Source organism: Butyrivibrio sp. (assembly GCF_017635265.1).
GTDB lineage: Bacteria > Bacillota > Clostridia > Lachnospirales > Lachnospiraceae > Butyrivibrio.
The window spans coordinates 57,672-115,342 of record NZ_JAGBLU010000030.1; the positions used below are offsets into that span (position 1 = coordinate 57,672).

Consider the following 57,671-nt stretch of genomic DNA (forward strand, 5'->3'; position numbering starts at 1 on the left):
GTGCTGCATTTACTCTGATAAAGTTTATATCGAAATTACCATTTGGTCCAAAAACACTCTCGACCTCATCTCCCTCATTCTTACGAAGAAGACCATGATCTACAAATACACATGTGAGCTGTTTACCAATTGCTCTTGCAAGGAGCGCTGCCAGAACTGAAGAATCAACACCACCGGAAAGTGCCAGCAGTACTTTGCCATCGCCAACCTTATCACGGATTTCGCTGATGGTATTCTCAACAAAAGAATCCATTCTCCATGTTCCTGCTGTCTTACAGATATTTCTAACAAAATTGTGAAGTATCTCTTTACCCTTTACTGTATGAAGTACCTCGGGATGGAACTGAATCGCATAGAGTTTTTTCTCCTCGCATGCCGCTGCCGCAACAGGGCAATCGGATGTATGAGCAATTATTTCAAATCCGGGAGCGACCTTGCTGATATAGTCAAAATGGCTCATCCAAACTATTGTCTTCTCTTCTATGTCAGCAAAAAGAGAATTCTTAGCACCATCAATAAATGTTTCAGTCTTTCCATATTCACGAACAGGAGCCTTCTCAACCTTTCCGCCGAGAACATGCATCATAAGCTGCGCCCCGTAGCAAAGGCCCAAGACAGGAATTCCGAGTTCAAAAAGTTCTTTGGTATAAGTAGGTGCGCCTTCTTCATAACAGGAATTAGGGCCACCTGTTAAAATAATTCCCTTAGGGTTCATCGCCTTAATCTGTTCAATCGGTGTACGATATGAATAAATTTCACAATAAACATTACATTCTCTGACTCTTCTGGCAACAAGCTGATTGTATTGCCCACCAAAGTCAATTACTATTACCTTTTCTTCTGTAGCCATGTTTCCTCCATAAACAGAGTTAATAGTTGCGATATCAATACATCATCAGTAATCCACTACTGATACTGTCTATCCTCATATCATACGTCAGTTACTGATGCCATATAACCTTTAATCAGATATATCTTCTAACAGAAATTATTGATCTATATGTTGCACTGGTAATTTTTATTCCGGTTTTTTGGGTACTGGCGTGAACTATTTGTCCCCCACCAATATATATACCAACATGTCCACCATAGTATAACACATCACCCGGCTGAGCATTTTCATATGAAACCTCTGTTCCATATGAACCTTGTGCCCATGATGTTCTTGGAACCGATATTCCAAATGCCTGATAAACAGCCATTACAAACCCGGAACAGTCTGCTCCGTCAGTAAGGCTTGTTCCACCTGCTACATAGGGATTACCCACAAACTGGCATGCAAACTTTGCAATATTGGAGCCGGTTGCACTTCCTGCTGAAGCGTAACTTTTGGTAGAACCAGATGAATTATCTGAGTCATCATCATCATCGTCATCTGAATCTGATGATGTTGTATCTGTATACGTTGTTCCTGACGAAGTTGTCCCGGTACCGGTCGAATATCCGGAATCTTCATCATCTTCATTTTCAGCATTGGCAGCTTCTTCTGCGGCTCTTCTTGCTTCCTCTTCTGCCTTTAATGCTTCTTCTTTTGCTTTCTTGGTTTCCTGAACCTGTTTTTCTTTGGCTTCTATCTGTTTCTGAAGCGACGCTATACTTGACTGCTGACTCTTAACCTGCGCTGTATATACTGCAGCTTCCTGTTTAACCTTGGCAAGTTTAACTTCATAATCAGCATAAGTCGCCTTGTACTCAGCCAGAACTTCCTCCATGTACGCTTCTTCTTCTTCAAGCTCATACTTGGAAGTTTCAAGCTCCGCCTTTTCCTCCTCCAGCTGCTTGCCATAAGCTTCAGCTTTTTCTTTGGCTGAAACATACTCCGCAAGTTTTATTCTGTCATATTCATAAAGCTGTTCAACATATTGGGCCTTATTAAGCGCATCAGCATAGCTTGTTGCAGTTAAAAGAATCTGCACATACGACAGGTTTCCCTTTTCGTACATAAACTTAACTCGCTGAACCATCGCTTCATACAAGGTCTCTTCCTGCTTTTTGGCCTCATCATACTCTTGCTGGGTTATCTCGATCTGCTCTTGCGTCCTGTCAATGTCTTCCTTGATGAGCTCTATATCTGTCATGAGACCAACAATAACTGCATTGGTCTCATCAATGGCCTCTTTTGTTTCCCCTTTGGCTTCTGAGATACTGCCTATCTGACTGTTGGCATTGTTTAACTTGTTCTGACTGTCTTTTTGTTGTGACTGGAGTGATTTCTGCTGGGACTCCAGTGCTTTCTGTTCTTGTTCAAGCTTATTCTGTTTTTGCTGTAAATCAGTACTGGTGGTAGCCCATACAGGGTCTGCCACCAGTAAACTCATAACAAGAGACATAGCTATTACTACAAAAAAACTACTTTTTTTCATACCTATCCCCCTTGCTCCTAATTAAGATTTTACTTCAATATCATTATACAACAATATTGACTTATATATGTGTCCAACTCTCAAATGATCATCAGAGTTCACAGTTACCAACTGTTCTTGGGAATGACTCAACGTCACGAATGTTACCCATTCCTGTAAGATACATTACGCAACGCTCAAATCCAAGACCAAATCCTGCGTGACGAACACTACCGTACTTACGAAGATCAAGATAGAACTGATACTCGTCCTTCTTCATTCCAAGTTCATCCATACGGCTCTCAAGAAGCTGAAGATCATCCTCTCTCTGGCTTCCTCCAATGATCTCTCCGATTCCTGGAACAAGACAGTCAGCTGCTGCTACAGTCTTTCCATCTGGATTAAGTTTCATATAGAATGCCTTGATTTCCTTTGGATAATCAGTTACAAATACAGGCTTTTTGAAGATCTCTTCTGTAAGATATCTCTCATGCTCAGTCTGAAGGTCACATCCCCATGAAACCTTGTAATCAAACTTATCATTGTGCTTTTCCAAAAGCTCAATAGCTTCTGTATATGTAATACGGCCAAACTCGTTGTTTACTACGTTGTTAAGTCTATCGATAAGTCCCTTATCAATGAACTCGTTAAAGAATGCCATCTCTTCAGGGCAGTGCTCAAGAACATAGCTGATAACATACTTAAGCATTGCTTCTGCTGTATCACAGTCATCCTTAAGATCTGCAAAACACATCTCAGGCTCGATCATCCAGAACTCTGCGGCATGTCTTGTTGTGTTAGAATTCTCTGCACGGAATGTAGGTCCAAATGTGTAAACATTCTTAAATGCAAATGCATATGTCTCAACGTTAAGCTGTCCACTAACTGTAAGATTTACAGGCTTTCCGAAGAAGTCTTTTGAGTAATCAACTGCTCCATCTTCAGTCTTTGGAACGTTGTTTAGATCCATTGTTGTAACCTGGAACATTTCCCCTGCACCTTCACAGTCACTTCCTGTGATAAGTGGAGTGTGAACATATACGAAGTTTCTCTCCTGAAAGAAAGAGTGAATTGCATATGCGGCAACTGAACGAACTCTGAATACAGCTTCAAATGTGTTTGTTCTTGCTCTCAAATGAGGAATTGTTCTGAGGTACTCAAGAGTATGTCTCTTTGGCTGAAGAGGATAATCCGGAGTTGAAGGTCCCTCTATTTCAACTGAGTCTGCCTGCATCTCGAATGGCTGTTTTGCATTAGGAGTTGCAACAATACTACCAGTTACTATAACTGCTGCGCCTACATTGAGCTTGCTGATGTCTGCAAAGTTTGCAAGTCCGTCAGTATAAACAACCTGTAAAGGCTTGAAATATGTACCATCATTAAGCATGATGAAGCCGATAGTCTTTGAATCACGAATATTTCTGATCCATCCACCTACAGTAACTTTCTGTCCTGAATACTTTTCCTGCTGTTCAAACAGCGCTCTGATATCAACTAATTCCATGGCGTCCTCCAATCTATGAAAAAGGTAAATTATTCTCCTGCTGGCTCAACGACATTAGCATTTTCTACAAGGAAATCTAATACCTTCTCTGCCATCAAACCTTCTCTGTAAACTTCAGGGTCAATTGTTGCTTTGAAGTCTTCATATGAGCTGTAAGCTGTTGTTGATGCTGTATCGTAAGCATTCTTAAGATATGCATCTATATCATCATCTGTAACTTCAATTCCTTCAGCCTTTGCAACTGCTGCAAACATAACGAACTGCTGTGTAGAATTTGTTACCATTTCTTTTAAATAGTCATCTCCTGAAAGAGCTGAGCCTTCATTCTGGATCATCATATTGACTATATCACTTGATGTAAGCTGCTTTCCAACGTACATAGAATACATGCTTGCATAGTACTCAAGCTGTTCGTTCTGCTGCTTAAGATATCTGTTGTAGAGCTTCTCAGGAACTTCCTTAAACTCGCAATTTGACATAACTGCTGTAAGAACTTCGTTATCTACATTGTTATTGTAAGTATCCTTAGCGTCCTGTTCAAGTCCGCTTCTGATGTACTCTCTTAAATCTGCAAGATTTGTAACTGCTCTGTCTTCGTAGCCTTCACCGATGTTGCTGAAGTTAGCACCAAGACCTGCTGCCCACTCATCTGTCATCTCATCTGACTTTACAGAGATGCTGTTGATTGTAACTGTAAAAATAACATCCTTGCCGGCAAGATCTGTAGCACCGTAATCCTCTGGGAAAGTAAGGTTAAGATCTACCGTATCACCAATATTTGCTCCAACAAGTCCGCTCTCAAAACCATCAATATATGAATTGGATCCGATAACGAGATCTGCTCCCTGAGCTGTACCGCCATCAAAAGCTTCACCGCTGTCAGCATATTTACCTACATAATCGATATTTACTGTATCTCCATCCTGAACTGCTCTGTCTGTAACCTCAGTCATAGGCGGGTTGCTTGAAAAGATGCTGCTGAGCTGGCTCTCTACATCTTCATCTGTAACATTTGGTGCTGCAACTTCTACTGTAACACCCTTGTACTCGCCAAGAGTAACAAACTCTTCAGGGTTGATCTCGGCAAGTGTCATTGTCTCAAGGTTTTCAAGATTCTCTAAAGCTGAAATTGTAGGTGTTGTCTCTGCTGAGCTATCTGAAGCAGCACCTGCAGCCTCATCTGAACTAACAGAGCTGGTCTCTGATGCTGCATTTGTAGCTGTTTCTGTATTATTTTTTCCGGTGCAGGCTGTAAGTGATGCAACGACTAAAACTCCAGTCATTAATAACGCGATTTTGTTTCTCATTTCTAATTCTCCTCCAGTGAAATCGGTATAATTCCACCTTTCATAACATTTGTAAAAACAATATTTTTTATACTACCACACCTTACAAACAGATTAAAGTATTTTATTTGCTTATCTTCCTAAATAATGCTAAAATACAACTTGCTATATTTATATTTATTTTGGAGGATTATATTTTGAGTACAGGGGCTATTGTTGCTATTGTTATTTCAGTAATTCTGATTGCTGCCATCGTTGCACTTATCATTATCGGTAAGAAAGCTCAAAAGAAGCAGGCCGAACAACAGGTTCAGCTTGACGCTATGAAGCAGACAATCACTATGCTTATAATTGATAAAAAAAGAATGAAACTTAACGAATCAGGTCTTCCTCAGTCAGTTATCGAGCAGACACCTAAACTTCTTAGAAGATCCAAACTTCCAATCCTCAAGGTAAGAGTGGGAAACAGAGTTATGAGTCTTATCTGCGATGAAAAGATTTATGATCAGGTTCCTGTAAAAAAGGAAGTAAAAGCTTCCGTAAGTGGCATTTATGTTACAGAAGTTAAGGGACTTCACGGAAAAGTTCAGGCACCGGAAAAGAAGAAAAGCTTCTTCAAGAACCTTGTTGCCAAGGCGCAGGAAAAAGCCGGAGCAAAAATGGTTAAATAATTGCAAAAATAAAATGCTGGGACAGTTAAACTGTCTCAGCATTTTTTATTTCAATAATTATCATCGAATCTGACAAAACTTCTCCGCCCATCTCAAGTTCATACTCTGCCATGAGCTTCATTTCCTCTTCATGTCTGATATTTATAAAGTCAAAACTGGTAGTTACAACTTTCATCTGCATTGTGCCATATGGCGTCTCATATGCTGTGTCGTACTCAAGCTCTTTTCCAAAGGCAAGTCTGGAACTCATATCCCCTCCACGGGTAATTTCCATGCTGTTGCCATCAGATGCAATGCAGACTTTATTGTGAATACAAAGCTCTCCGCTTCCTGTATCCTGTTTTTCATCATATTCTATAACTTTACTGCCATCATCAAGAGTTTCATACATTCCTGAAGACGTTGTAACTATTTTTTCTGTGGGCTCACCCGGTCTTGAATGAATGCCGGTTACATTAACATCTACGTTTTTTCTCATATTCACCTCGCTTATTCCTCTGGTGTGAGCGGTCCGGATAAAAAGAGTTCCGGCGCAAGTCCGCTTTTCTCCACAGCATCTCTTGCTTTTTCTGCCTTTGACCTGTCATCAAAGATAGCAAAAACAGTAGGACCACTTCCTGTCATAAACGCTTTTATAGCACCATTTTCTTCAAGGATATTTTCAATTTTTCCGATTTCTTCATATCTTGATGCTGTTACCGGTTCAAGCACATTTCCAATAAGGCTACACATCTCATGAATATTGCCATTCTCAATTGCACTCTTAATACCGTCAATGTCCGGATGGCTTTCAATTTCTTTACTGTCAAGTTCTTTATATACCCAGCCTGTAGATACATCTATCGCCGGTTTTGCTATTACGATATCGCAATGAGGAAGATCTCTTACCTCAGTAAGTACCTCGCCAATTCCTTCAGCCAGCATGGTTCCTCCCATTATGCAATATGGAATGTCCGCACCAAGACTAACTGCCAGGTCACATAATTCTTTTTTACTAAGTCCCAGGTTCCATAGCCGGTTTAGTGCTATATAAGCTGCCGCTCCGTCTGTGCTTCCCCCCGCCATACCTGCGGCAACCGGAATTCTTTTTACCAGATTAATATTGGCACCTTTTTTTACATTAAATTTATCCTGAAGCTGCCTCGCAACTTTACAGATAAGGTTACTGTCATCAGTAGGTATCTTGGGCGATGACGCTGTTAAAACTATTTCTCCGGTCTCATTATCTTCAAAATCCAATGTATCGTATAAATCCACATTTTGCATTATCATCCGAACAATGTGGTAACCATCGGCTCTTTTGCCTGTTACATCCAGTCCAAGGTTGATTTTTGCGTATGCTTTGCGAGTTATTTTCATGTAAATCCGCTCCAAATCTATCTTTTCTACAATCTTCTCAAACATTTACCACAAACTCAAGAAAAAAAATTAAAAAAAAGACTAAAGTTTTTAAAAATAATGCCGATATGAGGAGTAGGTAAACTATAGTTTCGTTTTAGCGCGGTTTTTTTAGGGGCCTACGCGGAAAAGGAGTTCTATATGGGCGTAAACGGAGTTACCGAGGTTACTAACAACATCGCAACCACCTATGCTTCTACAGTCAATCCTTCATCTGTTGAAGAGAAGAAAAAAGACAATGAAGTAAAGGTGAAAGCTGAAGCCGCTGCCGTATACGAGAAGTCCGGTGAAGGAAGTGAACAGACTTCCAAAACAACTTCAAAAGATACGGACAGAACCCAGATCATTAGACAGATGCAGGCTGATGTAGAAGTCCGCAAACAACAGCTTTTGGACATTGTCCGGAAGATGATGGGCAAGCAGGCAAAAGCCTACGGCATAGCTAATTCTGACAATGATGAGGATTCTATGTGGAAATTCCTTGCAAAAGGAGATTTCACAGTTGATGCAGCGACAAAGGCGCAGGCACAGGCAGATGTCGCAGAGGATGGATATTGGGGTGTAAACAAGACCTCCGAAAGAATCCTTGATTTTGCCAAGACTCTGGCTGGAGACGACCCTGATAAACTCGAAAAGATGAGAGAAGCTTTCGAGAAGGGGTATGCACAGGCTGAAAATACCTGGGGCGGAGAGCTTCCGGAAATATCAAAACAGACCTATGCTGCTGTCATGAAAGGGTTCGACGAACTCACCGGTAAAACAGACAGTGAGTAAGGACTAAAAGTTGCTAGTAATCGAAAAGGAAGAGCTAAACCGGCTCTTCCTTTTCTTTTTATTCAACAATCCCTCGTATACTGTTAATATCATCAACGTGGCAGTCTCTCATGTACTTTTCTATTCCATCCACTGTTTTTTCAGTAAGATATGGATCGTGGAAATTCATAGCTCCTACTGCAACAGCTGTTGCACCTGCCATTATAAATTCTATGGCATCTTCAGCATTTGCTATTCCGCCCATTCCTATAATCGGAATGTTAACAGCCCTTGATGCCTCATAAACCATTCTTACAGCCACAGGCTTAATTGCCGGGCCGGACAAGCCTCCGGTCTTGTTTGCAAGAGCAAATTTTCTCTTATAAATATCAATCTTCATTCCGGTGATTGTATTTATAAGGGATATGGCATCCGCACCTGCCGCTTCTGCTGCCTTTGCCATTTCAGCAATGCTCGTTACATTAGGACTGAGCTTCATGATTATAGGCTTTTTTGAAACCTTTTTTATCCTGCTTGTTATATCAAAAAGCGCATCCTTGTTCTGTCCGAAAGCTATTGCTCCTTCCTTGACATTGGGACATGATACATTGATTTCAAGCATATCAACTCTGGCTTCATCTGAAAGCTTTTCCACAACTTCAAGGTAATCCTCTACAGTTTTTCCACAAACATTGACTATTACCTTTGTATCATAGCTCTTGAGAAACTCCAAATCTCTTTTCACAAATACATCTATTCCCGGGTTCTGAAGACCTATAGCATTGAGCATTCCGCCGTACACTTCTGCAACTCTCGGCGTGGGGTTCCCCTCCCATGGCACATTGGCAACACCTTTTGTAACTACTGCACCTAGCTTATTCAGATCAACAAAATCGGCATACTCCATTCCAGAACCAAAGGTTCCCGAAGCTGTCATTACCGGATTTTTAAATTCAACTCCTGCTATCTTAACTTTCGTATTCATATAATCTATTCTCTCGCAATCCTTAAATAATCTGCAATTTACATATCAAGATCATCGGCATCAAACACAGGGCCATCTGTACAGATTCTGGCATTTTTTACATGTGAATGATTATCTGTCTCTTTTGTCTTACAAATACATCCAAGACACGCTCCTACTCCGCAGGCCATTTTCTCCTCCAGGGAAAGATATGCCTTAATTCCATTTTCCTTCGCATATGCCTTAATTCCCTTAAGCATCGGCATCGGTCCACAGGCAAATATGACATCGCAGTCAATTTTGTTTTCTTTGATGGCATCTATAACATTTCCTTTTGTTCCAACGCTTCCATCATCAGATGCAATATACAGATCAACATATTTTTTGAAATCATCGGAAAGAAAGACTTCAGAATTTCTGTATCCCATAACAGCCTTTACGTCTGCTGCACCGTTAAGTTTCTTTGCTGTTTCCAATAAAGGCGGAACTCCAATTCCACCACCCATCAGAATAACTCTTTTCCCTGCTGCCTTATCAAGTGGAAAGCCATTCCCCAGAGGTCCGAGAATCATCATATAATCTCCCGGCTGATACAATGAAAACTCAGCAGTTCCTGTTCCAACGACTCTGTAAACCAGCCTGATTGCAGTCCTATCCTCGTTCACCTCACAGACACTTATAGGCCTTGGTAAAAGAGCTGCCTTATTGACTGTGTAGACTCCAACAAACTGGCCCGGATGTGTGTTTTCGGCAATTTCTGTTTCAAGCCACAGATCATAAATACCCTCTGCCAGCAGTTTCTGACTTATTACCTTTGCTTCTTTTTTAATCTTCTTTGTCATGATTTATATATAACCTTTCCTTTGCAAATGGTATATAAAACTTTTCCCGGAAGTCTTTCACCTAAAAACGGTGTATTGGAAGACTTGGACTGGCTTTGAACAAAATTCCACTCTTCAGCCGGGTTAAATATGACCAGGTCGGCAAAACCGCCTTCTTTTATCTTGCCGGCATCAAGTCCATATATTTCGGCAGGATTGACAGTCATAGCCTTTAACAGATCCATAAGGCTGACATATCCCTTATTTACAAGCTCTCTTATTCCAAGAGCAAGTGATGTTTCAAGACCTGTTATGCCACTTGGCGCACTTTTTAAATCTTTTGCCTTTTCCTGTCTGGCATGCGGTGCATGATCTGTTGCAATCATTTCAATCGTGCCATCCTTTATTCCCTCTATTATTGCCAGCCTGTCACTTTCAAGTCTAAGCGGAGGATTCATTTTAGCAAGTGATCCATATTTTAAAAGAGCATTCTCTGTAAGTGTAAAATGATGAGGTGTTGCCTCAGCATGCACTTTGACTCCTTCTTTTTGGGCATTTCTTATAAGCTCAACTGATTCGGCTGCACTGATATGCTGCACAGTGATGCTTGCTCCGGTTCTTCTTGCTATTTCAATATCTCTTTGCACCATTGAGATTTCAGCTTCTCTCGGCGAGCCGACAAGCCCTAATTTCTGAGCAACTTCGCCTGCATTGACACCGTTATCGGTAATAAATGAAGGATTCTCCTCATGAAGGCTTATAACTTTTCCTAATCTGGCAGCCTCATTGCAAGCCTTCTCCATAAGACCTTCATCAACAATCGGTTTACCGTCATCCGTGAAAAGAACTGCTCCTGCTCTCACAAGTGCATCCGTATCAACAAGCTCTTTTCCTGCCATCTGCTTTGTCACATTGCCACAGACATAAATATTAAGCCCTGTCCGAGAGCCTCTGTCCAACACATCTTTTATAGTGTCTGTGTTGTCCATATGCGGCTCTGTGTTGCCCATCATTACAACGCTTGTAAATCCACCTCTTGCAGCAGTCTTTGCACCGGTTTCGATGTCTTCCTTATAGGTAAATCCGGGATCTCTGAAATGAACATGCCCATCAACAAGTCCCGGAGCCACGATACATCCCGCAGCATCTATTGTAATAAGCGCATCGCCTTCTTCATTCCCGGCTCCATTTTCAGATTCCATTCCGCCTTCCGACATAAGCATACTTTCGGTTGCCATATCATCAAGGCTTCCGCACATGCCTATTCTAGCTATTTTTTCTCCGTCTACCAGCACGTCCACAAGCCCGCACAGTCCCGTCGCCGGGTCCATCAATTGTCCATTTTTGATCAGTAACATTTGCATCCCCTTGAAATATTAATTTATCTCTATGGTATATAATGCAATAATACTCCTGTGATTTTCAAGTTAAAAATACTCTTTCTATTTTTTACAAGCCATGAGAAAATAGATGAAGAATTTTATCAATAAGTATAGAAAGGCAAAACAATAATGATTCGTTTAGTTCTCGCAGTTTTATTTGTAGCGATATTTTTAATAGTCAGTCTCCCTATTCAGGGCATTCTCTGGATTGTCGGAAAGTTTAATCCTATGGCCAAAAAGACACTGTCACTTGCCATCGTAAGTTGGGCATTTAACGTAGTCATATTTATTTCAGGAGTTAAAAGAACTGTTATAGGTGAGGAAAATGTCCCCAAAGACAAAGCCGTTCTCTATGTCGGTAATCACAGAAGCATCTTTGATGTAGTACTTTGTTATCCGAGAGTTCCAAGTCCTACAGGTTTCATAGCCAAAAAAGAAATTTTAAAAGTACCTCTTCTTAATATCTGGATGATCTATATGGACTGTCTCTTCCTTGACAGATCAGACCTCAAGAAGGGACTTGAAATGATCCTGACTGCAATCGAAAAAGTCAAAAATGGTATTTCAATTTTTATATACCCTGAAGGTACGAGGAACAAGACAGACCAGCCTCTCGGTGAATTTCACAAAGGTAGTTTTAAAATTGCCCAAAGAACCAACTGCCCAATCATTCCGGTTGTTGTGACTCATACTGAAGAGATTCTTGAAAATCATTTCCCATTCATTAAATCCACTCATGTGACTATTGAATACTGTAAACCGGTTGTCATGAGTGAACTCTCTAAAGAGAACCAGAAAAACATAGACCTTTACGTAAAAGACATAATTGAAAAAACCTACATAAAAAATACAAATGCATAAATAAAGAGTCGCTCGCGACTCTTCGCGCCCGAGCGGTATTGCGAAGCAATTAATTTCATTGCCGCGAGGTGCGCATCTTTAGCGGAGCGTTTTTTAATATCATAGGAATGCAATTTCCTATGATATTAAAAAATGGCGAGTGCTTCTCCACTCGCCATTTTTTATTACATCTTACTTCCCTTTGTACCACCACCAAGGTGTACGCCCTCAAGAACGTTAGTCTCAAAGGAATATACTACCTTGTGATTTTCTCTGTCAGCTTTAAGCGCCAGCTGAATCATGCTGTCAAGAAGCTGCTCGTATTTTACTCCAAGCGGTTCCCAAAGATAGAATGAAAGAGATCCCGGAATAGTATTTATCTCATTTAAATATACTTTGTTTGTTGCCATATCGATCATGAAATCTATTCTTGATACCCCGGAGCATCCAAGACAGATAAATGCATCAACGGCCATTTTTCTGATCTGATCTCTCATTTCAGAAGTGATATCAGCAGGAATTTTTCTTTTAAGTGATGCCATTCCTTTTGAACCACCGGTCTTGGCTCCGCCTTTTGCTGAACCCTTAGCTCCGCCAATATATTTATCCTCGAAGCTTAATATGTCATCAGAATTTATTGGTTCTTCGCATTCAGAAGCCTGCGCTGATTCATAATCACCAAGAACTGAGCAGTTAATCTCTTTAAGCTGTGAAATTGCCGGCTCAACAAGAATTTTCTTGGAAAATTCAAATCCAAGATCAAGAGCTTCTAAAAGTCCTTCTCTGTTTGATGCCTTTTTGATACCGATACTTGATCCAAGGTTGAGTGGCTTAATGATAACAGGATAACTGAACTCACCTTCGATTTTCTGCACAAGTCCGTCTACATCCTCATAATCCTTCCATGTGTAGCACTTGCAATCAAGAACCGGGATTCCGTTGTCCTTAAGTACAGTCTTCATAACATATTTATTCATTCCAACTGCAGATGAAAGAACATCACATCCCACAACAGGAAGGCCCATTGTAGCAAGATATCCCTGTAAAGTTCCGTCTTCTACGTTTGTTCCATGAACGATAGGGAAGGCAACGTCAACCTGAGTAATAACATTATTTCCAAATTTCTTCATAGGATATCTCATAAGAGAAACCTTGTCGCCTTCCTTAACCCAGATGACTTGTGTACTCTTTTTCAAAAGTTCCGGAATATGTGTATACTCCTCAATCTTGTCAACGTACTCGCCTACATAAAAGTCATTATTCTTGGTAATATAAACCGGTACAACATCATATTTTTCTCTGTTAATGCTGCCCATAGCCTGAATAGCTGAGATAATTGAAATCTCATGCTCTGTACTTTTTCCACCAAATAAAACTGCAACTTTAAGCTTCATAAACTGCCTTCTTTCCTAAATCCTTAATTTATCTATAATTATCCGGAAGATCATTTTCAAGCAAAATTACTTTTTCTCTTCCTGCATCAATCTCATACATAAGAGCTGTAGCTTCTGCAAGGGTATTTTTCACAAAAAGTCTCTCCGGATCAAATCCTGCTTCCAAAGCTCCTGCCTTTATTGACGGGCTGTTCTTTTCACCTACAAGAATAATGTAATCACAGACAGCTGCCGCTTGTTTACCAAATTCCTTATTATATTCATCCTCTTTTTCTCCAAGCTCAACCATGCCCGGAGTAACAAGGATCTTAACATGGTTCTCAAAAAGCGCCAGTGTCTCAAGAGCCACCTTGGCTCCATTGGGGTTGGAATTGTATGCATCATCCAAAATAGAAACATTGCCATGCCTGTTGAGTTCAAGTCTGTGTGGTACACTCTGAAGTCGTCTTACAGCCATTTTAAGCTTAGGCATCGGAATTCCAAGGCTGTTTGCTGCAGCAATCGCTCCAACTATGTTTTCAACATTATGCCTTCCGACAAGCTTCGTAGTATACTCTGCCATCTCACCATCAGGTGCCGTTACTGTAAAGGTCGTTCCCTGACTGTTTACCTTAATATCTTTTGCCTGATAATCGTTACCGTCATTAAGTCCGTAGGTGATGGCATCCTGATACTTCATGTTTGAGCGGATTATCTCATTGTCACCATTGACAAATTTAAGATGCTTGCCTTCTGCTTTGCCTTCAGATTTCTCTTTTTCATCAACAGCATCCAACAGTTCATATTTAGTACTGATAATATTTTCAAGGCTGTGAAAAGTCTCCAGATGCTGATAACCGATGGATGTAACTATTCCATCGTCAGGATTAACAATATCAGTTATCTCTTTTATATCATGAAGATGCCTTGCGCCCATTTCACATACAAAAATCTCATGCGTAGGCTTAAGGTGTTCCCTTATAGTCCTGACAATTCCCATAGGAGTGTTATAGCTCTCCGGCGTCATCAAAACACTAAAGCCCTCTGATAAAAGTGTTGTCAGATAATACTTAACGCTCGTCTTGCCGAAACTACCTGTGATACCTATAATGCGAAGGTTCTCATGCTCTCTAAGCATCCTCTTGGCGTCATCGATAAAATACTTATTTATTCTGTTCTCGATTGGTTTATTTATAAGATTAGCAAGGGCCGGAACAAGTGGCAAAAAAGCCATAAACAATACGGCAGAAGCTGCCCAATATCCTAACAATCCCTTTCCAACTATAAGTACCAAAGCTGCTATTATTACATATGTAATGAACAGTCTCTTAACTCTGTCTGTAACAACAAATTTCTTTTTGGCCGGCTTTGGAAGGTATGCAGTAATAAGAAAAACATATAGCGCCATCATTCCTGCAATAGAGAATGCAAGTATCCTTATCCCGCTTTTATCTGCCACAAGGGAGCATATAATAATTAAAAGAAATGCACCATGAGCCACCAGATTCCCCGGAATAGATCTTAAGAATCTAAAGTATCCCTGAAACTGATAGCTCGAAAGCTGAAGCATATGTGTGTAGAATCTAAGTCCTAACACAGACATTACAGCCACAAGCATAAAAACAAATATACTAAAAATAATTAATAACATACTTTACCTCTTAGCCTATCCCCAAAAAACTTCCAAGAATCCTGTTATAAAGATATGGATTGTCCAAAAAAGAATAATGCCCTGCTCCGTTTATAACTGCAAGTCCTGCCTCCGGCATAAGTTTTTCCATGCGCTGACCGTCAGAAAGCGGTGTAGCAGTATCCTTATCTCCCCAAATCAAAAGAGTTGGCTGTGTCACAAAAGGCATATATGGAACCATGTCCTCATTTACTGCCATTACAAGACTCTTTCTCATAACAGGAGAAGCTGCGGCATAGTCAGCACTTCCAAATTTCTTTTGAAGCTTGTTAAGGGCATCCGGATCAAGTTTAAGAATTCCGCTTTTTTCAATAAGATTTTTATAGAAATGATATCTCTTCGTACGCTTCTTTTGTTCTTTGGTCTTTTCCGGGATAATCCCTGCAGAATCGGTAAGAATGATCTTGGGAATTGTAAAATCAGTCTTTATACGACCATCATGAATTCCTGAAGCCAACTTGATTATAATCCTGCCACCCATGGAGTGCCCAAGAAAAATTATCTCCTTTTCATCCGGATAAAGCTTTTTGATAAAATCCAAAACAAAATCCACAAAAGCATCCACATTCATAGGCTCTTGCGGTTCATCGCTTTTCCCAAATCCCGGCATATCCATTGCTACAACATGGTATCCGCTCTTGGCAAAAGAAATAACTCCTGCAAAAAGATCTATATTGGACCCCCATCCATGCAGCATCACAAGCAGAGGCCCTTTTCCTTCATCTATGTAATTTATGTTTAATCCATTAATATTTGTATTCATGACTCATCCATATTAACACCTAAGAAAGTGCCGTGCAAATCCAAAAGGTTGTCATTTAGATAGTAAAATGTGTTCAGCGCAAGACGCTCAACATGAATATAAGTAATGCATCATTTCCGGGATCATTTAGTATTCCTGTCTTTGAATCATCATCCCGGTAAGTTCTCTCTGTACTGTCAGTTACATAATTCATTGCACCTGGATTCATGCCCATCAGAAAATGCAGATGATTTTCTATTATTGTCGTATATTCATGATTGTAAATAATATGATCTGTTATAGTAAGGCACCTCATATCGTATAGGAGCTTTGAAAAATCCTGCTCTGCAGTAATATCAGTTACAAGAAACTGACTTTTTGTTGAAACTTCTGCAATTTTCTCAGACTTTTTCATGAGCATCTTCATGAGTTTGCCGCATTGGTCCACATCCACCGCCTGACTGGTTGAGAGATAGGTTACAGCTCCGATAAATACATTCTCATCAGTCTTAAAAAGTTCCTCAAAATCTTTTCTTAAAAAGAAACTGTTTAAAACTGCTTCATAATCCTGATTTCCCGTAGCTCTGTAGAGCTGGGCTGCCGCCTTAAATACCGCTGAATCTTCAATGTTCTGATTCATCAGGTAGCAATTCCAGGCCTTGTCTGCTGCCCTAAGGCATACTGTAGCAAACTCCGGATCATATTGCTGGTAAAAATAACTGAATCTTGCCATCATGGCTGCGAAGTTAATGGTCGCTTCCATGGAAACCGGCGTCACCACCACCGGATAAGTGAAAATATCGCCGCCTTTACTACTGTCTGTAATCGCCGCCCCATATTCACCACCAGTCTTTTCGTCCTGCATTTTAAGCAGCCATTCAACCTCATATCTGACTTCATCCAAAATATCCGGTATTCCATTTCCGCTTTCAGGAATCCCGATATCATCGGTAAAAACCTCCTCATCCATTTCGTAGGCCAAAAGAAAATTCTCTGCTATTTTACTTCCAACATTAGTGTCTCTGTCAGCCTGCTCGTCCATGTGCCATCCGCCTGTAACATCAAGCTGAATACTATCATCTTCCTGAAGTCTGGCCGCAGACGTATGACAGGCGCTGTGGGTGTTATCCCCTGCATAGCTTTCTGATAACGCAATTCCGCATCTGTTATAGTAGAATTTTTTACAAGCCTCATTAAAAAGATCCGAAATAGTTGTCTGAGATACAGAAAAAGAATAAGATTCACCTAAGTGATCAGCATAAATATAATAATCCCCTTCCTCTGTGAGATCAGTAAAATAACCAACGGCAAAATTTACTCCCAGCTCCTGATCAAAGCTCTTTTTTAAAACCTCTCCTTCATAGCAGGACTCTCCATCTTCAAGTCTGCAAACAGTAAATGTTTCGGGCAATTCTTTCCCTCTGAAAATCACAACCTTATCCGAATCAGGCAAAAAACCTGTCTGATCCACTAAAATATTGGGTGTCTGAACCGGAGCTTCATAGTCAAATTTAGCAGTTTTTTTTTCTTTTTCCACTAAAGCATTATCACTGGAAGAAGCGCCGCAACCTGCGGCGCTTCCAAGAACAGCAGCCAAAAGGACTGCTGCCGCTATTTTCTTTTTCCCTCTCATATAAGAAAACATTATCTTACTTTACCCTATTATAATTTATTAAGCATCCATCAAGAATAATCTGCCTTTCATCGTCTGTCAGATTCCCCAGTCTCAATGTAAACTCTTTTAATCCATCATCCGAAATGGCATAAGCCTTGATTTCTTCATTCTTATTATATACGGCATCTCTGATTCCCGGAATAAAAATATAATCTTTATTCTTAAACGGAAGGTCTCCCTCATCAATTATAAATGGAAGCATTCCCCAGTTGATAAGGTTTGAACGATAACGTTTAGTAGCATATTCGTTGGCTATGTTCGCCCATCCTCCAAGAACCTTCTGACAAGATGCTGCCTGCTCACGAGCTGAACCATCCCCCGGTTTAACTGCGAATATTGTAGACCCGATTCCGGTATTCTTAGCCGTCACATCCTGATATTTTCCACAGATTGTCTTAATAGCTGCTTTGATTTCATCACTCAAATTATCGAATGACTCGTCTTTTTGTCTCTTTTCTTCCTCAGCATGAACTTCCTTGGCTCTTCCCACATATTCAGGATCCTTCCTTGAAAGTGTAAATTCAGCAAGACCGATAGGATTTGATCTGTAGGATGATGTTTCTCCTGATGGGATAAGCTCATCCGTAGTTGTAACAGGATCATGAATCTCCGACACAACTTTAAGAAGAAGATTATCTGTAAGAGCCACCATAGAAGGCCAGTCTTTAATGTTAGGTCCGAGCTGCAGTTCTACGCTGTCATCTGCAACGCCATGAGAATCAAATACTCTGTTCTTATAGATAGCACTGTCAAAGTGATACTTATACTTATTAAAATCTCCGACAAATTCAGTTGCAGGTGTAAGAACTCCCTTGTTAGCAGCTGTTGCTGCTATAGAGCGTGCATCCATAAGTGCAACTGAAGCAACCTGTCCGCTCTGAACCTTTGAACCTTCTCTGTTAGGGAAGTTTCTTGTTGAGTGTCTGATACTGAATGCATTATTCGCAGGAGTATCACCGGCACCAAAGCAAGGTCCGCAAAATGCTGTCTTTAGTATTGCTCCTGACTCCATGATTGTAGCTGCTGCACCGTTTTTAACAATTTCCATATAAATAGGTGTTGAAGCCGGATAAACACTTAGTGTGAATCTGTCATTACCAATAAATTTACCTTTTAGAATATCCGCTGCTGCACAAATATTTTCAAATCCGCCACCGGCGCAGCCTGCAATAATTCCCTGATCAACCATGAACTTTCCGTCTTTAAGCTTATCATGAAGAGAGAATGTAACCTTATCACCAAAGCTTACTTTTGCTCTCTTTTCCACATCAGCAATAATATCCGCAGCATTTCTGTTTACTTCTTCAATCTCATATACATTACTTGGATGGAATGGCATAGCGATCATAGGATTAATTGAATCAAGGTCAACCTTTACCAATCCGTCATAGTAAGCCACTTTTCCCGGTTTTAACTCTTTATACTCCGAAACTCTGCCGTGAATATCATAGAATTCCTTAATCTCTTCATCAGTCTGCCATATTGATGAAAGGCATGTGGTTTCTGTCGTCATAACATCAACACCGATTCTAAAGTCCGCGCTTAAATTTGCCACACCGGGTCCCACAAACTCCATAACCTTATTCTTTACATATCCGTCTGCGAAGACCTTGCCTATAATTGCAAGTGCCACATCCTGTGGTCCAACACCCTTCTTTGGAGTTCCCTCAAGGTAAATAGCTACAACTCCCGGCATATCAATATCATATGTCTGTCCGAGAAGCTGCTTTACAAGTTCCGGTCCTCCTTCTCCAATAGCCATTGTTCCGAGAGCGCCGTATCTTGTATGTGAATCTGAACCAAGAATCATGCTTCCACCTGATGAGAGCATCTCACGGGCAAACTGGTGAATAACTGCCTGATGAGGTGGTACATATATTCCGCCATATTTCTGTGCTGCTGTGAGTCCAAACATGTGATCATCTTCATTTATTGTTCCGCCTACAGCGCATAAAGAATTGTGGCAGTTAGTCAGAACATATGGAATGGGGAACTTTGTAAGTCCTGAAGCTCTCGCAGTCTGGATAATACCAACATATGTGATATCATGGGATGTAAGCTTATCAAACTTAACACACAGCTTGTCCATGTTGCCCGACATATTATGTGCTTTAAGAATCCCATAACAAATAGTATTTTCTCTTGCCTGTTCTTTAGTTACACCCTCAATTCCTTCCGAAGATAAACGAACTGCCGCATCGTTGTCATCTAATACAAGAGTCTTTCCATTCACTAAAAAACATCCATTATTGTATGTTGTTACCATTACTTTCCTCCTGCCTTTTTATCCGCTATACATGTATACAATTTTATAGGCGCTATTCTACCATAAATAAACACTACTTGGTAGGATATTTTTTAATATGAATCTAAAATCATCTGAAGTTTTCTGGTCATTTTTTCAATCCCTGCTTCTTTTAACTCCTGACGGAAAAGAGCTACTTCCTCCTCAGGGGTAATATCATATTGACCATAGGAAATAGCCGGAAGGTACTTATCAAACACCTTTATAATCGGCTCCATTTCCAGATTTATCTCCTCTGTAGAAAACGGGACGCTGTCCCAAGGATATTCATATGCGTTCCTATCATATGTATCAATAAGCTCATAATAATCGTCCCATGCATAAGATGAGTCCTTATATTCAAACTCATCTCTTCGTCCCCACCAGTAATTTAGAACAACAGAATCCCTCTCTGAATTGTATCCACTTGGTTTATCAAGCGTTCCGTTTTTGTTTATCCTGTATTGAACGCCCTCTATTCCATATCGCATAAGGTTATAACACTTTTGATCATTTCTTATAATATCGTAGACCATAAGCGCGCGTTCAGGATTTTTAGAATCCTTATAGACCGCCATAGCACCATGTAGAATACTGGTTTTTATCAGATTATTATTTTCTTCTCCAAACCAGAAAAAATCTGTTTCCGCTTCCGGTTTCATAACATTCATGGTTGGTTTTATTTCTGTAAAGTATTTTTGGGTATGGTGCTGAACCACGCTGGTATAGCCGTTGTAAAACTCTTCCGTATTATCCTCAACAAATTTAAAATTTCTTCTCCATATCCCAAGTTCTTCCCACGACTTCATAAGTCTTGCAAATTCAACAAACTCATCCCCGGTATAATATGGAGAAACAATTGTCTTCATATCATCATAATATGCTCCCCAGATTCCATATGTACTCAGTTCATAGATCGGGGCATATTTCTGCTTAGACATAAGATAACCCAATGTGTGTATCGTTGTTTTTCCATCCTCATCCCACACAATCATGCCGGTATAATTTTTCTTCACATGCTTATAATATTTATCAAGATCTTCCCATGAACTTATCTTTCCTATTCCTGCTTCCTGCGCTATATCTTTTCTATAAATAAATCCATGATTTATCCACTGAGTATATTCATTTTCGGGAATCATATATATGTTTCCATTGTATGAGCATTTATCCCACTCTGCTGAAGTCACATTTGTATAAGTTCTGGGACAATATTTTTGTAACATTTCCTTGGAAAGTGGTAAAAAATTGCCGCTTATGGCATTGGGCCAGGCATCCAGCCAATCGCTTCCCGTGCCAACAAGATCCAGACTAACTTTCCCTGAATCCAGAACAGCATTATAATTATTAAGATAGTCATCCCAAGAAACATAGTAAATATCAAGCTTAGCATTAACCCTCTTGATAAGGATTTTGTTAAGCTCATCTACCACTTCCTCAGTTCTGCCATTAGACGGCTTATCGCCGATAGTAAGATAAGTAATTGTAACCGGTTCTTTAGTGTAGTCTATTTCCTTCTGGTATTCCTCGCCTTGATATGATCCGAATCCACACGCAATGCATGTAATAACCACGATCAACACCAACAAGCAAGTAAAAAACCTTTTTTTCACTGGAGGTTTCCTTTCTGTTCCTTCAATGCTTTGTTTCTGGCACGAAGTTCAACAAAAAAATCTTTTAAAAGTCTACTACACTCCTCCCTTAAAACGCCTTTTTTCACACTAACCTGATGATTAAAGTCCGGATTATTCAAAATATCCATAACAGAGCCCGCACATCCGGCTTTAGGATTTTCCGCCGCCATTATAACCTCAGGAATTCTTGCCTGAACAATGGCACCGGCACACATCTGACAAGGTTCCAAAGTAACATAAAGTTTGCACTCCTCCAGCCTCCAGTCCTTCATGACCTTTACTGCCTTTTTAATAGCGGTAATCTCAGCATGAGCAAGTGGTGTCTTGTCGGTATTGCGCCTGTTATATCCCCTTCCTATAATCCTTCCTTCATAAACAATCACGCATCCGATTGGCACTTCCCCGAGTTTATATGCCTTTTTTGCCTGCGCAATTGCAGCTTTCATGTATTTGTTATCTTCTTGTTCTTCATCTATAATTCTTGATTTTGCTTGTAATTTCATAGTAGTAATTGATTATCTTTTTTGATATTATATGAGGTAAACTCATATTATCACGATATTATTATATATTGTTTTAGAGGTTGCATAAATGAAAATTTCCACAAAAGGTCGCTATGCACTTAAAATCATGATGGATATTGCCCTTCATGACAATGGCGATTATATTTCGTTAAAAGATATTTCTAAACGCCAGAACATTACTGTAAAATACCTGGAACAGATCGTCTCCGGTCTGAACAAATCCGGTTTTTTATTGAGTATGCGCGGAAACAACGGTGGATATCGCCTTGCAAGAGAACCAAAAGATTGTAATATTGGCGAGATCTTACGAACTGTCGAAGGAAGTCTTACTCCCATTGAATGTGTGGCCGGTGATACCGGCAATCCTTGTCCTCTTTCTGATTCCTGTTCAACTCTTCCTTTTTGGACCGGACTCGATAAAGTAGTCAATGACTATATTAACAGCTATACCCTTCAGGATCTGATAGATCAAAATTGACAATATTTCAAAAACAAAGTATAGTAATAGAGCGGTTTTGTGAAGGGTGCATGTAGCAGTCCTTTTGTACAGAATCGGGTCTTATGCAATGGAAATCTACGAACCGTGTCAGGTCGGGAACGAAGCAGCACTAAGTAGAACCTTCCATGTGTTGTAAGGTTGCCTTATTCTGTCTTAAGTAAACGTGCATGCGTCCTTCACAGAACCGCTTATCTGTTTTATCTGTTTTCCAGATATTTCATGTAGCCAATAACCATTAAAGCGATTTTAAAGGTAAGTGCATCATCAAATTTTCTTACATCCAGTCCTGAACTCTTTTCCAGCTTTTCAATTCTGTAAACCAAAGTGTTTCTGTGAACAAAGAGCTGCCTTGATGTCTCCGAAACATTTAGATTGTTTTCAAAAAACTTGTTTATGGTATTTAATGTTTCCTCATCAAGATCATCCGGAACTTCTTTTCCACCAAATATTTCATCGATAAATATACGGCACAAACTCTCCGGAAGCTGATAAATAAGCCTTCCAATTCCCAGAGTGTTATAGGCATTGACTTTTTTTTCAGCGTAAAAGATTTTTCCGACCTCAAGAGCCATCTTGGCTTCTTTGTATGATTTACTAAGATCCTTTAATTCCTCTACTATTGTTCCGTAAGCAACTCTTACATCAAGCATTGCCTCTGTATTCATCATATCCACTATAGTTGTGGCAATCTTTTGAACTTCTTCATAGGACTGATTTTTGGAAAGAGATTTAATAAGAATTACACTATTTTCATCTACTGCTGTTACATAATCACCGGTATGGGGAGCATACATACTTCCAAGAAGCTCCTGTGCAGTATTGTCACTTGCGTGTTTTACTTCAACTAAAATAATAACTCTTGGAGCATTAACCTCAACTTTGAGCTTACGCGCCCTATTATATACATCAATAAGAAGCATATTATCAAGAAGAAGATTCTGGAAGAAATTGTTTCTGTCATATCTTTCTTTATACGCAACTATAAGATTCTGGAGCTGACTTACCCCTATTTTCCCGACCATGTAAGCATGCTCACTATCCCCCTTGGCCAGTAATACATATGCAGGTTCTCCTTCATCAAGAATCTTAAACAGATGAACATCCCCGATTACCTGTGAATCCACCGGCGATTGTGCAAAGCTGGTGATTATAGAAATATCGAGCATATCACGTTCTGTAGTTGCCGCAACGACTTCTCCATTTAAATCCATCACACAAAGCTCTACTTTTGTAATTGCTCCTAACTCTTCTATACTTGCTTTTATATTCTGCGCAGAAATCATCTGTCTACCTCCTTGCAATACTATTATAAGTATAACATAATGCATAAAAAAAAGGCTATCACAGTAGTGATAGCCCTTAAAATCAATATTAGTTTGTGATTGTCTTCTCTGTCTCTTTGTCGAAGATGTGAATCTTCTCAACATCGAATGCAAACTTAACCTTATCGCCAGGTCTAGCTGTTGTACGAGAATCAACTCTAGCTGTGATAGGGAACTTATCAAGATCAAAGTACAGATAAACTTCTGCACCAAGAAGCTCGTATACGTTGATTGTTGACTCAAATACAGCCTTTGATGTGTTAACAACCATCTCTGAATCATCAACATCTTCCGGACGGATACCGAATGTAACAGTCTTTCCAGCGTAGCCTCCCTCGATAACCTTCTTAGCCTTTGCAGGTGGAAGTTCGATTGACTTACCGGCAATCTTAAGGCAAGCCTTATCTCCGCTAACTTCTACTTCTGCATCAAGGAAGTTCATCTGAGGTGATCCCATGAATCCAGCAACAAAGAGGTTGCCTGGCTTATCATAGAGGTTCTGAGGTGTATCAACCTGCTGAACAACACCATCCTTCATAACTACGATTCTTGTACCAAGAGTCATAGCCTCTGTCTGGTCATGTGTAACGTAGATGATTGTTGTGCCAAGTCTCTGATGAAGCTTAGCAATCTCTGTTCTCATCTGTACACGAAGTTTAGCATCAAGGTTTGAAAGAGGTTCGTCCATAAGGAATACCTTAGGGTTACGAACGATAGCACGTCCCATAGCAACACGCTGTCTCTGTCCACCTGAAAGAGCCTTTGGCTTACGATCAAGGAGCTTCTCAAGGTCAAGGATCTTAGCAGCTTCTCTAACCATCTTGTCAATTTCAGCCTTTGGAACTTTTCTAAGCTTAAGTCCAAATGCCATGTTATCATATACAGTCATATGTGGGTACAGAGCGTAGTTCTGGAATACCATCGCGATATCTCTGTCCTTAGGCTCAACATCGTTAACAACTCTGTCACCAATCTTAAGTGTTCCTGAAGAAATATCTTCAAGACCGGCGATCATACGAAGTGTTGTTGACTTACCACATCCTGAAGGTCCTACGAAAATAATAAACTCTTTATCCTGAATCTCAAGGTTGAAATCTTTAACAGCCTCAAAACCATTAGGATAAACTTTAGTTACATGCTCAAGTGATAAACTTGCCATACCTTATATTCCTCCTAATTCATAAATAGCTTTATGCTATAAACAAGTATAGCGGCGGAATAATTTATTTACTATTCACTTATTTCACAAATATTTTACAATTCATTAGCTAAACTGACTAGCAATCCGGGTAATTTTCCACAATTCTGAAATATTGACGAAGAATCTAAAAATTCTATATGCAATTTGACCATTGCTTAGGCATGATAAAATGCTACTACGCCCGATTCGTGTTTTTCCCGTTCTCGCAATGCCGATCTGGAAGACGCAAATAATTTTGCATAATTATTTCCGTCTTTTGGTGCAACTGCAGCGCCAACACTGAGAAAAAGTCCTGTTCCATCTACCTCTTTCATGTTTTTAAAATCATGAATCAGTAAAATAAGTTCATCAATCTGTTTTCTTACATCCTTCGGTTCAACTATATCCTTCAAAAAAATGACAAATTCATCGTCAACTCTGCCTATGGCATCTGATGTTCTGTATTTTTCCAAAAGTTTCTTTGAAAACTTTATTATCACAGCATCCATCATTTCACTTTTTGTTTTTCTAAACTCTTTTGATCCATCAATAGACAACAGGAACATAAGGCCTTTTCTTTCACCGGGCTCCGACAGGTATGCATTCACTTCAGCTTCTACAGAATCCTCTGTTAAAAGACCTGTAACAAAATCCTTTTCGTGAACGTATCTGCTTTTTCTCCGCTTGCTGTAAGCCATTATATGTCCTACAAACAATACTGCTATAAGCATTGCTGTCAATGTCATTATCCACAGAAACATTATAAAATATCCATGAATTGCCCCATCTACAGCTTTATTCATATTGTCATAACTGATTAAAGCAATTATCGATCCGCCCGAAACAGGAGCAGGCACGGCAACTGCATAACCATATCCCGGTATTTCCTCATCATATGTTGCCCCCTGCATCAGGGCATGTTGAAAGCGCTCACTGTTAAAGTTTTCAGGTAACGCATCCCAAGCCATCTCTATATCTTTATCAGCATTTCGAATTCTGTCACCGTACTCAGTCAGTATATGACCTCTGACAGCCACCCACACTCCATAGCTGACAGATTTTTGCTTTTCAAATATTCCTTCGGATAAATTCTCGACATTGAGAATAGACACAAGATATCCTTTGGTTCCACCTATAAACCTAATGCCATTTATAAAGGCTACACTATGTCCGCCAAAGATATCTTCAGTAATATAAAGAACACCAGAGCTGTCTGCATCAAACCCATCTCTGATCTGTTCAAAGAAATCATAATTAGAAAGATTGACTGTTTTTCCACGTTCGTCAAATCCATTGCCTTCCGAATCACATATAATCGAAGTAAGACATTCTGTATTAGTCACTATAACAGATGCCCAATCTGCCATATCTGCTTTTTCATCGGCAATGTCAAATGTCTTTAAGGCTTTGGCTGCTGAATCCTGATAATCACGTATACGAACGTAATTTATATCCTTTTTATATAGTTCAGCTGCAATTCCGGAAGAAACGCTCTGTATCTCAAACATTGAAATACCATATCTCAAATCATTGCTGTAGGTTTTGAATACAATACCTACAGCAACAGCAAATATTAAGACCGGCACCAGGCATGATAACAGAGCTCTCTTCATTTGTCACCTCATAATAAGATAATCACTGCTATTATTCTTCGTCTAATTTTTTAATGGCTGCGTCCAGTTCTTCCTCTTCAGAAAGATTTTCTTCTTCAGGTTCAAATCTTTTGAATGTTCCGTTGTAAAGCATCGCATTAAGATAACTTGGTCCTGCAATTCCCAAAAGAATAAGTACCGGAACCGCTTTAAAATCAAAGAAATAAAACACAATAAACGGAATAGATGAAATAATCGTCATCAAAATAGTTTTTGGGAATGCCAATATTGCCATTAAAAGTGAATTCTTGAGAGTTGCCGCATTTGTGTTGACAAACTTGGAAAGTATCGGGAACACATAAAGTGATACCATATAAAGTAAAACACTCAATGCTATTATGGCATACCTGTAAAAACCATTTAAATTATTCAAAATAAAGAAATCCAAAACCAGAATTCCGGCAATGGCAAATTTAATAACCTGAAGGATAAGTCCCTGTTTAAAGTTCTCTTTAAAAGATCTGAAATAAGTCTTGGTTATATAACTGTCTTCATCTCTTACAATCTTCAAAAGAACAAAATGCATAGCGGTACATGCCGGCCCCAGAATACTGGAACAAATAATACCAAATATCCACGCCCATAAAACAGCGCTCAAAAAATAGTTGTAATCAAGCTCAGCGCCATCAAACAGCACCGGTCCGATAGCCGGTCCCAAAAACAGGATCTGTTCAAAAATAAGCGGGATAGCAAAAATCAAAGTTAAAATGTTTACCCACATTACATCTGCAAGCCTGGTAAGTGCTCGCATCAAAGGACTTTCTAAATCAAATATTTTTCCCATAAGTTAACTCCTCAAACAAAGCTTCATTGGTGTAAATCGGATGCCATCTGCCGTCATTTCCTCCCGGACATCCTTAAATCCCCGCTTATGATAAAAACCGACAGCGTAAGGTGCTGCATTCACTGTCAGCTCATCCATCCCCTCTTCTTCAAGAGCATATTTTGACACATATCTTATCAGTGCAGTTCCTATTCCCACACCGTGATAATTTCCATCCACAAACAATAAAGAAATATGTTTACGCTCCCGTAATGAAATCATTCCAAGGTATTTATCTTCGTAAACAGCAACAAAAAGCTGATACTGCCCGGCGATAAACATCTTCCTAAGCATATCATCATTTACAAAATTTCTGAAGTTGTCTATTCCCTCATCAGAATAGTCAGGGGCGTCAAATCTTGCAAAGGTATCCCACGCAAGTTTCATCGCCCCATCCCAATCAGAATGGTAAGCACACCTTACCATTATTTTTGATCTGTCAATTTGCAGTGCCACTCTTCAACACTCTCATTATCCAAGCATACTGATCTTCGTATACTTTTTCTCTTCCAATTTCCTGCTGAAGTTCATGACGCATTCCATCATAAATCTTAAGCTCAACATCCTTTATCTCAAGCTTATTTTTGTAAATATCATAAAGTTTGTTTAATGCCTCACCATAACTTCCTACAGGATCTTCAGCGCCGCCGGTGATAAGAATAGGAAGACTCTTTGGAATATCCTCCATCTTATCAATATCCTGAACTCTCTTTAAGAGTTCTGCCATTGTCTTGAAACCATTAAGGGTAAACACAAAGTTACATCTTGGATCGGCTACATACTTGTTTACACTTTCCTCATTATGCGAAAGCCAGTCAAACTTAGTTTTGTGATCGGGAATCTTTTTTAAATATCCCTTAAAAGCCATGTTATTGATCATCTCTGAACGATACTTCGTCCCAAAGATTACCTGTAATATGCTGACCATAGTGCTCAAAGAATTAACTGTTCCAGTGGGCATAGCTGCTGTTCCCTGAATAATAGCGCCGCTAATACCTGTTCCATAACGAGTAATGTACTCTCTTGCCACAAAAGAGCCAAAGCTGTGACCCAGAATAAATACCGGAACTCCCGGATACTCTTCCTGTGTCATTTTCTTTAATCTGTGCGCATCTCTTACAAGTACAGTTGCCGGATCGTTTTTGCAAAAGAATCCGTAAGTACCTTTGCCATCTGCTACAGAACCGCCGTGTCCAAGATGATCGTTACCCATTACGAGAATGCCCTTTTCTGCCAAAAAGTTTGCAAACTCATCATAGCGATCGATAAATTCCTGCATTCCATGGATAATCTGCAGGATAGCAACCGGCTTGCCTTCAGGTATCCATCTGATAGCATGAAGCATGGTCTGCCTGTCTCTTGATTTGTAAGTCAATTCCTCTTTGCGTGCCATTGGAAATCCCTCCCCATAATTGTTTATACTTATATGATAACATGTATTCTAAAGCTTCGCTTTAAAACATTTCATCAACAGATTTCCGCTCCGGATGGCATATCCTTTTCAGGAGTCATAAGTGCCAGATTGCCCTCAGCGTCTTCCGCACAAAGAAGCATTCCCTCTGACATTACTCCCGCAAGTTTTGCAGGCTTAAGGTTTACAAGTACCATTACCTTCTTACCAACCATCTCTTCCGGAGAATAGTATTTTCTAATTCCTGATACAATCTGCTTAACCTGACTTCCAATCTTAACCTGTGAACAAAGAAGCTTTTTTGATTTCTCAACCGCTTCGCACTTTATAATCTCGCCAACTTGGAACTGCATAGCTCCAAACTGATCAAAGGTAATTTCTTCTTTTGCAGGAATATCAATTGCTTCTGCACTTTCACTACTTTCAGTTTTCTCAACAACTGCAGGAGCAAGACCTGCCTTTGCAAGATTCTTTGCTGCCTCAGCCTGTGCTCTTTCATACTCAGCTTTTTGTCTCTTTGTAATCTCGGCAGCTTTCTCAAGCACATCCTTTAAATCTTTACGGGCAAAGAGCATTTCAGGAGCATCAGTGACTTTAGTGCCACTCTTACAAATACCGAATTTATCAAGAGTGTCAAAGTCTCTGTCAGGAGTATTGAGCTGTTCCTTGATTTTCTGCGCTGTTTCAGGCATAAACGGGTCAAGAAGAGCTGCTCCAATTGAGATAGACTCTACAAGATTGTAAAGAACTGTAGATAATCTGTCCTTTTTGCTCTCATCTTTTCCAAGAACCCATGGTTCTGTTTCATCAATATATTTATTGCATCTCTTGAATAAAGTAAATATTTCTGTAAGTGCATCCGCAACACGAAGCTCGTCCATCTTTGCTTCTACTTTTGCATAGCATCCGGTAACTACAGCCTTAAGATCATCATCAACAGGCTCTGTCACGTTCTTGTCTGCCACAACACCGCCGAGATACTTGTTACTCATAGCTATAGTACGATTTACAAGGTTTCCGAGCGTATTGGCCAGATCAGAGTTGAATCTTTCTACCAAAAGTTCCCATGTAATAACTCCATCGTTATCAAAAGGCATCTCATGAAGAACGAAATATCTTACAGGATCAACTCCAAAAAGACTTACCAGATCATCAGCGTAAATAACATTGCCCTTTGACTTACTCATTTTCTCGCCGCCCTGTAAAAGCCATGGATGACCAAATACCTGTTTGGGAAGCGGCTCGCCAAGTGCCATAAGGAAAATAGGCCAATAGATTGTATGGAATCTGATAATATCTTTTCCTATAAGGTGAAGATCTGCAGGCCACCACTTCTTGTATTCTTCAGAGCTGTTACCATCAGCATCGTACCCAATTCCTGTTATATAATTGGTAAGAGCGTCAAGCCATACATAAACCACATGTTTATCATCAAAATCAACAGGTATTCCCCATTTAAATGATGTTCTTGATACACAAAGATCCTGAAGTCCGGGAAGAAGGAAATTGTTCATCATTTCATTCTTTCTTGATGCAGGCTGAATAAATTCCGGATGTGTATTGATATGTTCGATAAGTCTGTCAGCATATTTGCTCATCTTAAAGAAGTATGCTTCTTCCTCTGCAGGATGAACAGGGCCTCCGCATTCAGGGCATTTTCCGTCCTTGAGCTGAGATTCTGTATAGAAAGCCTCGCACTCTGTACAATACATTCCCTTATATGATCCCTTGTAAATGTCTCCCTGATCATAGAATTTTTTGAAAATTTTCTGAACCTGTTTTACATGATCTTCATCTGTTGTTCTGATGAATCGGTCATAAGAAGTGTCCATAAGATTCCAGAGACCTTTAATAGTATCTGAAACCTGATCTACAAACTCTTTAGGTGAACTGCAACCGGCTTCGATTGCTCTTGTCTCAATTTTCTGACCATGCTCGTCAGAACCTGTCTGAAAATGAACATCAAATCCGTCTCTTCTTTTATACCTTGCAATAGCATCTGCCAACACGATTTCATAGCTGTTACCAATATGCGGCTTACCGGATGTGTAAGCTATTGCAGTTGTAATATAATATTTACCCTTATTCTGCATCTAAAAAACCTCGTCTTTCTATGAATGTTTACCAGCACAAAAGTTCATACCCGGTCTCAGTAACCAGAAGTTCCACTTCCCACTGCGCCGAAGGCTTAAGATCTGCTGTGTAAACAGTCCAATCATTATCTTCATCAATGAATATCTCATTTGTTCCCATGTTTACCATAGGTTCAATAGTAAATACCATTCCCGGAACCATAATCATCCCCGTTCCGGGCTTACTTACAAAACTTACAAACGGTTCCTCATGGAAAGCATTACCACATCCATGCCCGCCGATTTCTCTAACTACAGTATATCCATTCTTAAGTGCATGCTGATGAACCGCATTTCCCATATCGCCAATAGGTGTCCACGGCTTAACTGCTTTAAGTCCCTCTTCAAGGCACTCTTTTGTAACATCAACAAGTCGCTTCTTTTCAGGAGAGACATCACCTATACAAAACATTCGTGAAGAATCAGAAAAATAGCCGTCAAGAATTGTGGAACAGTCAACATTAATAATGTCGCCATCCTTTAAAATAATATCCTTTGATGGGATTCCATGACACACTTCCTCATTAATAGATGTGCACACGCTCTTGGGAAATCCCTCATAATTAAGATCTGCCGGAATTCCTCCCATCTTGGTCGTAGTATTATATACGATATCATCAATTTCCTGAGTGCTCATTCCTGCATGGATTTTCTCTCCGATTTCATCCAACACAGCCATATTTATAACTGCACTCTTCTTGATTCCTTCAATATCTTTTTCTGTTTTAAAAAGACTTCTGTCCGGTACTATAAATCCCTGATGCTCAAGCTGTATCAATTTATCGTCAAAAGCAGCGTGACAGCTTTTGTATTTCTTGCCGCTGCCGCACCAACAGGCATCGTTTCTCTCTAATCTCTTATACATGGCGTTCCTTCTTCATAAAATCGATAATTTCACAAATATAGTATGCCTTTTCAGACTTTAACTGTCAACTTGCTGTTAACTATCTCCTTAACAGGACTGTTCCTTCTAAGGTAATCGATCAAAAGATCCGGCATCTCATCAGGAAAGCTCTTTACTGTTTTGCTGTTTCCTATGCATGCATATCCGCCGGTTCCGGTAGCTCTGTAGTTGCTTGTAACAAGAGTGTATGTCTTATCGTCCTCAAGCTCAGTTCCATCAAGCTTTCTTAAAAGAGTGACTCTCTCTCCGAGAGGCTTTGTGATATCAAGGACATACTCAAGTCCGGCATAAAAATCGTAATTGTAATGCTCAATCTTTGGCTGCAAAAAGATGTTTGAAATTTTCAGTTTACCATCCTCATCAATCTCAAAGTATTCTGCACATCTTTCAAGAGCCTTTTTAATTACAGCTTTTGTTACTTCTTTTACCTCAACGGTATTGGAGAACTGATAAATTCCAAGTACGTCTCTTACTGTAATATCCTTTTTAAGACCAAGAGGATCATTGGAAAGGCTCGTGCAGGAGAAGTCAGCTCCTGTATATTCAAGCTGAACCTGATTAAAAATAGCTGCCACTTTACTTCCGTTAACAGCCACTTCAAGTTTTGGCTCAGGTTCAATGGCTTTTTCAAGGCATCCGATTGGTTCATCAAGCCATTTCTGAATTCTGGTGTTGAGGTCGTTCATAAAATCATGTGCTTTTTCTATTTCTTTATACTTAGCATCCGGTTCATTAACTGCTACAAGCTTTGATGAAATATCCCAGCCATCATTCTTTTTATCTACTTTAAGCTCACAGTACTTCATAGCCTTGGCGGGCGGCTGAACACCATAGCTTCCCTCAATAGTTACTCCTTCAACAGCCATATGCTGATGACCTGTAAGCACTATATCAAAATCAAGCTCTCTCATTATCTTACATGCCTGATTTTCTGTTGTACCGGACAAAAGTTTTCCTGTTGCAAGATCTTCTTCAAAACCGCCGTGGTAAATGCAAACTGTGATATCGCATTTATCCTTCATTATTTCAAGTTCTTTTTTTAAAGCTTCAACCGGATCAGAAACCACAAGTTCTGTAAGGTGGTCCTTTTGTTCCCACACATTGACATATCCTGTAACTGCTCCTGTTATTCCTACTCTCGTACCATCTTCAAGAGTATGAATAACGTGTTTTTTTATTCCAAGTGCGTTTCTCTTATCTTCAACGTTGGCTGAAATCAAGGTTGCATTCATGGCAGATACAAAGTCAAGAATTGCCTCATAGCCAAAGTTGAAGTCATGGTTGCCAAGTGTATAGTAATCCAATCCCATAGCATTAAATCCTTCTGCTGCGGGATTGAAATCGTATTCGTCTTTATGTTCCAAATAATATGAAAGAAGGGGTGTTCCCTGAAGGGAATCTCCTCCGTCTAAAACCAAAGTGTTTCCATCCTTTGAAATTTGTGCTGCTATGCAAAAAAGCCCCGCATTCTCGGGGCAGTTTGTGGCATAGTTAATCGGAAACACATGTCCATGGGTATCAGATGTAAAAATGATGTGCATTATTTTTCCTTTCTAAATTGGACGAAGTAGAGATGAATTTACATATTCATAATTTTCAAAAATTTATTCACATTTTCTGAAATATTACCTTTGAATATTCCCGAACCGGATACTATGACATTGGCTCCGGCTTCAAGAACTATGGGGAGATTTTCAGCATAAATACCGCCATCAACTTCTATGTCTGTTTCCAAATGTCTGTCATCAAGCATCCGACGCAATTTTCTGACCTTATCAAGTGTTTCGGGAATTAATTTCTGTCCGCCGAATCCCGGCTCAACAGTCATTATAAGAATCATTTCAACCTTGTCAAGATATGGAATGAGTTCATGGGCTGAAGTTCCTGGTTTTATGGATAACCCGGCCTTTTTGCCATATTTATGAATTTCGTCAATTACCGCTTGTGGATTTGAAGCAGCCTCAAGATGGAAGGTTATAATGTCTGCTCCGGAATCTACAAAATCCTTTATATATCTGATAGGATCTGTGATCATAAGATGCACATCAAAGACTTTGTCAGTTACTTTTCTAATACTTTTAATAACCGGCATACCATAGGAAATGGATGGCACAAATGTGCCATCCATAACATCAATATGAATATACTCTGCTCCGGCTTTATCAGCTTCTGTAATCTGCTGACCAAGCACAGTGAAATCTGCAGATAAAATTGAAGGGCTTAAAATTATCATTACTTAAGGAATTCCTTTACTGATGCGTATACACCCTCGCCGTCAAGTCCATACTTATGAACAAGTTCTGAAGCTGTTCCTGACTCGCCGAATGTATCCTGCATTCCGAGTTTCTTTACAGGAGTAGGTGCAAGTTCAGAAAGTGCATCGCATACAGCGCTTCCAAGTCCGCCGATAACGGAATGTTCCTCAACTGTTACAACTTTGCCTGTCTTCTTGGCAGATGCTGCTACAAGCTCTTTATCAAGAGGCTTGATTGTGCAGATATTGATTACTTCTGCTGAAATGCCGTCTTTAGCAAGCATTTCTGCTGCACTTAAAGCTGAATCTACGCAAATTCCTGTAGCTACTATTGTAACATCTTTTCCTTCTCTGACAACATTTCCTTTTCCAATTTCAAATTTGTAATCAGGTCTGTCATTAATGATGCTGCATGCTGCACGGCCAAATCTGATGTATACAGGGCCTTCATGCTCAACTGCTGCACGTACGCAAGCCTTTGCTTCAATGTCATCAGCAGGGCACATAACAACCATTCCAGGGATTACACTCATAAGAGCGAAATCTTCGTTACACTGATGGCTGGCTCCGTCCTCACCAACTGTGATTCCGGCATGTGTTCCACCAATCTTTACGTTAAGATGAGGATATCCTACTGAGTTACGAACCTGCTCAAATGCACGTCCTGCTGCGAACATTGCAAAAGAACTAACGAAAGGAATCTTTCCTGTTGTTGCAAGTCCAGCTGCGATACCCATCATGTTGCATTCTGCAATACCACAATCAATGTGTCTTTCTGGGAATTTCTTCTGGAAAACTGCTGTCTTTGTAGAAGCTGCAAGGTCAGCATCTAAAACTACAAGGTTAGGATACTCATCACCGAGTTCTGCAAGAGCATTACCATAACTCTCTCTTGTTGCTATTTTCTTTACATCGCTCATAGTGCTGCACCTGTCCTTTCTAATTCTTCCATAGCAAGCTTAAACTCTTCATCGTTAGGAGCTTTGCCATGCCAACCTACCTGATTCTCCATAAATGAAACGCCCTTGCCCTTAACTGTGTGAGCAATGATAGCTGTAGGCTGTCCCTTTGTATTCTTAGCTTCTTCAAAAGCTTTTCTTATTTCATCAAAATTATGACCATCAATGTTGATTACATGGAAGTTAAATGCTTTAAACTTCTCATCGATAGGATAAGGAGAACATACCTTATCAATAGGTCCATCAATCTGTAATCCGTTGTTATCTACGATTACGCAGAGGTTATCAAGTTTTCTGAATCCGGCAAACATAGCTGCTTCCCAAACCTGTCCCTCTTCAAGCTCTCCATCACCAAGGAGTGTGTATACACGGAATGACTTGTTATCAAGCTTAGCTGAAAGAGCCATACCACAAGCTGCTGAGATTCCCTGTCCAAGAGATCCGCTGCTCATGTCAAGACCTGGAAGATACTGCATGCTTGGATGTCCCTGAAGTCTTGAACCAAGTTTACGAAGAGTTGTAAGCTCCTCCTTAGGGAAATATCCTCTCTCTGCCATTACTGAGTAAAGGCCAGGAGCACAATGTCCCTTTGAAAGAACGAAACGATCGCGGTCAGCATTCTTTGTGTCCTTAGGATCGATATTCATTTCTTCGAAGTAAAGATAAGTGAAAATATCTGTTGATGACAGCGATCCGCCCGGATGTCCTGCCCCAGCTGCATGAAGTGCTGTGATAATACTTTTTCTGACTTCATTAGCTGTTTTTTGAAGTTCCTGATTGGTCATAATTATTTTTCCTTTCTATTTTTATAAAGTAGTTCTGCTCTCACCGAGTGATTACTTTTGTCCATAATATGCGTTAGCACCGTGTTTACGGTAATAGTGCTTATCCTGAAGTTCTTGTGGAGCAGGCTTCACTTCCGGATTAATAGTTTCGCACCTATAGGCCATTTTTGCAACCTCTTCTGTAACAACTGCATTATGAACCGCTTCATGTGCATCTTTACCCCAGGTAAACACACCGTGATTTTTACAAAGTACTGCAGGTACAGCCACCGGATCTTTTCCCATACGTTCAAACTCATTAACAATTAGGTGGCCTGTATTCTCTTCATATGCAGATTCGATTTCTTCCTTAGTGAGGCATCTTACGCACGGAATCTCACCATAGAAGTAATCAGCATGAGTCGTGCCATAGCACGGAATGCTTCTCCCTGCCTGAGCCCAACTTGTAGCATAGGATGAATGTGTGTGAACAACACCGCCTACTTCCTTAAATGCTTTGTAGATCTCAACATGTGTAGGTGTATCGGATGATGGGTTTAATTTACCCTCAACCTTGTTGCCATTAAGATCCATAACAACCATGTCATCAGGAGTCATGGTGTCATAGTCAACGCCGCTTGGCTTGATAACAAAAAGACCGCTCTCTCTGTCAATCGCACTTACATTTCCCCAGGTAAAAGTTACAAGTCCATACTTAGGTAACAATATGTTTGCTTCATAAACTTTTTTCTTTAATTCTTCTAACATTTTTCTACGCTCCAATGTTCATTCTATTATCAGACCGACAATTAATCTTCGTAATTATTGCGATAGGCTTATCAATTTATAGCAATCCGTATCTGAAAAGACATTAAAAATCCAGATAATTATTATTATTTTAATGAATCAACTGCTGCCCTTTCTATAGAAAGACCTGCGTTGTAGTCTTTCATAAACTCATCAAAACCGGCAACATCCTCTTTATTTGGGTCACAGGTCTCAACTTTTCCACTTGCAAATACCTTATCAGCAAGATATTTTTCAAGAGTCTCACCATCGTTTTTCTGCATCATGAATCCTGCAAGGATTGCCTGTCCCCAAGGACCGCCCTCTCCTGCTGTCTCCATAAGCTTGATAGGAGTATTGAGCGCTGCCGCCATTACTCTGTCACCAACACCTCTTACCTTGAAGAATCCGCCCTGTCCAAAGAAGAAGTCTGCCTTAACATTTTCTTCTTTCATAAGAATGTCATTTCCTGCTTTAAGAGCACCAAGTGCAGTATAAAGATGTGTTCTCATAAAGTTAGAAAGGTTGAACTTGTCATCAGGTCTTCTTACAAACAGAGGTCTTCCTTCATTGAATCCTGTGATGCTCTCACCTGAGAAATAGTTATACGCAAGAAGTCCGCCGCAGTCGGCATCACCTTCCATAGCTTTGCGGTAAAGTGTTCCATATAATGCATCATCATCAATATCTTTTCCGATTGCTCCTGCAAACTCTCTAAACAGAGATACCCATGCGTTGAGATCAGATGTGCAGTTGTTGCAGTGAACCATTGCAACCTGCTCTCCTGATGGTGTTGTAACAAGGTCAAGCTCAGGATATGCCTTTGAAAGGTCATGTTCCAGAACAACCATTGAAAATACTGAAGTTCCGGCAGAAATATTACCGGTTCTTACTCCGACTGAATTTGTGGCAACCATTCCTGTTCCGGCATCTCCCTCAGGAGGGCATACAGGGATTCCTGCCTTCAATTCGCCTGACGGATCAAGCTTTTTTACGCCTTCTTCTGTAAGACTTCCTGCCTTCGCACCTGCAGGAAGTGACTTTGGAAGGATGTCAGAAAGTTTCCAGTCAAAAGAATATGATGCAACCAGTTCATCGAACTGTTCAACCATCTTTTTGTTGTAGTCGCATGTCTTTGAATCAATAGGGAACATTCCGGAAGCATCGCCAACTCCAAGAACTTTTTCTCCTGTGAGCTGCCAATGAATATATCCGGCAAGAGTTGTAAAGAAATCCACTTTAGATACGTGCTCTTCTTTATTAAGAATAGCCTGATAGAGGTGGGCAATGCTCCATCTCTGGGGAATATGGTATCCAAAAACCTCTGTAAGTTTGTCAGAAGCTTCCTCTGTTATTGTATTTCTCCATGTTCTGAATGGCACAAGAAGGTTTCCGGCCTTATCAAATGCCATATAACCATGCATCATGGCAGAAAAGCCCATAGCTCCGACAGTTGTAAGCTTAACGCCATACTTGTTTTCCACATCCTTCTTCAGTCCCTGATAACAGTCCTGAAGCCCCGTCCAAATGTCATCAAGTGTATATGTCCAGATACCGTTATCCAGTCTGTTTTCCCATCCATGGGAGCCGGAAGCTATCGGGTTATATTCTTCATCTGTTAAAACAGCCTTAATTCTTGTTGAGCCGAACTCAATTCCGAGAAATGTTTTTCCCTCTTCAATAAACATTTTTGCATCACCCATACCTTTTCTCCTTTAATAACGCCAGTTTATTATCTGACTTACTCCGTTCGGATGCAGATACCGCAACTCAGCAAAATACGCTTCGAACGGTATCATGCTCCTTTAATTAACCCATATTTTACTTTTTTGACTAATATTTTAGTTTTTAGTAAACATACACTAATTATATACATATTCTACATTTTTTGTACATTTATTTCAGATTATTTTAAAAGAAGTTGTCCCCACCTTTATGAGGACAACTTCTTTATCAATTATTGCTATTATGACAAAAGAATTCTTTCAAACCATTACTTAATTATATGAAGAAGCGCCAACAATTTTGCCATAAGCCCGGTTTTTACAGCAACTACTGCAGCTGCAGCCACAACCACTGTAGCTCCGCCTGCTGCTATAGGCGCTACAGGAATCGGTGTTTTATCACCTGAAGGAGCTGCCTCTTTTGCCGTCTGTTCATCCAAAATCTCTACTCCAGATGAAGTTTGTTTTCCCGAATCATCAGGTGTCTGTACTGCTTCATTCGAATGTTCCTGTGTATTACCTTCATTATCTTGAGTTCCTATATTTTCCTCTCTCTGAGCCCCTGCGACATCTCGTTCATTGTTACGATTATCATTCCCGAATATGCGGTTAACGAAATTATTAACTCTATTTACAATTCGCTCCACCACATTTTCAATCGCTCTTACTATAGGCGTTGGTTCCACTCTGGATGCAGGAACTGATTCAGATGTGCTTGATGAACCTGATTCATCAGATCCCGATTCGTCATCATCTACATCCTCATCACTTGAATCACTTGAATCTCCTGATCCTTCGCTTGCAGAATCCGATTCGGATGTTGAATCTGATGAAGTTTCTGCCGTGCTGCTCTCTGATGACTGATCCTGTGTTGATGATCCGCTTGTGCTTGCAGAACCTGCTTCTTCTGTTGAACTTGCAGAGCCTGATTCTTGTGTCGAAGCAGAAGAACCTGCATCTGAGCTTACTTCTGTGCTTGATTCCGGACTCTCCTCCGAACTTGCTTCTGTGCTTGAAGCGCTTGAAGAATCATCATCCTCACTCGGATCATAGTTGTAGCCTGAAGCCTCATAGCTTCCATTTAATACAGCCACAACGTCGGAGTACGTAATACCGGCCTTTGCCAAAGCCTCCATACCTGCATCAGTCAGCTTCAGGAAATCGCCAAGGTCAATTTTTCCATTACTGCTTCTCATTCCTTCTGCTACCGCCAGCGGATCCTGTGCATTTGCATAAGGTGCATCAAGGGATACAAACCAGTCATCAGATGCTGTAAGTCCTTCACTGTTAGCAGATGTTCCATCATTCCAGAAGAAGTTAAGTTTTCCGTAAATCTTTGAGGAATCCTGTGTTCCCTTTGCTTTTATTGTTTCATTTGTACTTGTTCCGGTTGTTCTGTATGAGAGCACACCGTCAACACAAAAATCTGTGTTTGCTGTGTCATTTGTATAAAGAGCTACATTACTGCCTCCGTTATTAAATGACATGCTGTTGTATACCTGAATGTCAGGTCCGGAGTTGGAATCAATACCTTTTGCCTTGTTGCCCCATGCAACGGAATTGATGAGTTTATGAGGTCCTGCCATGCTGGAGCCACCCATCTTAAATCCATTACCGTTTCCTTCATCTGTTCCATCCACGCCGTAACCATTTGCAAAGGCAACACAATTCCGGATTGTAACCTGACCAATGCAACCTGATTCAACTTTCGCAAAAAGATCCCAGCCGTCATCCGCATTGTTGTAGGAAATACATCCATCAAATACTATGCCTTCTGCTACTGTAAGCTTTGCAGCAAATCCGTCTGCATCTTCGTATCCTGCATCCGCATTACTATATGATGTGCAGTTGAGAATAAGATCATCACTTGGCCAATCATCCCACTCATCTGTTGAAAGATATCTGCTTACCTGAATACCTGTATTTCCGTTTTCATATGTATGAATATCTTCAAGTGTAATGTGACTTCCGGACACCTGAATACCCTTTTGGGAATTACCTGATCTCGTACAGTCAATTCCGCTTACATACCAATAGTCGCCCGCAAATACAAAACCAGCGCACGCCTTGTTAAAATCAAACACTGCTCTGTCACCGGATTCAGCAATCATTCTGATCGGCTTAGATGAAGTTCCATCAATTCCCCTTGCAACTGTAACAGTACTCTTAAGTGAATATGTGCCGCCGGCAAGTCTTATTGTCTGTCCGGGCTGTACATATTTAACTGCTGTATAGATGTCTACCGGAGAATTCTCTGTTCCTTCCCCTGTGCTTGTGCCCTCAGGGGATACATATATCTCTTTTGCATCACTGATAGTCTTGTAATTTACAGTATGCGTAAATGTGCTTGCTTCATATGATGAAAGGAGCTGATACTCATCATCCTCAGGATGGAAAAATTCATCCGGTATAAATGTTACTGTAAAGGTGTTATCTCCTTTATCAAGTGTTGCTTCAACGCTCTCTACTGTATTTTCCTCAACAGTTTTGGCATTTACGAGGTTATTACCCTTTGAATCCGATATTGTCAATACACCATCTGCATTACCTGTATACTGCAATGTGTACTCAGCAGTATTTGAATATGTTGCTGAGATAATCTTGTAGCTTGGTGTTACATATGTAATTGGTTTATCTTCTGCAGCTTCATCATCAGCAGGATCAACAAGTGTCAGTTCAATATCACTAAACGTTGCTGTTGCATTTCTTGAAGCAAAGAATCCTGCATAAACATTGTCAGTATCCAGCTGTTCAAGAGCCTCTGTGTCATAATACTTCTGTGTTGTTGTATTTCCATCAGCATCTGTGTAGCTCACAAAATATCCTGTGTTGTTCTTTCTTATTGAAAGTTTAAACTCTGTTACAGGATTATCTACGGTTGTCGATGCCACACCGCCTGAAGTCTCATTTCCAATAAGATTGTATGTACCTGCTCCTTTGCTACCGCATGATGTATCAAGCGGTCTCATTGTAGATGAGAATTCTCCTGTTATTGTTGTCGAATCATTTGCCTGAAGAAGGGACAGATTATCCTGTGTAACACCAATTTTCTGCTGTGAACCAATTCCAATTTTCATTGATATTTTACTTGCTGATGTATCGTCTGTTACTTCTCCCGCAGCTGTATCATAATAATATTCAACCTTTGTAGCACTTGCCATGTAAGAGTTATTCCAAAATGCCGAAGAGTCTCCGTTTACTCCAACAGTATCTGCTGCCATAAGACCAAAGCCTTCCTGACCGTTTGAATATTTCCAGGAATCAACACTAACCGTGGCAGAAAGAGTAAAGTTTTTATCTGCCGGTATTGTTGCGTAATAAAACGCAAGCCCATCAGTAGATGCCGGAACAAGTTTTCCTTTTCCGCCGGTTGAAGCAACTGTTACAGAACCATCGTCGTTTACCGTAGCTTTATTGGTTGAAGTTGACACGCCTGATCCAAATGCAGAGAATGTCCACTCTTGTTCCCCATCCTCAGTGACCTCGATATTCATTGTACTTTCAGCCGAAACCTCTTCGTTTCTTTTTGCCGATAAAACAAGTTTATATTCATGACCAACTGTAAGATTCTTGAATGTATATTCGTATTCCGTTGAAGTATTTGTTACAACTTCTTCAGGTGTATAGGTTGCTTTCACCTCTGATGATTCGTTCTCTGTATCAATAGCTAGAAGAGTATATTCTGTAGCTTCTTTTACAGAATAGAATTTTACAGTTACAGTTCCGCTTCCCTTATTTACTGCATTTTTAAACTGTGGAGCTGTAAGAGGAAGCGTAAATTCATACTTATCTGACTCACCGCTTGTCTTTACATCTGTTTCGTCCTCTCTTGCAAGTGTAGCTACGAAATAGTATTTACCGCTTAATTCAGGCGTAAAAGAAAAATCGAAAGATTCTTTTTCTGCTGATGACTTCAAAGTTTCTTTTGTAATTCCGCCTTCATCATACATAGTTACTGTAAGGCTATCGCCGCCATCTGTGCCGATAATTGCATTCACCTTAACATCTATTTTATTTGAATCGCTCTCATTAAGTGCAACACTTTCGATAACAGGAGTACTCACACTGCTCCAATCAGCTCTTATTACTTCTTCCTGCTCACCGTCTGTTACAACAACCTTGAAAATATAGTTATTGCCGGTGGCTCCTCCAAGATAATAGGTTCCTGCACTACTAGTTTTAAGCGTTGATTTGTATGCGGAATTCTTAACCGCTTCCTCCTCAGTTATGGCAACTGTACTTCCGTTGCTGTCAAGTATTGCTATCTGGCGACCACTATCACCACAAGCCCACCACACTTCAACCTGTGCTTCATTGCTTGATGTAGTAAACTTGATTGCATTTTTCTCAGTACTTACATTACCGCCTAAATTCAATCGCTGAGAAGATGCATATCCATCATCCCAAGTCTTCGAGCTGGAATCAACTTTACTTTTTGCGCTGTATACTAATGTAAAGTATTCATCTGTGCCAGCCTTTTCAGTTTCTCCATCGCTCTTGGCACCGGCAGCAAAAGCAGCTAAACCTGATGATTCAAGTGTGTATACTGTATTTGCCTTTTCTTCTGACTTCTCGCTTTCATCAGCAACAGGTGCCTCGTCTGTTGTTCCATCGGGGAAAGTAATAGTCATATCATTACCATTTTCCTCAAACGGATCCCAGTCACCCAAAAATGCTGCTACAGAAATCCCTGTCCCATCTGAACAAACAGCTGTCTCAGGCTGCTGCGCCCAGGTTACACGAGATGAGCTGTTATCTTCTCCGGACACCTCGTATGTGCCATATTCTACGCACCTTGCCGATTCTCCGCCAAGAGTTGTATTCCAACCTGCCGGCTGGATAAGTGATACGTTAGAGTCTGTATCATAAACATATCTATTGTTTGAATCAAGGCTCCAATTTGTTGCCTCTACAACAGTATCAAAAAATACAACTTCAGAAGTATTCGCCTGCCAAGGTCTTCCAAACTGTCCGGGCTTTGATTTATATTCTGATGCTGTGTCAACGCCTGGCGTTGCACTTGTAACTTTACAGTTGTACATAAGATATCCGCGTGTACCTGAAGCCTTCTGCTGAGCTGCTGTAATATAAGCAACATCGTTTTTATCTTCACTTGTGTTAAGAACAAGGTCGCACTTTGCGAATACTGCTGTCATTCCGCCAAAGATGTAGTCTGTTCCGCCATATACTGCACAATCATAGAACGCTGCTGTAGCACCTTCTCCGCCGTAGAGAGTATCCTGACGACCAATTATGCGGCAACCATCAAAATAGCTTTCTGTTGCTGATGATGTAAGAGCAAGAGCTGCAGCTCTTTCTACATAGCTCTTATTCTGCAGACTTGTATCGCCGGCTAACATATCTGCACGGGCTGTAGATCCCTCTTTTGCACCACTTTGAGGAACAATCACGTCCTCTGCTGCCTTTTCCGACATATACTGGTTAAAAGAATTTTCAAAAATAATATCTTTTGCTTCAAATCCGGAAGCACTTACTACAACAGTTGCATTCCAGTATGTTCCAGTTCCTGAGCCGGGGTTAACAACAGATGCATAGCCATTAGCTTTGTTAGTAGTAAGAACATCGCTATTGTACTTGTAATCACTTCCCATACTGTAGTATGTATAGCCGTGTCCGTAATACCATGTAATACGAACTGCATTGTCATCAATATCTACGCCTGAATTTGTAAGTGTGTTTGTAGGATTATCACTTGCATTTTTAAGTGTTACGTTAGGAACATCAATTACAAGCATTTCCTCATAATTGCCAGGCTCTATACTAACTGTAACTCTTTCACTGTCATCTCTCTCCATGAGACGAATCGCGTCAAGTGCTTCTCCAATAGTCTCATAGTCTGCAGACTCTGATGATCCAACTGATATTTCAGACTTATATTCTGTCTGATAAACAGTCGCAATTTTTGTAATATATGATGAACCCAGAACAGTTATGTCAAATGTCCCCTTTTCTCCATCATAATTGTAGGTAAAAGTATCATCCTGACTCGTTGTTCCGGTTTTAACATCAACCGATTCTTCTGAATCACTCTCAAAATAGAAGGAGTACTGATAATTTGCAGTTACCTGAATCTGACAAGCTCCTTTTACGGGAACTGATATTGTTCCTGCTCCTGAATAAAGATATACACTATTGTGTGATCTTCCATTTGTCCATGATAATCCGTTATAAGTTCCCGATGAAGCATTCGCATATTTAGACACGAATGACTCATCACTGAAATTCCATTCTGTTATATCAGATGAGAATGTAATCTCTTTTACCACATCTGCGCCATTTACGATAAGATTGCTGGTAAGCTGCTGTACATATTCTCCCGAATCAGTAACCTCTACAACATACTGTCCATCTCTTAAAGTAATGCCATCTGTTCCTGTAAACTCATAAACGTATCCGTCAGCTTCATAATCATTTTCTGTATCAAGTCTTGTAAAGGTAAATGTTGCTTCTGCCAGATCATCAAGAGTTGCCCCGTTGGGCACGATTGTTATGTTGTATACAGGCTTAGCTTCAAATTCAATAGCAAAGTTATCTTTTTCCCCATCTACAGCAATAGATGTTGTAATCAGGTTGTAATCTTCTACTGCCGCGTATTTCTCTGAAGCAGTATCTTCTTTATCCTCTACAGCTACTTCATAATTCACTCCGCTTTGAAGCTTTACTTCATAAACAATAGCATTTTCTTCAGAATTAAGTGTAATAGAAGGAACATATACCGATTCCTTGTCATCCGGTGTAAATGTAAACTCAGCAGCTCGAACAAAGCTGTCTATATCTTCTGTATCAATCCCGGTAATACTTCCTGTGTATGTCACAAGTGTAACGCCTGCAACATCCACTTCAATTGAAGTATCCTCACTGATATTTATGCTCTTGCTAGATGTAATAACATAGTTATCAGCCCCCTCAAGAGATAAATCATAATCAAAGCCTTCTGCAAGCTCTGCCGTAAATGAACCTTCACTGACCTCAGCTCTGACCTCGTTGCCATTTTGTCTGTTAGTAAATACTATGGAAAGAGATTCTGTTCCTTCATAGCCGTTTACTGTACCTGTAAGCTGTGCATACTCCGCATGCTTACGAAGAATTCTGGCCACTACAAGCTTCTCGGTAGCAGAATATAATTTGTACCGGCTTTCGTTTGCAGGATAGTATACAAATCTTGATACTGTACTTGAACCTGCCGTATGTGTATACGTAGTTGATTCTGTTCCATCAGACATATTTTCAAATACAACATCTGAATCTGTTCCATTGCTGGCAACATATGCAGTGATGATATCATCAGCCTGGCATTCCACCGCGATATAAACATCCGATGTCCCGCTTTTATTTGAATAAATATAACCGCTATATACATTTCCATCAGAGTCTTTTAGTGACTTACTGTCATAACGGGTAAGCTCTGTGTTAGTGGTTCTTAACCTGTGAGTTTCACTATATCCACCATCATTGAATGAAAAATCCCCATCATCTATCGAGAATGATGCAATATTAACTCCTGTTGAACCGGCACTTACACTGTAAAGACCATTAATAGTATCAACTGTTAATCTGTTATTGTAATCTTCTCCCAGATCCTCAGCGCCAAAATCCCATACATCTGTCTTGGAGTCATCAAAGTTTCTATCTTCTGATTCTTCTTCAATCTCTTCTGTAGCTGCGCTGCTTGCTGCTGTTGCTGCTTCCACCGAAGAAGCACTACTTGCCGCAGAACCTTCAACTGAAGATGCGCTTGTTGCTGCAGTTCCTTCTGATGATGCTTCACTTGCAGCTGAAGAACTTGCTGATGCTGCTCCTGAAGACGCATTTCCGCTTGCAGCCGCTCCAAGTAAGGTCGCTCCTGCTGTTGCTGCAGTCAAAGAAGTTGCCTCTTCAGTTCCAGCCAAAGTTGTAGCTGCTTCCTCTGTTACTTCCTCTGTTTTAACTGTTACTGTTTCTTCTTTTTCATCATCAACACTTGATACTTCTGATGATGCATCAGAACTCCCATCAGTACTGCCTTCTTCAGAAGTCCCACTTGCGGATTCTGATGAATTGTCAGTTGTTTCTGCATAGACAACAGTCTGCGGCATTACCATGGTGACATTTGCCATCACAATCGCAGCAGACATAAGTACAGCCCCAACCTTTGTCCATGCCTTTTTGCATAGTCCCTTTCTTACCATTGTTCTCCTCCCAATTTATGTGTCTCCCACAAAACACGAATCTTAACACCCCTATAAAAATGCAAGTTTATACTTTCTTAATAATGTAAACGCTTACATTTTCATAATTCGTGTTACCATCATAACATATATATATTGACGAAAACAATATGTAAGAATTAGTTTTCATTGTGATAATGCACTAATTAATCAACAAATTCATAGAGTAAAAACTGTGCATTTTTTATGATTTGCGATAGATAATATATTTTTTGTATCCAACAATATGTAAAATTGCATTGTTAGCGCTTTCAGAGAATGCTACTAAAAAACGCCTGACCACCATAAGGCAATCAGACGTTTAATACTATATTCAAAAGTACTCGTATTTATTTTGGATCTCCCCTAAAGGTATTTCGAATCAGCAAAACAGGATTTGCCCGCTTCATTTTAAAGCCACCACTAGAGATGTATAGAGGCTTTCCACCTTTTTTCCAAATCGGTCTCCCCTCTCCGTTGGGATTTCCGGTTCTTACAAATGCTGCCACGTAATCCATAATCAGTTCTGATGCAGCCTTATCCTTCTCGCCATAAGGCCGAAAACTCTTATCAAGAGTTCCAAAGAAATACCTAAGATCCGAAGAATGAAAGGCACCGTTATCATCTCCCGGTGCTTCTATATCAAAGAAATAGCGATATCCCTTATTTTCTCGGATAAATTTCCAGGCCATGTGGTAAAGGACCACATTGAACATATCGTTGGATGTGGTACCTGCCATATAGTCAATGCACAAAGGTTGCTTCACAAGCTGCACCGTATCTTTTTCCAGAAGATAACCATCCACAACCGGTTGTGTGTTCACCAGATTGTCATTTCGCTCAGTTTTGATAACTTCAACAGCTGCCATCACTTCTTTTTCATCCAAGTGCCGGAATTCTTCTAAAGTCTTTACCCCGGCTATTTTCATTACTTCTTTCCAGTATTCTCTGGTTTCAGTAGCAGGCTTTGGCCTGGCTTTCTTAGGAAAAAGTCCTCCACCAGAGAGCATAATAGCACGCTTAAAGAGACCTTCTGCTTTTTGAGAAAGACAGAGGTATTGCAGAGAAATCGCTCCAGCGCTTTGTCCCATAGCCGTGATATTTTCAGCATCGCCGCCAAAGGAAGCTATATGTCTTTTTACCCATTTAATGGCAACTAAAATATCGTCCAGTCCAAAGTTTCCGTCGCGACCATTCTTTTCCTGTATTTCCTCATGAGTCAGATATCCAAAGGCTCCCACCCTGTAGTTAATGCACACAAGTATGATTCCACGCTTCGCATAACCGGCGCCGTCAAGATAGCCCTCGGAATTGGCCATGGAATTAAAGCCTCCGCCGTGGATAAATACAAGAACCGGTGCGTTTTGAGCATCTTTTGGCGCATAGATGTTGAGGTTCAGGCAGTCCTCACTATAGGTAAAACTTAGTCCCTCTCTGAATTCCCGATGATAAAAAAGTCGCTCCGGCACATCAAGATGGGGAAAGTAGGTCCGGTACTGAGTACAGGCATCGCCGAAGTGCGTGGCATCATATGTCCCCTCCCATTTTTCTATGGGAACAGCATAGGAAAAACGCTCTGCCTTTGCATAGCGAATCCCAAGAAAGGCCAGGTCGTCTTCTCTCTCAAGGCCTCTGATCCTGCCAAGGCCTGTTTCTTTTTCAATAAACTTAATATCACTCATAGATTTTTATCTCCAAAGTATGCTTCCTTTTTTGCCTGCAGTTCTGTCACTTTCTCCTTTGAAAGCGGATACCAGACGATCAGGAATAGCGCCATCAGGGCAAACATTACAGCAGGGATCAGGGTTGCCAGTACATACATTAAAGACAGTTGTGCCCCGGTAAATTTGAATTCCAGCGTACTTGCTGTGTCATAGTATCCCATTGCCAAAAGAGCTGCATTTACCGCAATGGCTGAGATTACCTGCCCCAATTTGCGGAAGAAATTAAGGAACGCATAAGCTGTTCCGTTATCCTTACTTCCGGTTGTAACTTCGATCTCGTCTATGGCATCCCCCGCCATAGCCCACAGCTGCAGGACAAATAGGTTTAAACCAAATCCGGAGACAAAGCACAAAAACATGAAAGGCATAAGTGCCGCTGCGGGATCCAGGAATTTCAGGAAAAACATTAAAAAGTTCGCTGCTGCCGCAATGATCATACCTACGGAAGTAATCTCTTTTTTGCCATACTTTCTGGCAAGCTTTGGAGTAAATGCCATCAGTATTGCCATTGGAATATAGGTAAGGATAGTCGGAAGTGATACAAAAATACCGCCCTTTCCAAAATAGTAGCGGATAAGATACACATAGTAGCTTTGAGTAAACATCTGCCCTGCCAAAAGAAGCATTGCTACTACAGAAATAGAAAGCATTGACTTGTTTCCAAAGATAAGCTTTAAAGCTTTGCCTGCTGCGCCCTTTTCATGGTGCTTTTGCTCCGCCTTCACTCTCTCTTTTGTACCAAGGAATGCAAATAGAAGCGCTATCATAGATAAAAGAGCCATGACAATAACGCCGGTTAAAAGAACATCATATTTTACGATGGATTGACCTGTTGTTTTATCAGTGCTAAAGCAAAGCATTGAAAGCACCATGACAGGCATAGAACCAAGAGCCGCACCAACAGCACGAAATACTGACAGTTTGGACCTTTCTTTGTCATCCAAAGTGATAACACTTGCAAGGGAGCCATAAGGAATCTGCAGCATGGTATAGATCATTCCCCATGCAACATAGGTCACTGTCGCATAAATATAGGCAGGCAGATTGTCTCCCGGCGTACCAAAACCCGGGAATTTACAAAATAACAGAATAGATGCTATAGCAAGCGGTATTGCCACGCGAAGAAACCACACACGATATCGACCATGCTTTGAGACCTTCGCTGTATCACAGATGCGCCCCATAATTGGGTCATTCACCGCGTCCCAGACTCTTGTCAGTACAAACATGATCATGATAAAGAACGGACTTAAGATAAGTACATCCGTATAGTAGGTCTGCAGGATGGAAGTCACCAGCCCAAACACCAGGCATCCACCCGCATCCCCCAATGCATAGCTGACATACTCTGCGGTCCTAAGGCCACTGGCCCTTTGGATCACACTTTTTTCTTCATTTTTCCCCATAGAAATTACCCTCCTGTTCTTGAATAGAAAAATAGATACTGCTGCATAACCCCATTAAAAGGAGCATAGCTTTCAAAAGCAAAGCCTTTTTGATAATGTGCATCAAGAACTTTTTTTATCCAAACATCAATAGGAAACGCATCAAGCCTGTGATAGCCAAAAAGAATCTCACAATTTGCAACCTTAACCCCAACACCAAATAATTTAAGGAGATTCTCCATCAGCTCTTCATCAGATAGCTTCTCCCATGCCTTTAAGTCTACTGCGCCGCTTGCCACATCAAGTGCCGCCTGATGAACATACTTATCTCTATATCCAAGGCTACAGGATGATAACTGCTCCATTGATAAAGCTGCTATTTTTTCAGGAGTGGGAAAAGAATATATTTTCCCAAACTCTTCTCCCTCATCAATTACATTCCCCGCAAGAGCGCAGAGTTTTTCAATTGAGGCCTTGATAGCAGGAATATTTTTTCTCTGGGATATGATAAAAGAAATAAGCATTTCCCACGGATCCTGCCTGAGAATCCTTATTCCTTTGCCGTATTCCGAAGCATTATAAAGATATTCATCTTTGGTTTTATCAATCCTTGAACGAATATCGCTATAGCTGATGTCCATATCAAAATAGTTTTTCCAAAAGGAGTCATATTCTTTTTGGTCACAGCTAAATTCGTACCTGTTTTCGTCAAGTTTTTTAACCAGCACATGTTTGTCTAATGCTGCAACGCTGTAATGCTCCTGCGACCCTTCTCCGCACTTGTTAAACCTGAAGCACTGACCGCTGTCAGCTATCTTTCCAAGGTCAAAATCATCTTCAATTGTTACTACCACTATAGTCTCCTATTCTTTACCGATACTTTCAGTCCCACTACCCCGGTCATTTTTTCTCCATGTTATCCACATATCCTCTGTCCCAAAGCATAATATTGAGCTTTGTTGCAAGTTCAACGGCAGGCTGAGTGAAATATTGGTTAGTCATAACAACGCCAACCATTTTCCCATAGTAATCACGACCGGCATATATCTCCTGTATTGCTTTGACGCCGATTGGCTTATCATAACACTTGCACTGAAACGCATAGGTTACTCCGTCCTTTTCAGCAAGGATATCAGCGCCAAAGTCGCCGCTCCCCTTGGTCACTTCAACTTCGAGAAAGCCATTGTCTTTTAACAGATCCGCGCAATAATACTCGAAGTCATGCCCCTCCATTTCATCCATAGGAAGCGGGCGCATTTTATGTCTTTTAATTAGATAAAGTATAAGGACAGCAAGTAAAACCACCGCTGCCCCTATAACTGCATAGATTATATTATCTCTAAACATTAAAGCTTCATATCTCCGTCTTTTACCCAGCCAAGTTTTTTAACACCTGCATTTATTATAAGTGAAAATACAGCCGGAAGCACTATGGAAATCATCAAAAGTCCAAACCAGTCAAATCCTGTGATTGCTGCCTTGGCACCATTCGCCACATCACTGACCCATCCTGTATAAACTCCGATAGGTCCAACCATTCCGCAGGTTCCCATTCCCGATGAAACCGGAGCTCCATTCATCTGCAATCTGAAAAGACATGTAGCAATAGGGCCTGTTATAGCCGATGCAAGTGTCGGTGCAATCCATATTCTTGGATTTTTAATGATGTTTCCCATCTGAAGCATTGATGTTCCGATTCCCTGTGAGATAAGTCCGCCCCACTTATTTTCTTTAAAAGAAATAACTGCAAAGCCGATCATCTGGGCACAGCATCCTGCTACAGCTGCTCCACCCGCAAGTCCTGTAAGACCAAAGGCTGCGCAGATTGCTGCTGAAGAAATAGGAAGTGTGAGCGCCACACCAACAAGCACGGAAACCAAAATTCCCATAAGGAATGGCTGAAGCTCAGTTGCCCACATTATAAGGTTTCCAATCCACATAGCTGCCCTGCCAAGAGGCGGTGCAATGAGCCATGAGAAAAATACTCCAACGCCTATAGTTACAAGAGGTGTAACCAGAATATCAATCTTTGTCTCCTTGGAAACTGCTTTACCAAATTCTGCTGCAAGTATTGCAACGAACAATACAGCCAAAGGGCCACCTGCTCCACCAAGAGCATTAGCCGCAAATCCAACCGTGATCATTGAAAAAAGAACCAGTGGCGGGCACTTAAGAGCATATCCTATAGCTGCTGCCATTGCAGGTCCGCTCATCGCTGTAGCCAGACCGCCAACTGTATATTCTGTACCGGCAATCGTTGCCACTGTTTTCATCAAAAAAGGAACATGGAACTGAGTCCCGATTGTGTTGATGATAGTTCCGATAAGAAGCGAACAGAATAATCCCTGCGCCATAGCTCCCAGCGCATCAATACCATAGCGCTTCAAGGAAATCTCAATATCTTTCCTCTTCAAAAAATCTTTAAACTTTTCCATACCATTCTCCCTGTTATAGTTTTGTCTTATAGCATCCCCACGATTATACTATAACGCTTTAGAGAATTGAACTAAAAAAGTGACAACAGACAGAATATTCCGCAAATGCAAGTAAATTTTTACTTTTATGTCTTTATTTTCAGACCGCGCAAATACTCTTTTGCTTCATCTGTAATCCTATAACTTTCAATTGCCTTCTGAATTGTCTTGTTATGGGTCCATACATCAAGCCTGCGATCTTGGATATACAAAATTGTTGATTCATACTGCTTGGCAAGAGCTGTAGCAAAATACCAGGCTATCATCATGTTGACATAGTATTCTTCTGACCTGATACTTGATACTCTTTCAAGATATTTCGTGTCAAATTCTCCATCCAGATAATGCTGCATAAGCATTCCGATCGCAAACCTTATGGTATATGTTTTATCTGATTCGAGCCATTTGTATATTTCTTTTGATAGCTCATCTTTATGTTTTTTAAAAATCCCGGGCGACATCTGATCACAGGTTGCCCAGTTATCCACAAATGGAAGGAACCTGTCCACCTGTTTTACACATTCAACATAATCTTTTATCTCAGAGATGATAAACGCATGGAGCTGATTCTCATCGAAATACTTGTGTGGAAGGTCATTCAAAAACTCATCAATCCCCTCCGTCTTTGCCAGTTCTTTGGCATACTTCCTAAGAGCGGGCGTCCTTACTCCTATAAACATCTCTTTTTCCGCAGTTGGTATGAGTCCGCTCTGGAAATCCCTATATTTTATATCCTGCAATTCATAAAGCCTTGTTCTTATTTCTTCAATCATCATAATATCTCTTCGCTAAAACTTAACTGTTATCGTAGTGCCTACCCCAGGTGCGCTGTCAAGTTCTATTCTCGCATCATGTATCTCAACAATATGTTTTACAATGGCAAGTCCCAGACCGGTGCCACCTGTCGCTTTTGATCTGCTTTTATCAACCCTGTAAAACCTCTCGAAAACTCTCTGCTGATCTGCCGCAGGAATCCCGATTCCATTATCCTTTACAATCAGGCAAGTGTAATTGTCCATAATGTTAACCGATACCAGAACCTTTCCACCCGGATTATTATATCTAATTGCATTTTGGATCAGATTCTCAATAAGTTCCCTCAACAGATCTCTGTTGCCGTTTACTATACCTTTTTCTCCTTCAATGGCTATATATATCTCTTTAACCTTAGCGCTTACAGATAAATCATTTACACATTCCGCAGCCAAATCATATAAATCAATTTTTTCGAAGGCAAGTTCACCATTTACTCTGTCAAGTTCTGAAAGCTTAATAATATCATTTATAAGTGCGATCAATCTGTCTGCATTCTTGCGGATTTCCTGATGAAAGTGCTTTTGCTTTTCTTCTCCCACCATTCCGCCTTCTAACAGTTCTGCATATCCTGAAATGGCTGTAAGGGGTGTTTTTAACTCATGTGATACATTTGCCGTAAAATCCTGTCTGGCTTTTGCAGCTGCAAGTATATCTGTATGCTGTGTCCTTAGCATTTCAGAAAGGGGGTCAAGTTCCTTATACGGAGATTCGTAATCAGCATTTTCCAGATTCGAAACCATTACTTCAATCGGCTTCAATAGCTGTTTTGTAAGTAAATGCGAAATTACTACGCACATTGAAATGATAATTAAAATGATCAAAGTAATGATGGGAGCCACCGATACAAATACGGCCCAAAGGTTTTGTGCATCAGTTGCTACTCTGAGCACCGTTCCGTTATCCAAAAGAACAGCATAATAGAACGTATTCTTGTTCATAGTGTCAGATTTTCTAATAGCCTCACCAACTCCATCGGTAAAAGCTTCTTGTATTTCCGGTCTGTCGTTATGATTCGTCAGGGACTCTGCTGATGCATCGTTGTCGTAAAGCACCGTTCCGTCTTCTGCAATCCATGTGACACGAAGTTCTTCAATATCAGTAGACAGATCAATATCGTATATATCAATATTAACCGACTCAAAATAGTGAGTATCCCTCAGAAGCTTAGCACTTACAGAAAGATCTGCCCGCACACGCTTCTGAAACAAGCCGTAATATATAATTGTAGTTCCTGCAACTGTGGCAAGTACTGCAAGAATAGCAATTCCAACCAGTCTTTTATTTATTTGGCTTTTCATTCTATTACATAACCTACATTTCTGATTGTTTTTATTTTCGTTCCATAAACACCAAGCTTTTTACGAAGTGTTTTCACATGCATATCGATTGTTCTTGATTCACCTTCGTATTCAGTTCCCCAGACTTCATCCATTATTATATCTCTCGTCAAGACAACTCCTCTATTGGCAATAAACAAAGACAATAATTCATATTCTTTATATGTTAATTCTACGGGCTTTCCCTCTATAGAAACTTCGTGCTTCTCATTATTAACAACAAGTTCTTCCAAACGTAATTCTTTTATCTCCTCAGATAAAGTTCTCCTAAGCAGCGCCTTTACTCTCGTAATAAGTTCCATAACCGAAAACGGCTTCTTAATATAATCATCTGCCCCATCTTCAATGCCCTTTACAAGATCAAGCTCAGATGTTTTAGCAGTTACCATTATGACAGGCACTTTCTTTGTATCCGGATTTCTGCGGAGTCTCCTTACAATCTCGTTTCCGTTTTCATCAGGAAGCATTATATCGACAAGACATAAATCCGGTTTTACCTCTTCTATTTTTTTGTAAAAATCCTTTGCACAGTTAAAACCTAAAACTTTATGTCCCGCATTCATAAGCGCGAATTCTTCTATTTCCCTTATACTATCATCATCTTCAATTATGTATATAAGTGCCATCATCCTTCTCCCGTTCCGGCTTCATCAATTGCTTGATTTCTTTCTTGGTTATAGGATACCTTTTAAGCAATCCCTCATATTCAGTATAGAAAAAAGCCCTCTCTTCAGCAGAAAAGTTTTTATAATATCCATGTGTGTTGTAATCATTATCATGGATAGTGATAAGCTCTAACGCAATATTCGAACAATGATCAGATACTCTTTCCAAACCTGTCAGAATATCTTCAAGAATAAATCCCATCTCAACTCCACACTTGCCTTTTTTCAGCCTTTTAATATGATTTTCTTTTATTCTCTTTGTCAGAGTGTCGATTACTTCTTCTAAAGGCTCTACGTGAGACGCTTTTTCGCTGTCATCATTGCAAAAGCTCGATATCGTAAGGCCGCAAATATCCTGCACGGCTTTGCTGATTGCCTCTATCTCGCGCCTTGCTGATTTTGAAAAAGATAATTCTTTTTTGTTAATCTCCTTGGCTGATTCTGCCAGATCAAGGGCATGATCTGATATTCTTTCCAGATCACTGATACTGTGCAAAATAACAGACATACTCTGGCTATCTTCAACAGAAATATTTTTACTGGATAATTTTACAAGATATGTGCCAAGTGCATCTTCGTACTTATCAACTATCGCTTCAAGACTGCTAATTTCCTTGACATTATCTGAATTGTACTCCAAAAGAGTTCCAGTTGCCAGTTCGATAGATTTTTGTACAATCTCTGCCATCTCTCGCGCCTTTGTCCGGCATATCTCCATAGCAAAAGCCGGGCGCTCAAGAAACCTTTCATCAATAGAAACATCAATTTCTTTGATATCTTCTTTTTCATTGTCACCTGAAATTGTAATCTCTGCCAGTTTTACAAGACTATCAGAAAACGGAAACAAACAAATCGTCGCTCCTATATTAAAAAGGCTGTGAATTAGCGCTATTCCCGCCGCATTAGCTGATTCTCCCAGAAAAGCGAAATTTACAAATGCATTTATTATATAAAACGAGATCATAAATAAAGTAGTGCCGATAAGATTAAAATACAAATGTATCATGGCTGCTCTTCTGGCATTCTTATTGGCTCCAATCGACGAAATAATGCTTGTTACACATGTTCCGATATTCTGTCCCATTATAATCGGTAAAGCTACAGAATAATGAACAGCTCCGGTTGCGCACAGAGCTTGAAGTATACCTACAGAAGCCGATGAGCTCTGGATAATTGCTGTGAGAATCGCCCCCGCTGCCATACCGATTATCGGATTGCTAAATGCAGTCATTAGTCTGGTAAAAGAAGGATTGTCTGAAAGCCCTGAAACTGCTCCGCTCATAGTTTCCATACCGAACATCAGAATTGCAAATCCCAGTAGTATTCCGCCAATGTCCTTCTTTTTGGACTCAGCCTTACTTGCCATCATAAAAATAATGCCAATAGCAGCCAGCACCGGAGAAAACGAAGACGGTTTCAACAGCTTAAGCCAAATCGTATTTCCTTCTATTCCCGTCAATGATAAAAGCCATGATGTAATTGTAGTACCTATGTTGGCACCCATTATTATGCCGACAGCCTGAGACAGTTTCATGATTCCGGAATTAACAAATCCGACTATCATAACTGTTGTTGCTGAAGATGACTGAATTACTGCCGTAACCCCCGCTCCTAAAAGGACAGCAAAAATACGCTTTTTGGTAAGTGTCTCAAGTATAGTTTCAAGCTTACCGCCAGCCATTTTAGAGAGCCCATCTCCCATAACACTCATTCCATATAAAAACAACGATAAACCGCCAATCATGTTCAAAATACTAAAAATATCCATTCTATTTCCTTTCTTATCTCCTATTTTGACCTTCTTCAGAATAAAAGATGAAAGTAAAATATAGAACATGGTTATGTAAAATCTATGTAAAATTATCTATGATCAGCTGCCGGCGGTCAAAATGTAAATATGTTTTATTTCGTTAAGAGTCTTCTTTGTTCTCGTTTGCACTCGTAAAGTTCTCATTGTCATTTTGCTTCAGGGAATAAATAACCCACTCCGCTATATTCGTAGCATGATCTCCGATTCTTTCAAAATACTTTGCAATCATAAGAATATCTGTCGCTTCTTCACCTTCACCCGGGTTATTGAGAATCAATTCAATAACATCACGTTTCACTTCAACAAATAATCCATCTACAATATCATCATGCTCAATTACCTCATTTGCCTTACTAATATCCTTCTCAATATAGGCTTCCATACTGTGATTGAGCATAATCATTGTTACTGTAGCCATTTTAGATACATGTTCGAACTTATCAATTTGGCTGTTCTTCCCCAGTAAAATCGTTATTTCAGAAATATCTTCCGCATGATCTCCGATCCTTTCCATATCAGTAACCATCTTCATAGCCGCTGTCACAGTTCGAAGGTCCCCGGCTACAGGTTGCTGCTGAATTAAAAGATTAAAACAAATTCCTTCTATCTTCTTTTGAAGATGGTCTATCTCAACATCCCCCTCCATAATAGCTTTAGCCATATCTTCATCCCCGGCCAACAGAGCTTCAATTGCGTTTTTTATAGATTGAATAATTTTATTTCCCATTTCAATCATTTCTTTATTCAGTTCTAAAAGCTGCCCATCAAATTTACTTCTCATTACTATTTTCCTTTCCATTATTTCAATTATTTCGCTAATCATCTTAGCCAAACCTTCCTGTGATATAATCTTCTGTCCTTTTATCACCCGGATAGGAAAAGACCTGTTTCGTTTCACCATATTCCACCAATTCTCCAACCAGAAAAAAGGCTGTATAATCCGAAATTCTAACCGCCTGT

46 protein-coding genes and 1 other RNA gene (2 of these 47 cut by a window edge) are annotated in these 57,671 nt (G+C 40.2%); 5 read left to right on the forward strand and 42 right to left on the reverse strand.

The window, feature by feature from the left end:
* The 4 genes from guaA to tig form a co-directional block, all read right to left on the reverse strand.
* Positions 1-850 carry the 5' portion of a glutamine-hydrolyzing GMP synthase gene (gene guaA, locus J6O61_RS04440; RefSeq protein ID WP_292210093.1) on the reverse strand. Its footprint begins 701 nt before the window's first position, so the window shows 850 of its 1,551 coding nt (coding positions 1-850); it begins with the start codon at positions 848-850; the stop codon falls past the left edge of the window.
* A 115-nt stretch (positions 851-965) separates the two neighbouring features.
* The gene (locus J6O61_RS04445) at positions 966-2,363 is read right to left on the reverse strand and encodes a C40 family peptidase (protein WP_292210097.1); all 1,398 of its coding nucleotides are present in this window, start codon (positions 2,361-2,363) and stop codon (positions 966-968) included.
* Positions 2,364-2,454: 91 nt separating this feature from the next.
* Positions 2,455-3,846 (reverse strand): asparagine--tRNA ligase, encoded by a 1,392-nt coding sequence (asnS, locus tag J6O61_RS04450; RefSeq protein WP_292210098.1) that lies wholly within the window; start codon positions 3,844-3,846, stop codon positions 2,455-2,457.
* A gap of 29 nt (positions 3,847-3,875) precedes the next feature.
* Entirely contained in the window at positions 3,876-5,153 is a 1,278-nt protein-coding gene (gene tig / locus J6O61_RS04455) for a trigger factor (RefSeq protein ID WP_292210099.1), read from the reverse strand.
* A gap of 176 nt (positions 5,154-5,329) precedes the next feature.
* Between tig and J6O61_RS04460 the strand changes: the two genes are divergently transcribed.
* Positions 5,330-5,803: a hypothetical protein gene (locus J6O61_RS04460; RefSeq protein WP_292210101.1), complete on the forward strand. Its 474-nt coding sequence runs from the start codon at positions 5,330-5,332 to the stop codon at positions 5,801-5,803.
* Positions 5,804-5,828: 25 nt separating this feature from the next.
* On the opposite strand, the gene J6O61_RS04465 is transcribed toward J6O61_RS04460, so the two are convergent.
* Both J6O61_RS04465 and ispE read right to left on the reverse strand, forming a co-directional pair.
* Positions 5,829-6,281: a DUF1934 domain-containing protein gene (locus tag J6O61_RS04465; protein WP_292210103.1), complete on the reverse strand. Its 453-nt coding sequence runs from the start codon at positions 6,279-6,281 to the stop codon at positions 5,829-5,831.
* Between the two features lie 11 nt (positions 6,282-6,292).
* The gene (gene ispE / locus J6O61_RS04470) at positions 6,293-7,162 is read right to left on the reverse strand and encodes a 4-(cytidine 5'-diphospho)-2-C-methyl-D-erythritol kinase (protein WP_292210105.1); all 870 of its coding nucleotides are present in this window, start codon (positions 7,160-7,162) and stop codon (positions 6,293-6,295) included.
* 180 nt (positions 7,163-7,342) lie between these two features.
* Here ispE and J6O61_RS04475 point away from each other — a divergent pair, with 180 nt between their 5' ends.
* Positions 7,343-7,975: a hypothetical protein gene (locus J6O61_RS04475; RefSeq protein WP_292210107.1), complete on the forward strand. Its 633-nt coding sequence runs from the start codon at positions 7,343-7,345 to the stop codon at positions 7,973-7,975.
* Between the two features lie 58 nt (positions 7,976-8,033).
* On the opposite strand, the gene J6O61_RS04480 is transcribed toward J6O61_RS04475, so the two are convergent.
* Genes J6O61_RS04480 through J6O61_RS04490 form a run of 3 tightly spaced genes read right to left on the reverse strand, consistent with a single transcriptional unit; the run spans position 8,034 to position 11,097 of the window.
* Positions 8,034-8,939 carry a dihydroorotate dehydrogenase gene (locus J6O61_RS04480; RefSeq protein WP_292210109.1) on the reverse strand — a complete coding sequence of 302 codons (906 nt, stop codon included), beginning with the start codon at positions 8,937-8,939 and terminating at the stop codon, positions 8,034-8,036.
* A 38-nt stretch (positions 8,940-8,977) separates the two neighbouring features.
* Positions 8,978-9,760: a dihydroorotate dehydrogenase electron transfer subunit gene (locus J6O61_RS04485; protein WP_292210112.1), complete on the reverse strand. Its 783-nt coding sequence runs from the start codon at positions 9,758-9,760 to the stop codon at positions 8,978-8,980.
* A complete protein-coding gene (locus J6O61_RS04490; RefSeq protein WP_292210115.1) occupies positions 9,757-11,097 on the reverse strand; it encodes a dihydroorotase in 1,341 nt (446 codons plus the stop codon). The genes J6O61_RS04485 and J6O61_RS04490 overlap by 4 nt, the downstream gene beginning before the upstream one ends.
* A 153-nt stretch (positions 11,098-11,250) precedes the next feature.
* On the opposite strand from J6O61_RS04490, the gene J6O61_RS04495 reads away from it, so the two are divergent.
* Positions 11,251-11,982, forward strand: coding sequence for a lysophospholipid acyltransferase family protein (locus tag J6O61_RS04495; RefSeq protein WP_292210118.1), 732 nt, complete (start codon positions 11,251-11,253; stop codon positions 11,980-11,982).
* 164 nt (positions 11,983-12,146) lie between these two features.
* Here J6O61_RS04495 and J6O61_RS04500 read toward each other — a convergent pair whose 3' ends face one another.
* The 7 genes from J6O61_RS04500 to tadA form a co-directional block, all read right to left on the reverse strand.
* Positions 12,147-13,355, reverse strand: coding sequence for a D-alanine--D-alanine ligase family protein (locus tag J6O61_RS04500; RefSeq protein ID WP_292210120.1), 1,209 nt, complete (start codon positions 13,353-13,355; stop codon positions 12,147-12,149).
* Between the two features lie 28 nt (positions 13,356-13,383).
* Positions 13,384-14,985 (reverse strand): Mur ligase family protein, encoded by a 1,602-nt coding sequence (locus J6O61_RS04505; protein WP_292210122.1) that lies wholly within the window; start codon positions 14,983-14,985, stop codon positions 13,384-13,386.
* A 10-nt stretch (positions 14,986-14,995) separates the two neighbouring features.
* Positions 14,996-15,787 (reverse strand): alpha/beta fold hydrolase, encoded by a 792-nt coding sequence (locus tag J6O61_RS04510; RefSeq protein ID WP_292210125.1) that lies wholly within the window; start codon positions 15,785-15,787, stop codon positions 14,996-14,998.
* 73 nt (positions 15,788-15,860) lie between these two features.
* Positions 15,861-17,411: a glycoside hydrolase family 9 protein gene (locus J6O61_RS04515; RefSeq protein WP_292210127.1), complete on the reverse strand. Its 1,551-nt coding sequence runs from the start codon at positions 17,409-17,411 to the stop codon at positions 15,861-15,863.
* Positions 17,412-17,415: 4 nt separating this feature from the next.
* The gene (locus tag J6O61_RS04520) at positions 17,416-19,707 is read right to left on the reverse strand and encodes a hydratase (RefSeq protein WP_292210130.1); all 2,292 of its coding nucleotides are present in this window, start codon (positions 19,705-19,707) and stop codon (positions 17,416-17,418) included.
* A 92-nt stretch (positions 19,708-19,799) separates the two neighbouring features.
* Positions 19,800-21,299, reverse strand: coding sequence for an extracellular solute-binding protein (locus J6O61_RS04525; RefSeq protein WP_292210132.1), 1,500 nt, complete (start codon positions 21,297-21,299; stop codon positions 19,800-19,802).
* A 35-nt stretch (positions 21,300-21,334) separates the two neighbouring features.
* A complete protein-coding gene (gene tadA, locus J6O61_RS04530; RefSeq protein ID WP_292210136.1) occupies positions 21,335-21,862 on the reverse strand; it encodes a tRNA adenosine(34) deaminase TadA in 528 nt (175 codons plus the stop codon).
* A gap of 88 nt (positions 21,863-21,950) precedes the next feature.
* Between tadA and J6O61_RS19555 the strand changes: the two genes are divergently transcribed.
* Together J6O61_RS19555 and ffs are read left to right on the forward strand one after the other, a co-directional pair.
* Positions 21,951-22,361, forward strand: a complete 411-nt coding sequence (locus J6O61_RS19555; protein WP_442861693.1) for an RrF2 family transcriptional regulator — start codon at positions 21,951-21,953, stop codon at positions 22,359-22,361.
* Between the two features lie 72 nt (positions 22,362-22,433).
* Positions 22,434-22,533: signal recognition particle sRNA small type (gene ffs, locus J6O61_RS19705), an RNA gene on the forward strand.
* 46 nt (positions 22,534-22,579) lie between these two features.
* Here the strand turns inward: ffs and J6O61_RS04545 are convergent.
* The 26 genes from J6O61_RS04545 to pstB all read right to left on the reverse strand — a co-directional run.
* On the reverse strand, positions 22,580-23,665 hold the full coding sequence (locus J6O61_RS04545) for a PucR family transcriptional regulator (RefSeq protein WP_292210138.1): 1,086 nt from the start codon (positions 23,663-23,665) through the stop codon (positions 22,580-22,582).
* A gap of 88 nt (positions 23,666-23,753) precedes the next feature.
* Complete coding sequence (locus J6O61_RS04550; RefSeq protein ID WP_292210140.1) at positions 23,754-24,863, reverse strand: ABC transporter ATP-binding protein; 1,110 nt, start codon at positions 24,861-24,863, stop codon at positions 23,754-23,756.
* A 197-nt stretch (positions 24,864-25,060) separates the two neighbouring features.
* Positions 25,061-26,497, reverse strand: a complete 1,437-nt coding sequence (locus J6O61_RS04555) for a GGDEF domain-containing protein (RefSeq protein WP_292210143.1) — start codon at positions 26,495-26,497, stop codon at positions 25,061-25,063.
* Positions 26,498-26,528: 31 nt separating this feature from the next.
* A complete protein-coding gene (locus J6O61_RS04560; RefSeq protein WP_292210146.1) occupies positions 26,529-27,320 on the reverse strand; it encodes a YesL family protein in 792 nt (263 codons plus the stop codon).
* Between the two features lie 3 nt (positions 27,321-27,323).
* A complete protein-coding gene (locus J6O61_RS04565) occupies positions 27,324-27,815 on the reverse strand; it encodes a GNAT family N-acetyltransferase (RefSeq protein ID WP_292210148.1) in 492 nt (163 codons plus the stop codon).
* Positions 27,799-28,752, reverse strand: a complete 954-nt coding sequence (locus J6O61_RS04570) for an alpha/beta fold hydrolase (protein ID WP_292210151.1) — start codon at positions 28,750-28,752, stop codon at positions 27,799-27,801. The genes J6O61_RS04565 and J6O61_RS04570 overlap by 17 nt, the downstream gene beginning before the upstream one ends.
* A 74-nt stretch (positions 28,753-28,826) precedes the next feature.
* Positions 28,827-30,863: a methionine--tRNA ligase gene (gene metG / locus J6O61_RS04575; RefSeq protein WP_292210153.1), complete on the reverse strand. Its 2,037-nt coding sequence runs from the start codon at positions 30,861-30,863 to the stop codon at positions 28,827-28,829.
* 28 nt (positions 30,864-30,891) lie between these two features.
* Positions 30,892-31,767, reverse strand: a complete 876-nt coding sequence (locus J6O61_RS04580) for a methionyl aminopeptidase (protein ID WP_292210156.1) — start codon at positions 31,765-31,767, stop codon at positions 30,892-30,894.
* Positions 31,768-31,817: 50 nt separating this feature from the next.
* A complete protein-coding gene (locus J6O61_RS04585; protein WP_292210158.1) occupies positions 31,818-33,347 on the reverse strand; it encodes a bifunctional metallophosphatase/5'-nucleotidase in 1,530 nt (509 codons plus the stop codon).
* Between the two features lie 38 nt (positions 33,348-33,385).
* Positions 33,386-34,039 carry a ribulose-phosphate 3-epimerase gene (gene rpe, locus J6O61_RS04590; RefSeq protein WP_292210160.1) on the reverse strand — a complete coding sequence of 218 codons (654 nt, stop codon included), beginning with the start codon at positions 34,037-34,039 and terminating at the stop codon, positions 33,386-33,388.
* Complete coding sequence (locus J6O61_RS04595) at positions 34,039-34,980, reverse strand: transketolase family protein (protein WP_022772350.1); 942 nt, start codon at positions 34,978-34,980, stop codon at positions 34,039-34,041. The genes rpe and J6O61_RS04595 overlap by 1 nt, the downstream gene beginning before the upstream one ends.
* Positions 34,977-35,804 (reverse strand): transketolase, encoded by an 828-nt coding sequence (locus J6O61_RS04600; protein ID WP_103870054.1) that lies wholly within the window; start codon positions 35,802-35,804, stop codon positions 34,977-34,979. Before J6O61_RS04600 ends, J6O61_RS04595 begins: the two co-directional genes overlap by 4 nt.
* 51 nt (positions 35,805-35,855) lie before the next feature.
* A complete protein-coding gene (locus tag J6O61_RS04605) occupies positions 35,856-36,551 on the reverse strand; it encodes an L-ribulose-5-phosphate 4-epimerase (protein ID WP_022772347.1) in 696 nt (231 codons plus the stop codon).
* A gap of 125 nt (positions 36,552-36,676) precedes the next feature.
* On the reverse strand, positions 36,677-38,272 hold the full coding sequence (locus J6O61_RS04610; protein WP_292210164.1) for a xylulokinase: 1,596 nt from the start codon (positions 38,270-38,272) through the stop codon (positions 36,677-36,679).
* A gap of 290 nt (positions 38,273-38,562) precedes the next feature.
* Complete coding sequence (locus J6O61_RS04615) at positions 38,563-46,482, reverse strand: pectinesterase family protein (protein ID WP_292210166.1); 7,920 nt, start codon at positions 46,480-46,482, stop codon at positions 38,563-38,565.
* Between the two features lie 368 nt (positions 46,483-46,850).
* Positions 46,851-48,182 (reverse strand): carboxylesterase family protein, encoded by a 1,332-nt coding sequence (locus tag J6O61_RS04620; RefSeq protein WP_292210169.1) that lies wholly within the window; start codon positions 48,180-48,182, stop codon positions 46,851-46,853.
* Positions 48,179-49,630, reverse strand: coding sequence for an MFS transporter (locus tag J6O61_RS04625; RefSeq protein ID WP_292210172.1), 1,452 nt, complete (start codon positions 49,628-49,630; stop codon positions 48,179-48,181). Before J6O61_RS04625 ends, J6O61_RS04620 begins: the two co-directional genes overlap by 4 nt.
* 5 nt (positions 49,631-49,635) lie before the next feature.
* Positions 49,636-50,463, reverse strand: coding sequence for a DNA-3-methyladenine glycosylase family protein (locus tag J6O61_RS04630; RefSeq protein WP_292210175.1), 828 nt, complete (start codon positions 50,461-50,463; stop codon positions 49,636-49,638).
* 46 nt (positions 50,464-50,509) lie between these two features.
* Positions 50,510-50,956 (reverse strand): restriction endonuclease, encoded by a 447-nt coding sequence (locus J6O61_RS04635; RefSeq protein ID WP_292210178.1) that lies wholly within the window; start codon positions 50,954-50,956, stop codon positions 50,510-50,512.
* Positions 50,956-52,044, reverse strand: a complete 1,089-nt coding sequence (locus J6O61_RS04640) for a PTS transporter subunit IIC (protein ID WP_292210180.1) — start codon at positions 52,042-52,044, stop codon at positions 50,956-50,958. Before J6O61_RS04640 ends, J6O61_RS04635 begins: the two co-directional genes overlap by 1 nt.
* A 125-nt stretch (positions 52,045-52,169) precedes the next feature.
* Positions 52,170-52,859 (reverse strand): DNA alkylation repair protein, encoded by a 690-nt coding sequence (locus J6O61_RS04645; RefSeq protein WP_292210182.1) that lies wholly within the window; start codon positions 52,857-52,859, stop codon positions 52,170-52,172.
* Positions 52,860-52,871: 12 nt separating this feature from the next.
* The gene (locus tag J6O61_RS04650; protein WP_292210184.1) at positions 52,872-54,197 is read right to left on the reverse strand and encodes a sensor histidine kinase; all 1,326 of its coding nucleotides are present in this window, start codon (positions 54,195-54,197) and stop codon (positions 52,872-52,874) included.
* Positions 54,194-54,862 carry a response regulator transcription factor gene (locus J6O61_RS04655; RefSeq protein ID WP_292210186.1) on the reverse strand — a complete coding sequence of 223 codons (669 nt, stop codon included), beginning with the start codon at positions 54,860-54,862 and terminating at the stop codon, positions 54,194-54,196. The genes J6O61_RS04650 and J6O61_RS04655 overlap by 4 nt, the downstream gene beginning before the upstream one ends.
* Positions 54,840-56,669, reverse strand: coding sequence for a Na/Pi cotransporter family protein (locus J6O61_RS04660; protein WP_292210189.1), 1,830 nt, complete (start codon positions 56,667-56,669; stop codon positions 54,840-54,842). Before J6O61_RS04660 ends, J6O61_RS04655 begins: the two co-directional genes overlap by 23 nt.
* 142 nt (positions 56,670-56,811) lie before the next feature.
* Complete coding sequence (gene phoU / locus J6O61_RS04665; RefSeq protein ID WP_292210201.1) at positions 56,812-57,492, reverse strand: phosphate signaling complex protein PhoU; 681 nt, start codon at positions 57,490-57,492, stop codon at positions 56,812-56,814.
* A gap of 43 nt (positions 57,493-57,535) precedes the next feature.
* Positions 57,536-57,671: the 3' portion of a phosphate ABC transporter ATP-binding protein PstB gene (pstB, locus tag J6O61_RS04670; RefSeq protein ID WP_292210191.1), read on the reverse strand. Its footprint extends 623 nt past the window's final position; the window shows 136 of its 759 coding nt (coding positions 624-759); the start codon falls outside the window, past its right edge — the gene reads right to left on this strand; its stop codon occupies positions 57,536-57,538.

Excerpts from the sequence above, each read along its gene's own strand:
- J6O61_RS04550 (WP_292210140.1), bottom strand. The coding sequence starts at position 24,863 with ATGGCAAGTTTATCACTTGAGCATGTAACTAAAGTTTATCCTAATGGT.
- J6O61_RS04500 (WP_292210120.1), bottom strand. The coding sequence starts at position 13,355 with ATGAAGCTTAAAGTTGCAGTTTTATTTGGTGGAAAAAGTACAGAGCAT.
- J6O61_RS04510 (WP_292210125.1), bottom strand. The coding sequence starts at position 15,787 with ATGAATACAAATATTAATGGATTAAACATAAATTACATAGATGAAGGA.
- J6O61_RS19555 (WP_442861693.1), top strand. The coding sequence starts at position 21,951 with ATGAAAATTTCCACAAAAGGTCGCTATGCACTTAAAATCATGATGGAT.
- J6O61_RS04515 (WP_292210127.1), bottom strand. The coding sequence starts at position 17,411 with ATGTTTTCTTATATGAGAGGGAAAAAGAAAATAGCGGCAGCAGTCCTT.
- tig (WP_292210099.1), bottom strand. The coding sequence starts at position 5,153 with ATGAGAAACAAAATCGCGTTATTAATGACTGGAGTTTTAGTCGTTGCA.
- J6O61_RS04660 (WP_292210189.1), bottom strand. The coding sequence starts at position 56,669 with ATGGATATTTTTAGTATTTTGAACATGATTGGCGGTTTATCGTTGTTT.
- ispE (WP_292210105.1), bottom strand. The coding sequence starts at position 7,162 with ATGAAAATAACTCGCAAAGCATACGCAAAAATCAACCTTGGACTGGAT.
- J6O61_RS04615 (WP_292210166.1), bottom strand. The coding sequence starts at position 46,482 with ATGGTAAGAAAGGGACTATGCAAAAAGGCATGGACAAAGGTTGGGGCT.
- asnS (WP_292210098.1), bottom strand. The coding sequence starts at position 3,846 with ATGGAATTAGTTGATATCAGAGCGCTGTTTGAACAGCAGGAAAAGTAT.
- J6O61_RS04480 (WP_292210109.1), bottom strand. The coding sequence starts at position 8,939 with ATGAATACGAAAGTTAAGATAGCAGGAGTTGAATTTAAAAATCCGGTA.
- J6O61_RS04600 (WP_103870054.1), bottom strand. The coding sequence starts at position 35,804 with ATGACCAATCAGGAACTTCAAAAAACAGCTAATGAAGTCAGAAAAAGT.
- J6O61_RS04570 (WP_292210151.1), bottom strand. The coding sequence starts at position 28,752 with ATGGCACGCAAAGAGGAATTGACTTACAAATCAAGAGACAGGCAGACC.
- metG (WP_292210153.1), bottom strand. The coding sequence starts at position 30,863 with ATGCAGAATAAGGGTAAATATTATATTACAACTGCAATAGCTTACACA.
- J6O61_RS04560 (WP_292210146.1), bottom strand. The coding sequence starts at position 27,320 with ATGGGAAAAATATTTGATTTAGAAAGTCCTTTGATGCGAGCACTTACC.
- J6O61_RS04520 (WP_292210130.1), bottom strand. The coding sequence starts at position 19,707 with ATGGTAACAACATACAATAATGGATGTTTTTTAGTGAATGGAAAGACT.
- J6O61_RS04605 (WP_022772347.1), bottom strand. The coding sequence starts at position 36,551 with ATGTTAGAAGAATTAAAGAAAAAAGTTTATGAAGCAAACATATTGTTA.
- J6O61_RS04635 (WP_292210178.1), bottom strand. The coding sequence starts at position 50,956 with ATGTTTAGAGATAATATAATCTATGCAGTTATAGGGGCAGCGGTGGTT.
- J6O61_RS04625 (WP_292210172.1), bottom strand. The coding sequence starts at position 49,630 with ATGGGGAAAAATGAAGAAAAAAGTGTGATCCAAAGGGCCAGTGGCCTT.
- J6O61_RS04580 (WP_292210156.1), bottom strand. The coding sequence starts at position 31,767 with ATGTATAAGAGATTAGAGAGAAACGATGCCTGTTGGTGCGGCAGCGGC.
- J6O61_RS04445 (WP_292210097.1), bottom strand. The coding sequence starts at position 2,363 with ATGAAAAAAAGTAGTTTTTTTGTAGTAATAGCTATGTCTCTTGTTATG.
- J6O61_RS04490 (WP_292210115.1), bottom strand. The coding sequence starts at position 11,097 with ATGTTACTGATCAAAAATGGACAATTGATGGACCCGGCGACGGGACTG.
- J6O61_RS04545 (WP_292210138.1), bottom strand. The coding sequence starts at position 23,665 with ATGATTTCTGCGCAGAATATAAAAGCAAGTATAGAAGAGTTAGGAGCA.
- J6O61_RS04495 (WP_292210118.1), top strand. The coding sequence starts at position 11,251 with ATGATTCGTTTAGTTCTCGCAGTTTTATTTGTAGCGATATTTTTAATA.
- J6O61_RS04475 (WP_292210107.1), top strand. The coding sequence starts at position 7,343 with ATGGGCGTAAACGGAGTTACCGAGGTTACTAACAACATCGCAACCACC.
- phoU (WP_292210201.1), bottom strand. The coding sequence starts at position 57,492 with ATGAGAAGTAAATTTGATGGGCAGCTTTTAGAACTGAATAAAGAAATG.
- J6O61_RS04555 (WP_292210143.1), bottom strand. The coding sequence starts at position 26,497 with ATGAAGAGAGCTCTGTTATCATGCCTGGTGCCGGTCTTAATATTTGCT.
- J6O61_RS04655 (WP_292210186.1), bottom strand. The coding sequence starts at position 54,862 with ATGGCACTTATATACATAATTGAAGATGATGATAGTATAAGGGAAATA.
- rpe (WP_292210160.1), bottom strand. The coding sequence starts at position 34,039 with ATGATAATTTTAAGCCCTTCAATTTTATCTGCAGATTTCACTGTGCTT.
- J6O61_RS04645 (WP_292210182.1), bottom strand. The coding sequence starts at position 52,859 with ATGATGATTGAAGAAATAAGAACAAGGCTTTATGAATTGCAGGATATA.
- J6O61_RS04610 (WP_292210164.1), bottom strand. The coding sequence starts at position 38,272 with ATGGGTGATGCAAAAATGTTTATTGAAGAGGGAAAAACATTTCTCGGA.
- J6O61_RS04595 (WP_022772350.1), bottom strand. The coding sequence starts at position 34,980 with ATGAGCGATGTAAAGAAAATAGCAACAAGAGAGAGTTATGGTAATGCT.
- J6O61_RS04585 (WP_292210158.1), bottom strand. The coding sequence starts at position 33,347 with ATGCACATCATTTTTACATCTGATACCCATGGACATGTGTTTCCGATT.
- J6O61_RS04640 (WP_292210180.1), bottom strand. The coding sequence starts at position 52,044 with ATGGAAAAGTTTAAAGATTTTTTGAAGAGGAAAGATATTGAGATTTCC.
- J6O61_RS04650 (WP_292210184.1), bottom strand. The coding sequence starts at position 54,197 with ATGAAAAGCCAAATAAATAAAAGACTGGTTGGAATTGCTATTCTTGCA.
- J6O61_RS04620 (WP_292210169.1), bottom strand. The coding sequence starts at position 48,182 with ATGAGTGATATTAAGTTTATTGAAAAAGAAACAGGCCTTGGCAGGATC.
- J6O61_RS04465 (WP_292210103.1), bottom strand. The coding sequence starts at position 6,281 with ATGAGAAAAAACGTAGATGTTAATGTAACCGGCATTCATTCAAGACCG.
- J6O61_RS04505 (WP_292210122.1), bottom strand. The coding sequence starts at position 14,985 with ATGTTATTAATTATTTTTAGTATATTTGTTTTTATGCTTGTGGCTGTA.
- J6O61_RS04485 (WP_292210112.1), bottom strand. The coding sequence starts at position 9,760 with ATGACAAAGAAGATTAAAAAAGAAGCAAAGGTAATAAGTCAGAAACTG.
- tadA (WP_292210136.1), bottom strand. The coding sequence starts at position 21,862 with ATGAAATTACAAGCAAAATCAAGAATTATAGATGAAGAACAAGAAGAT.